Raw genomic sequence first — 57,671 nt, 5'->3', positions numbered from 1 at the left:
TGGAGAACAAGTTGAAGGGCTTTTCGAAAAATATGGAGATGATATTGCTGCTATAATACTTGAACCTGTAGCAGGAAATATGGGAGTAATTAAAGCGAATGAAGAGTTTATTATAAAATTAAGAGAACTTTGTGATAAATATGGTTCATTATTAATATATGATGAAGTAATGAGTGGATTTAGAGTAGCATATAAAGGAGCTCAAAGTTTATTTAATGTTAAACCTGATTTAGTAACCTTTGCAAAAATCATGGGTGGTGGATTACCATGTGGAGCTTATGGTGGAAGAAAAGAAATTATGGAAAAATTATCACCAGTAGGTGGAGTATATCAAGCAGGGACTATGTCAGGAAATCCAGTAGTAATGGCAGCAGGATATGAAACTTTAAAGAAATTACATTCACATCCAGAATATTATGAACACATAAATAAACTTGGAGAGAAGTTAGAAAAGGGAATGTTAGATATAGCTAAAGAAAATAATATTCCTATGGTAATAAATAGAGTAGGAGCTATGATGACAGTATTCTTTACAAAGTTAGAAGATGTAAAGAGTTATGATGACGTAAAAACTTGTGATGAAGAGATGTATAAAAAATATTTTTTACATATGCTTGAAAATGGATTTAATTTACCTCCATCACAATTTGAAGCTATGTTTTTAAGTGTAGTTCATGAAGAAAAACATATAGATAAGTTTTTAGAAGCTTTTAAAAGTTTCAGATATAATGACTGAGAAGGAATTGAAATAATAGATGAAATAATAAGAATGTTTATCTAAGAATATATGAGGAGATTTATTATGGATAATAAAAGCAGTGTTCCAGATTATATAGAAAGAATAACTAAGGCATCAGCATATTTTATATATAGAAATGGACCAATTAAAGATTTTTATAAAGAGGGAAAATTAAATGATGATGAAGTAAAGCAAATTCAAGAACATATGCAAAATCATTTAGCTTACCTTTATAAAATACTTTTAGAAGAAAGTGATATTAAAAAGTTTGATTTAATTATTCAAACAATGAATAATTTCTATGTAAATGATGAAAGTAAAGTAGTTTATGAAGATGATGGCTTTGATAATTTTTATAATCAATTATTCCCAAAAGTTAATCCTAACTTTGGAATAAAAAAATAATATAAGTTAACTTATTTGGGGTATATCAATTTATTTTGGTATATCCCTTTAATTTTTGTAATAGTAAGAAGAATTTTAAAATAATTATAGTATATGAGTTTTATTTAATAAGAAGGGATTGTTTTGAAAGAAACATTTAAAAATAAGTTAATACCTATTGCTACTATAGTAGTTGATGCTATAAGTATTATATTAGTATTATTAGCCTTTGGAGGAATAATAGAATTTCAATTAGCTATATTATTTTTAGGAATATCTCAAGCTTTAAGTGGGTTATTATATATAATGAAGTCTGATGGAAGTAAATTTGATGGATTGTTAGGAGATTTTTCTATAGTATTAGGTCTTTTAATAATATTTATCATAGTTTTTGAAAGTGTATTATAAGTGATAGTTTATAAAAAGTTAACAAGAAATTTATATACAGCTATTTTAACTAATGTTATAATTCAATAAAGAAATGGAAAGTTCTTTAAATAGGTCCTGTGAGGCTTATAAGAAAATATTAATTTTAAATAGAAATAAATATTTTTTATCTGATGACTAGTGTCTGTAAAACTAAAGCTTCTATAAGCTGGAGTTAAACAGACACAGGTTCTTAGATAACTTTGATTTAATTCAGCTAGAATCAAAACTCTATGTAGATTAAGTCTTAGTTTATAAACCTTCTAGAAGTAAGTGATCTTTAAGAGACTTTCACCTTTTTAATGTAATCCAGTGAGGTTACAAAAAGGAGGATTTAGGTTCTCCTTAAAGTCTTATAATATAGGGGGATTTTTTTATGCAAGAAATTAAAGAAATGAAAGTGAAATCTTTAGGACAGAAGAGTGTTAAGGAAAAAGTAATTAGAGGAGTTTTAGCATTTCAACATCTTATAGCTATGTTTGGCTCCACTGTATTAGTACCAATTTTAACAGGTCTTGATATATCAGTAGCATTATTTGCTGCTGGGCTTGGAACACTAATATTTCATTTTTGTACAAAGGGAAAGGTTCCTGTATTTTTAGGTTCTTCTTTTGCATTTATACCAGTTATATCTGTAGTTGCAGCAAGCTATGGAGATTTGAGATATGCTCAAGGCGGAATCTTTATAGCAGGTATAATCTATGTAATAGTTTCTTTGTTTATTAAAAAAATTGGAGTGAAAAAAATAAAGGATATTTTACCAGCACAGGTAGTTGGACCAATGATTATAGTAATAGGTCTTAACTTAGTACCAACAGCTTTAGATATGGCAGGGGTTAAATCTTTAGTTAGTGGAGATAAAAGTGCTATTATAGCAGTTAGTTTATCATTAGTAACTTTAATAACAGCTCTAGGAATTAGAAAATTTTCTAAGGGATTCCTTTCACAAATATCAATTATATTAGCAGTATTTGTAGGATATCTATTAAGTTTATTATTAGGGCAAGTTGATTTGATGACCATAAAAAATGCTACAGTACTATCAATTCCACATTTTACATTACCTAAATTTGATAGTGGAGCTATAATGGTAATAGTTCCAGTAGTTTTAGCAGTTTTTATGGAACATATAGGAGATATAACAACAAATGGACAAGTTGTTGGTAAAAACTTTATAGAAGATCCAGGATTAAATAGAACTTTATTAGGAGATGGTCTTGCAACTATGGCCTCAGCATTTATTGGTGGTCCAGCTAATACAACTTATGGTGAAAATACTGGAGTTTTAGCAATAACAAAAAATTATGATCCTTCATTGCTTAGAATAACAGCAGTATTTGCAATAATGCTTAGTTTCATTGGAAAATTTGGTGCAATAGTTAAATCCATTCCCTCACCAGTAATGGGTGGAATAAGTTTAATATTATTTTCTATGATTGCGATAGTTGGAGTAAAAACTATAAAGAATGAAAATATCAAATTTAATGTGAAAAATATAATAGTTATGGGGGCAATACTATTTGTTGGACTTTCAGGAGTGTTTATGAGTGCACCAATAGGAATACAAATAACAACTAATGTATCTTTATCAGGGTTAAGCTTAGCTGCATTAGTAGGAGTGATTCTTAATTTAGTACTTAATAAGATATTTAAATAAAGTAAAAATTAATAAGATTATATGATTAAATAAAAGGACTGGGTTGTATCAAACAATCACTTAATTTATATTACTTTTATAAATATATTTTTTCATTTGCCGAGATAGCTATATAGGTACAAAATGCTGTGACCATTGAACTAGCACTAGAAACTATTGTAGAAAAAATATTAGAGCTTCTTTACGTAAGTAAGTGGTCACAAATGATGAACCTATATAGCTAGATAAAAGGCAGAGAGGATGTATCTGTAATTTGATACATCCTCATCCTTTATTGTTTTAAAATTATATTTTATTTTTTTAAAATATTTTCTATGTTAGTATTGTTATACATTGAAGTTGGGAATTTATTAGCTAATTCAGAAGCATATTGTTTAGCTTGTGTTAAGTCATTAGTTTGATTATAATACATAGCTAAGTTATATAAACATTCCTGAGTATAATATTCTGAATTAGGGAATTCTTTTAAATACTCCTTATATGCATTCATAGCATTTTCTTTTTGGTTTAATGCACTATAGCTAGATGCAGCATAGAATAACATAGTAGGAGCTGCTTTAAAGTTTTTATAGTAAGGTTTAGCTGAATTAAAGTAATTTATAACTTCTTGATAATTTTTATTATTATAAGCTGATATTTCTTTTTCATAGTAATAGTTAACTCCTTGAGTTTCCATAAATCCTACCGCATTATTATAATCACTGACATATTTTTCAGGAATTACGCTAATAGGATTTTCTTGAAGTAACTTATTTACACCATCAATAGAATTAGATTCAGCTAATGTAGTAAGTTCATTAATAAGAGCTTGTCCTTGTTCATCTGTAAGTTGAGCTGGTTTAGCAACTTCAGGTGCAGGAGTTTTATTAGTAGTATCTGTTTTTGGTGTTTCTTTACTTTGTGAATTTTCTACCTGTGGAGTAGTGCTTTTTTTATGATTAGCACTAGTTGAAGCATAAATTGCTGCTATAATAGCAATTATGATAATAATAACTCCAGCAGTACTGTAAAGTAATTTTTTTGATGATTTTTTAGTGGCAGTCCCATAATTTTGAGGATTAAATTCTTCTATAGGTTTTGAATTTGTTTTTTCTACAGTTGTTGTTTTAGAGTTTAAATTTTTATTTTTATTAGAATCGGTAACTTTTTTAGATGTTGAAGTAACTTTTATTTCAGCACTGTTATCTTTTACTTTTTCAACTTTAGGTTCCTCAACTTTTTCATCTACAGTAGGAGTCTCAACTTCTTCTTTAACTCTAGTAGTACTACTTATTTCTACTTCTACCTCTACTTTTGGTGAATCTATGAAGTTGTTTTGAATATCGTTATTATCGTTATTTGCAGCTTCACTTATAAGTTGGCTTAAGTTTTCATAACTTAAAGTATGTTGCTTTTTCTCTTCATCAACAGAAGCTAAGCTATTTTTAGCGTCTTCATTATCGTTATATTCTGCATTGATTTTCCAAGTGATAATAGCTTCTTCTAATCTTCCAAGGTCTTTAAGAATTTTTCCTTCTAATTCTAAAGCATCTTCATCACAGCTTTCTTTTTCTAGTATTTTCTCACAGAGACTTAGTGCCTCTTTAAGTCTTCCAGTTTGGTAAAATGTATAGGCTTTTTTTAATTTTTTATTAGAAATATCCATTTAATTTCTCCTTAACTTATTTTTATCTATCTACAACTTATGATTTTATCTATCTACTAATTGATGAGTGTATTTGTATATTCATCAAGAGAAGTTAATATAACCTTATATAATTGAAAGATATTATAATCTTTAATAAAATAATTTTATTTTTTGATCATTAGTTTTTGTAATACTTAAGTCTTTTATAAGCCTAAGATAAACGGAAACAGTTTTTTAGATAACTTCGGCTAAAATACAGCTAGAGTCAAAATTCTATCTGACTTAAGTTTTATATCTAAATTAATTTGAAATAATTATATATTTATAGGTTAAACTCGAGATAAATTTTAAATAAAAAATCACATAAAAATCAAGTATAATTTTGTTAATATTCAATATATATAATAAAACTTTTTATATAATTTTGCAAATTATGAATTGATTTTTGAATGAAAATTTACTTTGAATAAGATGTTGTTAATAAATAAGAAACTATAAGTTTTAGAAAATGTTTAAATATATTAAAGTAATTTTAATAGTGTAGATAAATTTATATAGTATAATTTAATCAGAAAGTAATAAAAGCTAAAATTTATTTGAACATTTTATTTGTGTATATGGAGGTATTTTATTTATGGCAAAAGGTGATTTATGTAAGATTATTATAAAAGATGACTTTAATAATGTATTAATAATTCAAAAAAAGGCTAAGAGAGGAGAAGAGGTAAGATGGTCTTTAGTATCTGGAGAGTTAAAAGCAAGAGAAACTGATGAAAAATGTGCAAATAGGGCTGTAAACGATGATTTGAAAATAACAGTGTTTGATTTAAAAAAAATAAAAGAAGAAGAAATCAATGAAAAATTATTAATGGTTTATACTGGAATTATAAAAGAGCGTGTTATATGTAACAATAATGTCGAAAAAATAAAGTGGATTAATAAAAAAGAATTGGAAAAATATGAAATTAAGGAAGTCGACAAAAATATTTTAAAAGAATTCTTTTATTCCAAATAGTTAAATTTTAAAATTAAAAATTTTATATAAAAATAGAAAAATAATCCGTTTAAGGGTAAAAATGGATTATTTTTTTGTATTTTTTTAATAATTCTAAATAAAGAGAGGGGTTGATATTAAAATTTTAATATTATAAACTTTTTATAAAAAATACTATATCCAAATTAAAATTAGTAGTCTATAATAGATTTATTGCAAAAAGAAAATTAAAAAGATATTGCAAAAATTTAAAATCAATTTTATCGAAAGGTTGTGAGGTTAGGGTTGAACGAAAAAATTCGTCTATATGGCTTTAATAATCTAACAAAAACTTTAAGTTTTAATATTTATGATGTGTGTTATGCAAAAACAGAAAAAGAGAAACAGGATTATATTAAATACATAGATGAACAATATAATTCAGAACGTTTAACAAAAATACTATGTGATGTCACTGAGATGATAGGGGCTCATGTATTAAATATTTCAAAGCAAGATTATGAGCCACAAGGTGCTAGTGTTAATCTATTAATAACAGAGGAAGCATTACCTTTTAATTTAATAGATTCTTCTTGTAATAAAGGAGACCTTTCTTATTTAAAAACAAGGGAAACGGTTGCTGGTCACTTAGATAAGAGTCACCTTACTGTACACACTTATCCAGAATTTCACCCAAATAAAGATATAAGCTCTTTTAGGGTTGACATAGATGTTTCTACATGTGGACAAATTTCCCCATTAAATGCTTTAGATTATTTAATTGGTAGTTTTGATTCAGATGTAATAACTATAGATTATAGAGTTAGAGGATTTACTAGAGATGTAAATGGGCAAAAATGTTTTATTGATCATGATATAACATCTATACAAGATTTTATAGATAAGGATACTCTTAAAAAATATGATGCAACAGATATAAATGTGTATCAATCTAACATTTATCATACAAAGATGATGATAAAGGAAATAGAACTTGGAAATTACCTTTTCAATACAGATCCATATGAATTAACTCCAAGTAAAAGAATGGAGATAAGAGATAGACTATCAAAAGAAATGATAGAAATTCATGCTGGTAAAAATCTTTACTAAAAAGAATATATTGAAAGGGGTGTATGTATAATGGCAAAGCTTACACAAGATAGAGCACCTATATATGAAGCTTTAAATCAATATAAAAAAAATAGAATAGTTCCTTTTGATGTTCCAGGACATAAACAAGGTAGAGGTAACCCAGAGCTTCAAGAATTTTTAGGAGAAAAGTGTTTATCTGTAGATGTAAATTCAATGAAACCTTTAGATAACCTGCTTCATCCAGTATCAGTAATAAAAGATGCGGAAGAATTAGCGGCTGAAGCTTTTGGATGTAAAAGAGCATTCTTTATGGTTAATGGAACTACATCTGCGGTTCAAAGTATGATTATGAGCGTATGTAAGGAAGGCGATAAAATAATAATGCCAAGAAATGTTCATAAATCAGCTATAAATGCACTAGTGCTAATAGGAGCTATACCGGTTTATATAAATCCTGGGATTCATAATGAATTAGGAATATCTTTAGGAATGTCTGTAGAAGATATTAAAAAAGCTGTAAAAGAAAATCCAGATGCTAAGGCGATTTTTATAAATAATCCAACTTATTATGGTATTTGTTCAGATATAGAGGAAATTGTAAAAATAGCTAAGGAACATAATATGTATGTTCTTGCAGATGAGGCTCATGGAACTCATTTTTATTTTGGTGATGATTTACCAATTTCAGCTATGAAAGCTGGTGCGGATATGGCTGCTGTAAGTATCCATAAAACGGGTGGATCATTAACACAAAGTTCAATGCTTTTATGTAATACTGATAGAGTGAATCCAGATTATATAAGAACAGTAATAAATTTAACACAAAGTACAAGTGCTTCTTATCTTCTATTATCTTCTTTAGATATTGCTAGAAGAAATTTAGCACTTCGTGGTAAAGATATAGTTAAAGATATTATAAAAATGGCAGACTATGCAAGGAATGAAATAAACGAAATTGAAGGTTATTATGCTTTTTCAGAAGAAATAGTAAATAAAAATGATGTATTTGCTTTTGATAAAACTAAGCTAATTGTTAATACTTTAAACGTAGGTCTTGCAGGTGTTGAAGTATATGATTTATTAAGAGATGAATATGGAATTCAATTAGAGCTTGGTGATGTAGGAAATGTATTAGCAATTATTTCTGTTGGTGATAGAATCACTAATATTGAAAGACTTGTTGCTGCATTAAATGAAATCAAAAGATTACATTCAGGAGATAAAAAGGATTTAATAGACCATGAATATATAAGTCCTATAGTTAAAGTTTCTCCAAAAGAAGCATTTTATGCTGAAAAGGAAAGCATATTATTAAAAGATGCAGAGGGAAGAATATCAGGAGAATCAGTAATGTGCTATCCTCCAGGTATACCAATATTAGCTCCAGGAGAGCTTATAACTGCAGAAGCTATAGAGTTTATTGAATACTCAAAGCAAAAGGGTAGTTCAGTTACAGGTCCAGAGGACATGGATATAAATTATATAAAAGTTTTAATTTAATAAGGAGTTGAAGTTTAAAATGGAATTATGGTACACAGAAGAACATACTGATAATGTTCGTTTCTCAATTAAGGTTGATGAACAAATATATAGCGGAAAAAGTGATTTCCAAGCAATAGATGTATTTAAATCAAAAGAATTTGGTACATTCTTTACTTTAGATGGATTAATGATGGTAACAGAGAAGGATGAGTTTATCTATCATGATATGATAGTACACGTTCCTATGGCTACAAATCCAAATATTAAAAATGTTTTAGTTATTGGTGCTGGAGATGGTGGTACAGTAAGAGAACTTACTAGATACAAATCTATAGAAAAAATAGATATGGTTGAAATAGATAAGTTAGTTGTAGATGTTTGTAGAGAATATTTACCACAAACAGCAAGTCAATTAGATGATGAAAGAGTAACTTTATACTTTGAAGATGGTCTAAAATTTGTTAGATCAATAGAAAATAAATATGACTTAATAATCGTTGATTCAACTGACCCATTTGGACCAGGAGAAGGACTATTCACTAAAGAATTCTATGGAAACTGCTTTAAAGCTTTAACTGAAGAAGGAATACTTGTTAACCAACATGAAAGTCCATATTATGAATCATATGCTAAGTCTATGGGAAGAGCTCATAAGAGAATAAGAGAATTATTCCCTGTTTGTAGAGTTTACCAAGCACATATACCAACATACCCATCAGGACATTGGTTATTTGGATTTGCTTCTAAAAAACATGATCCAATCAATAATGAAGGGATAGAAAAGTGGAATGATTTAGGAATAGAAACTAAATATTATAACACAGATCTTCATAAAGGAGCATTTGCTTTACCAAACTACGTTAAGAAAATGTTAGAGGATGCAGCAAATGAATAGAAATGTAAGTACTTTTATTGGATGTGAAGCTGAATATGATGAAGCAAGTATAGTTGTATTTGGAGCTCCATTTGACTCAACTACTTCATTTAGACCAGGAACAAGATTTGCAAGTCAAACTATGAGAAATGATTCTTTTGGTCTTGAAAGCTATAGTCCATATCAAGATAAAGATTTATATGATTACAAAATATTTGATGGTGGAGATTTAGAATTACCATTTGGTAGTTCAGAAAGAGCACTAAAAGATATAGAAGATTTTTCAAAGCAAGTTGTTGAAGATGGTAAAATACCAGCTATGATTGGTGGAGAACATCTTGTAACTTTAGGTTCAGTAAGAAGTGTTGTGAATAAATATCCAGATCTTCATATTATTCATTTTGATGCACATGCAGATTTAAGAGAAGAGTATTTAGGTCAAAAATTATCACATGCTACTGTACTTCATAGAGTATGGGATTTAGTTGGAGATAATAAAATATTCCAATTTGGTATACGTTCAGGAGATAAGGAAGAATTTGCTTGGGGTAAAGATCATGTATATACAAATAAATTTAATTTAGAAACATTAGATGTAATTGTGGATAAGTTAAAAGAAAAACCTGTTTATGTAACTATAGATTTAGATGTACTAGATCCATCAGTATTTCCAGGAACAGGTACTCCAGAACCAGGTGGAGTTCAATTTAAAGAATTATTAAATGCAATATTAAGTTTAAAAGACTTAAATATAGTTGGATTTGATATAAATGAGCTTTCACCACAATATGATGTAAGTGGAGCTTCAACAGCAGTAGCTTGCAAAGTTCTAAGAGAAATGTTGCTTATAGCATCAAAATAATTTTTATTTTGATTTAAAATAAAAATCTAATGCATTGTAAATATTATTTACAATGCATTATTTTGTGATTTTAAAAGAATCATATGCTAAAGAAAAAATTAAGTTTAATTAAGGAGAGATAGTATGAAAAAGTGGTTAGAGGACTTTAAGGCCTTTGCTATAAAAGGTAATGTTATTGATTTAGCAATAGGTGTAGTTGTAGGGGGGCATTTAGCCAAATAGTTAATGCATTAGTAAAAGATATCATAATGCCTATTTTTGGGTTAGTTACAGGTGGAATAAATTATAGTTCTTGGAATATAGTATTAAAGCACGCTGTTGGAAAACATCCAGCAATAACATTAAATATAGGTACTTTTATTCAAAGTGTTGTTAACTTCTTGATAATTGCAGTTTCAATATTCATGTGTATAAAAATAGCTGGACAATTTTATAAAAAAGAAGAAAAGGCAAAACCAATTCCACAAGATATTCAATTATTAACTGAGATTAGAGATTTATTAAAAACTGATTCAGGAGAAGTAATAGAAGAAAAAATAGAAGAAAAAAAATAAAAATAAAAAATAAATACTTATATATTATTAATTACAAACATATCATAATAAAGAATAATATATAAGGAGGAACACGGTGAATACAATAAAAAATATTATTGCCAAAAAGACAATAAAATTTAAAGTATTAGAAAGTGTTGAAAATAAATTAGTTATAAAAATAGAATCAGTATTTAAAGGAAAAGAGGAGATTTCAAGTTATAATTATTTATTAGATAGAATACCTAATATTGTACCTGGAATTAATTCTGTATCTTTAGATTATAATAATTTAATAGGAACTATTACTTATGACAATAAAAAAATAAATGAAGAAAAGATATTAAAAATACTAGAAATATCAAAAAAAGCAATAATAGATGATTTTGATTATATTGAAGAAAACTATGAATCAAATTTGGATGAAGTAATAGATTTAATGGAAAAGAAATTAAAACAAAAAATAAATGAATTATAAAAGAGATTGCAACTGATATAAAGAGATGCAATCTCTTTTTTTCCTTAAATTTTCATTGACATAAAGGCTAATAAATTCTTATTATATAATAATAAGATTAGATTTACAGTCTAAAAAATAAAAACCTTATCAAAAAATGAGGCTTATTTTATAAACCAAGGAGAAATTTTAAATGAGTAATTTAAAAAAGTTACAAAGTGGTACAGATATAAGAGGGACAGCTATAAAATATGATGGAATGGATCCTAGTCTTAGTGACAAAGAGGTAAGAAGATTAATAAAAGGTTTTTTCTTATGGCTTAAAGAAGAAAATGATGGAGATATATCTATAGCTATAGGTTGTGATTCTAGATTATCAGGAGAAAGTTTAAAAAATAGCTGTATAGAAGAACTTAGTAAGTATAATATTACAATTTATGATTGTGGATTGGCTACTACTCCAGCTATGTTTATGACAACTATTATGGAGAAGTATAAATGTACTGGAGCTGTAATGATTACAGCAAGCCATTTACCATATTATTATAATGGTATGAAATTTTTCACTAAAAATGGTGGATGTGAGAAAGAAGATATTGCAAGAATAATAGAATTAGCAGATATTACTGAGGAACTAAATAAAAATGGAAAGCTTGAGAAGATAAATTTAATAGATGATTATAGCAATTTATTAGTTGAAAAAATAAAAGAAGGTACAAGTAAAATTAAGAAGGAAAAGCCTCTAGAAGGGTTAAGAATAATAGTTGATGCTGGAAATGGAGCAGGTGGTTTTTTTGTAGACAAAGTTTTGAATAAACTTGGTGCAGATACAGAGGGAAGTCAATTTTTAGAACCTGATGGAAATTTCCCTAATCATATTCCTAATCCAGAAGATCCTAAGGCAATGGAATCCATAAGTAAAGCTGTTTTAAATAGTAAGGCAGATTTGGGAATAATTTTTGATACAGATGTAGATAGAGCAGCTATAGTAAGTAAAGATGGTTCTCAAATAAATAAAAATGCTTTAATAGCTATGATATCAGCTATAGTTTTAGAGGAATATCCAGGCTCAACTATAGTGACAGATTCTGTAACATCAGATGGGTTAAAAAAGTTTATTGAGGATTTAGGTGGAAAACATCATAGATTTAAAAGAGGATATAAAAACGTCATAAATGAGGCTATAAGATTAAATAGTCTAGGTGAAGAAAGTCATTTAGCAATTGAAACTTCAGGACATGCTGCCATAAAAGAAAATTACTTTTTAGATGATGGAGCTTACTTAATAGCAAAGTTATTAATAAAAATGGCTAATATGAATAAGGAAGGAAAAGATTTTATAAGTCTTATAGAAAGTTTAGAATATCCTAAGGAAAGTAAAGATTTTAGACTTCCAATAAATTCATCAGATTTTAAGGGATATGGAGAAGAAATTTTAAAGGATTTAGAAAAATTAGTAGGAGTAAAGGAAGATTGGTCTTTAGCAGAAAATAATTTTGAAGGTATTAAGGTTTACTTTCCTAATGGGTGGTTTTTAATTAGATTATCATTACATGAACCTCTATTTGCTATAAATATAGAGTCAAATAATGAGAATGGACATAAAGAAGCCCTTGAAGATTTAAGAAACTTTTTAAAACAATATAACAAAGTAGATTTAAGTAAAATGAAATAAAAAAAGGGGGTGTATCAAATTACAGATACATCCTCTCTGCCTTTTATTTAGCTATATAGGTTCACCATTTGTGACCACTCACCTACGCAAAGAAGCTCTAATATTTTTTCTACAACAGTTTCTAAAATTTCCAAACTCACTTTGTTCAAACAATGGAAATTTTTTAACGAAACTATTGTTCAAAAATAAAGAGCTTCCAATACTAGTTCAATGGTCACAGCATTTTGTACCTATATAGCTATCTCGGCAGATAAAAAAATATATTTATAAAAGTAATATAAATTAAGTTGTTGATTTGATACAGAACCATTTTTATTACTTATTATCGTACATAAATATATTTTAAAAGTTTTGTACTTACAACTGCTTTTTCTTTATCTAGAGATGTTACATAGTTAACACCACGAGATGTTATTTTAAGTTTACTTTTTGAGGCCTTAAGATTTTCAACAAAGTCAAAGGCTATAGGAACATTAATAGCGGTATTGAAAACTGAAAGAATCTTTAGATATAAAAATTGTGAATAAATTTCACCGTAAAGTTCATAATGTTCAAAGGTAGGGATTTCATCAAATACGAATTTACAATGATCATCTAAAACTTCATATATTTCTAAAAGTTTATCTCTATATATAAATTCTATGGAATTTACAGAAAGAAAAGCATTGCAAATAGAGGCTAAAAAATGACCTTTAATAAGTTCAACTTTATCCCTATCAAATCTCAAGTATAAATTAAAATAACTTTTTCTATTAGAAAATATATTTTCTAAATATTTTATAAAATTTTGAAAATCTTCAAAGTGATCTCCAGGTTCTATTTCAAATAAAATTTTGAAAAATAAATTCCAGTGAAAGTCGTTATTCATTAATTCAAGCAATCTATTTCCAACAGTATAAGAAAAATCAGAATTTAATTCTAGTTTTTTATCTATACTTATAGGTGTCCTAAATGAGATATCATTTTTAAAAATTTCATTTAACCTTATAGAAGTTTTAATAAAGGTATCGTAATAGGATTGAGGACCATCACAAGTACTTTTTAAAAATATATAATCAACTATTATGTCACATGCATTTCTAAAATCTATAGATACTCCTAAATCTTCTTTTACTTTAGCAGCATAAAGATCAAATATCATTTTAGATAATAGAGCTTCTAGTTGTTCTCTTTTTATAAATTGCTCTTCTGTATTAATTTTATTCATATGTTCATAAATAGTAAGAAGTTGATTATCTATCATTGATAGATTGTTTTTTATTGAGTTTAATATGTTTTTATAAAATTTATCACCAAGAACCATATTATAGTTTTTATAAATTATTTTATGTTCAATTTCACTCCAAAAAAGATTAACCATAGATTTTATTTGTAATTCAAAGTTAAATTTGAAGCCATTATTTTCTATGTACCCATCTATTCTATAGAGTTCAAATCCATTTTTCTGTTTTGAGGGTTGTTCTACTTTTAAATCTAAACAAATATTGGTATTTTTTGTGCAGTAATTAAAATTATTTCTATTTAAATGAATGAACTTAGATTTTATAAATCTTAAAATAGCTTCTTCATCTTCTATAAATCTGCATTCTATTCTTACTCCTATTAAATCTGATAAGTTATTAAAAAGCTCCTGAGAAGTATTATAAGAAAGGTAGTAATTATTTCTTATTATTTTTTCTTTTAAGCTTAATGATGATTTTACCCTAGTTGATATATTAAAAAAACCATCACAGTTATTTTCCAATAGGTTAAAAAAGAATTCATCAAGAATGGCTGCACATTCATTTAAGTCTTTTTTTAACTCATTAAGTAGCTGAATGCTTTCGCTAGTAAAGTCGAAAACTGTTAATTGCAAAGGTACCCCACCTTTCTAGAAAATTGTATATATATTATGATATCAGTTAATATTAAGATTAACAATATTTTTAATGTTTTGACATTGCTTTTTTTTAGTATTAATATATATATTAAGATGAATGTATCATCAAAAATTTAAAAAAAAATTAATAAATTTATCACAAAGTTAAAGAGGTGGATAAGATGAATGCAGATAAAATGACATTAAGAGTCCAACAGGCTTTAAATGATGCCTATAGTATAGCAGTTAGATATAATCATCAACAATTAGATGTTCTTCATTTATTTTCAGCTCTTGTAAATCAAGAAGATGGATTAATATCTAATGTAATTGAAAAAATGGGAGTAAATACTGGAATTGTTAAAAATGATATTCATGTTGAACTTGAGAAACTTCCTAAAGTTTTAGGTGCAGCAGCAAGTAGTTCAGGAGTTACTGCTACAAGAAGAATAAATGAAGTATTAGTGAAAGCGGAAGAGATCTCTAAAGAGTTTGGAGATTCATATATAAGTGTAGAGCATGTAATGATTGCTCTTATGGAAATAGATAAAAATGGAGCAGTTGGAAGGATTTTAAGTAAAAATTCTATAACTGATATTAAGTTTTTAGAAGTTTTACAAGCTGTTAGAGGTAACCAAAGAGTTGATACTCAAGATCCAGAAGGAACCTATGATGCTTTAGCTAAATATGGGACTAATTTAGTAGATTTAGCAAAGAAAAATAAATTAGATCCAATAATAGGTAGAGACGAAGAAATAAGAAGAACAGTTAGGATTTTATCAAGAAGAACAAAAAATAATCCAATATTAATAGGAGAACCTGGAGTAGGGAAAACTGCTATAGTAGAGGGGTTAGCAGAAAGAATAGTTAGAGGAGATATTCCTGAAACTTTAAAAGATAAAAAGATATTTTCTTTAGATATGGGAGCCTTAATAGCAGGAGCTAAGTATAGAGGTGAATTTGAAGAAAGATTAAAAGCTGTTCTTAAAGAGGTTCAAAGTGCTAATGGTGAAATAATCTTATTTATAGATGAAATTCATACTATAGTTGGTGCTGGAAAAACAGATGGAGCTATGGATGCAGGGAACTTAATTAAGCCTTTACTTGCAAGAGGAGAGCTTCATTGTATAGGAGCTACAACTTTTGATGAATATAGACAATATATAGAAAAAGATAAGGCTTTAGAAAGAAGATTCCAACCTGTAATAGTTAGTGAACCTACTGTAGAAGATACTATTTCAATTTTAAGAGGACTTAAAGAAAAATTCGAAATACATCATGGCGTTAGAATTCATGATTCAGCTATTGTAGCTGCTGCTAAATTATCACATAGATATATTCAAGATAGATATTTACCAGACAAGGCTATAGATTTAATAGATGAAGCAGGTTCTATGATAAGAAGTGAAATAGATTCTCTTCCAACTGAACTTGATATAACAAGAAGAAAACTTTTAATGCTTGAAACTGAAAAAGAAGCACTTTCAAAAGAAGAAGATGAAGCTTCAAAGAAAAGACTTGAAATATTAGAAAAAGAACTTGCAGAACTTAAATCTAAAAATGATGAAATGACTGCAAAATATGAAAAAGAAAAAGGTCATATTTTAGCTGTTAGAAATTTAAAAACTCAATTAGATGAAGCAAAAGGAAACTTAGAAAAAGCAGAAAGAGAATATGACTTAAATAAAGTTGCCGAAATTAAGTATGGAATAATACCTAAGTTAGAGGCAGAAATAAAAGAAAAAGAAGAAGCTATAGATAGAGACAATGATAAAGCACTTTTAAAAGAAGAAGTTACAGAAAGTGAAATATCAGAAATTGTTTCAAAATGGACTGGAATTCCAGTAACTAAATTAGCAGAAACTGAAAGAGAGAAGCTTTTAAGATTAGAACATGAACTTAGAGAAAGAGTTATAGGTCAAGATGAAGCAACTACATCAGTAGCTAATGCTGTAATTAGAGCTAGAGCAGGGCTTAAAGATGAAAATAAACCTATAGGTTCATTTATATTCTTAGGACCAACAGGTGTTGGTAAAACAGAACTTGCAAAAACTTTAGCTAGAAACTTATTTGATAGTGAAGATAATATCATAAGAATGGATATGTCAGAATATATGGAAAAACAAGCAGTTTCAAGACTTGTAGGACCACCTCCAGGATATGTAGGATATGAAGAAGGTGGACAATTAACAGAAGCTGTTAGAAGAAATCCTTATTCAGTTGTTTTATTTGATGAAATAGAAAAGGCACATCCAGATGTATTTAATGTTTTCCTTCAAATACTAGATGATGGAAGACTTACTGATAATAAAGGAAAAACTGTTGACTTTAAAAATACTATAATAATAATGACATCAAATATTGGAAGTCAATATTTATTAGAAAATAAAGGTGAAGAAGTAGAAGAATCTATAAAAGAGAATGTTATGGAAGAAATGAAGCTAAGATTTAAGCCAGAATTCTTAAATAGAGTAGATGAAATAATAATGTTTAAACCTTTATCAAGTGAAGGATTAAAGAAAATCGTAGATATATTCTTATCTAGTGTAAGAGGAAGACTTTTAGATAGAAATATAGACTTAAAAATAACTGATTCAGCTAAGATTTTAATAGCAGAAGAGGGATATAGCCCAATTTATGGAGCAAGACCTCTTAAAAGATATATTGGAAATAATATAGAAACTAGAATAGCGAAATTAATTATTGCTGGAGAAGTTAATAATGGTGAAACAATAGTTATAGATTCAAAAGATAATAACCTAGAAATAAAAGTAGAAAAATAATCTAAATATTTAATAGTACACGACTGCGGAAAAATATGCAGTCGTGTATTTTTTTTACATAAATTATTAATAAATTTTAAAGTTTATCATATATTTTTGTACAAATAGTAAAACTTTGGATATATAGTAATGACTATTATATAAAGTAGTTGTATAATAGTCATATAATATTTTAGTAGTTCTTTTGAAAAGGGGTAAAAAATGTTAGAAAAGCTTAAAAAAATTAAAGATAAATTATTAAAAAGTAATTTGCTTAAGAAAAGGGAACTAGGATGGCTTGTGGTTAGTTTAATTTTTACAATTATAATAGATATACTTCAAGGGTCTCTATTTAGATTGTTTATATTAAATTACTTAATGTTTTTAGCTATAACATCAATTGTATTCTTTTTTAAGAAACCAAAGACTTTATATTTCTTAATTTCTGGCATAGTAATGTGTCTATCAATAGCTAGTGCTATTATTATGAAATTTAGGGGAACACCACTTACTGCTGGAGATATGTATTCCATTAATGATGGGTTATCTATAGCAAAGAAATACTTAGGAAATAATTTAATTATTATAATAATAATTACTGTTGTAATTGCATTAGCTTTACTTGTATTTTCTTTTATTAAAGAAAAGAAGGTAACTGATATTAGTTATAAAAGAGCTATATTTATGTTTTTATCAACTATAATTCTATCAACAGGATTATATAAATTCGATAGTAAAATAGGAATGATAAAGACTTATAATTGGGATTTAGCAGCTAGTTACAAAGCAAATGGATTTTTAGTTTCGTATTATAAATCCATAAGAGAGTTAAAACCTAAAAAACCAACTACCTATAATAAAACATCTATAGATAAAATTAAGGAATCTTTAGAAGAAGAAACTGTAAAAGTTAATGGGAAGGTAGAAAAACCAAATGTAATAGTTGTCCAACTAGAGTCTTTTATTGACCCATATAGATTTAAAGGTATTAATTTTACAGAAGATCCTATTCCTAATATAAGGAAGTTAGAGCAAGAGGGACCACATGGAATAATGGGAGTACCTACTTTTGGAGGAGGAACTGTAAGAACAGAATTTGAAGTTTTAACTGGATATTCAGCTAGTAATTTAGGTGCAGGGGAAATACCAAATAACACTATATTAAAGAAACAAGCTGTTGAAAGTATGGCAACTATACTTAAAGATAAAGGATATGATGTAACAGCTATCCATGATTTTGAAGGGAATTTTTATGATAGAGATACTACTTATTCAAGTTTTGGATTTGATAAGTTTGTAAGTATGGAATATATAGAGGATATTACTTACAATGGGGAAACTGACTATCCATCTGATATGAATAATATGAAACCTATAGAGGAAATATTAAACAATGGAAAGAATCCTCAATTTATATTTAACGTAGCTGTAGAAAGTCATGGACCATACTTAGAGGATTATGAACCTAAAAATGGACAATATGATTTCCAATGTGACAATTTAACAGAGGGTGAAAAGAATCAACTTCAAGATTATGTTGATAAATTAAAGGAAGTAGATAAATATGTTGGGGAACTTGTAAATCATGTTAAAAATTCAGGGAAACCAACAGTAATAGGTTTTTATAGTGACCACCTTCCAGCTTTAAAGGTTATAGATAAGCCTGAGAACTTTAATGGAGATGAGAAGTATAAGTCTAATTACTTTATTTGGAGTAATACAGGTATAAAACCTAAGGAGCAAGATATAATGTCTTATCAATTATCAACTTACATTCTTAATTTAGCTGGATTAGAAGGTGGAATAATGCCTACATTCCATAAGGCTATTGCAGGAAGTGAGAACTATGGTGAAGATTTTAAGAATATACAATATGACCAACTTAATGGTGATAATTATTTAGGGGCAGATAAGTGTGAAAAAACTAAAAACATGAAATTAGGTTTAGATGATATAAAGATCACCAATGCCTATATTTATAATGGAATGTTAGTAATTGATGGAGAAAACTTTACAAAGGCAAGTGCAGTAGTTGTAAATGATAAAATAGTTTCTACACAATATGAAAGTCCTAATAAATTAATTGTTTATGATACTAATATAAATTCTTTTAAAGTAGGACAAATTGGGAGAAATAAAAAAATATTAAGTACAACTGATGAGTATACTTTAAAAAAATAGTGTAATAAGGCTGTTTCAAGAAAGAATTAACTTTCATCTTGAAACAGTTTTTCTTTGATTAGCTATAAAAATATTTTAAATTAATTAGACTTCCAATCTAGGAAAATACCTGCATTGGAAGTCTTCTTTATTTAGAATATATATTTCAATATTAAGTATAACCCTTAAATTTATTTAATAACTAGTGTCTGTAATATTTTAAACTTCTATAAGTCTAAGATAAACAGGCATAGAATTAAAATTTAGATGAAGTTTTAACTCTATCTAAATTAAGTTTTAATTTATTATCTTCTTCTTATTCTTTGTACAGCCATAACAACTGGAATTGATATTAATATTGATGCGATAATTTCTGGAATACCATTACTAATTCCTATACCTATTATAGAAGCTGTAGCTAATTTAGTAGGTATATGTAGAGCTTGTGCAAATTTATCAAGATAAATTATATAAGTAAGGCCTAGAACACCTATAGTATTTGTTAATGTTCCAACAGCAGCAGCAAGACCTATTGATAGCATTTCTTTTTTTCTTTTATTTTTGTATTTAATAAGGAAAGTTAATAATACTATAAAAATTATTATTCCAATAATAGAACTTGTATCAATACCAATAAAGGATACTAATAAAAGAAATAATAAGAGACCAGCAAAAGCACTAGAAAAAATACTTGTTAGAAAAATGCTTTTATCAGCTGCTTTTAATGCCCATTTATAAGCATAATAACTAAAGATACCTATAAGTATTCTTGGAATAACTGCTATTATGGGGTTCCAAAACATAAAGCTTGTTGGAACAGGAACAGCAAAAGCTTGGTAAATAGAAAATACACCAAAAACGAATCCTACAAGAGCACCTACTACAGGGCCTTCTATAAGAGCACCTATGATTACAGGTACATGAAGTATAGTTGCCTTAACAGGTGGAATGTCTATAAATCCTAAACCTGTTAATCCAAGAAAAACACATATACCAGAAAGCATTCCAATAATTACGAGCTTCCTGGTTTTCTCTCTTTGTTTGTTAATAGTCCTATTCATTAATGTCCTCCCGTTTTTATTCCTTAAGGATATAATTCGGTTTTAAAATGAAATATATATTATTGTATAATGGTTCAACTTAACTTTTAATGTTGACCATTTAATATTTTACAGTTTTTTTTGTGTAAAAGCAATCAGGAAAATAAAGAGGTTTTATGAATTTTAGAACTGAAGTATTAATAAATAAAAAAGATATAGCTTAGTGCTATATCTTAGTTTTTAATTTACTTTTAACTATATTTTCAACTCGTTTAGGTAATTCAGCTTCTTCTTCTTTTGTTAGTGATTTAGTAATAATAGGTTCGTGGATATAAACATCAATATCTGCTTTTTGAATGATAAATTTTTTCTCATCCATTACTTTATAGCTTCCATTAATAGTTATTGGGACAATTGGAACTTTAGTTTTAGTTGCTAGTTTAAAGCTTCCTGCCTTAAATTCCTTCATAGGACCACCTTTACTTCTAGTACCCTCAGGAAATATAACCATTGATTGACCTTGTCTTAAGATTTTTATTCCTTCAATTATAGCTTCAGCAGATTTTCTAAGATTATCTCTATCCATAAAGACACATCCTATGAAATTTCCCCATTCTCCTATAGTAGGTATTTTAGATAGTTCTTTTTTTGCAATAAATCCTTTTGGTTTATCTATACATGTTAATAAAAGTAATATATCGAAGTTCCCTTGGTGATTACTAACAAATAAAACGGGTTCATCTTTAGGAACATTTTCAAGACCTTCTACATGTATATTAGCACCAGATAAGTCTACATAACCTTGAGTCCAATTACGGCTAATTTCATGTAAATATTGATATTTTTCTTTTATTTGTCCTTTAGCTTCAAATTCAGCTATTTTTTTTCTAGCTTCATTAGTTTTTGGCTTTTGTATAACCATATCTAATAAAAATTTTGAATAAAATATAAATGACTTAAACATAATTTCTCCTTTATAAAATAAATGATAAATAGTAAATATTAATAGATAATTATTTACTAGTATATATATTATCATTAAAAATTCATTTTAACTATAATAAGAATTTAATTTTAGTTAAGTTTTATTATTTTATTATAATACAAAAACTATATATTACAAAAAACACAATAATTTTAATAAAATTAAAACTTTTATGTGAATTTTTGATTTATTAATAGAAATTTGGTAAAATTAAATTAAAGAAGGGGGCGTTATAGTGAAGTTAGTTAAGGGTAAGGTAAGTTTTATTAGAAGTATTTTGGCTTGTATAATATTCCCGTTAGTTTTCGGATATTTTTATAGTTATGTAATGTCAGGAAGTAATTGGTCTGAAGTAAATCAAACAATAGGTATAATATTAATAGTTCTTTTATCTATAAGAGCATATTTTGAATATAAAATTGCAAAGAATAAGAGTAATGTTAAGATAACTATAATAGCAATTATAGCTTTTTCTTTATATACAATAATAAGGTTTTTTTCCTAAAGAATTAGGCAATGCTCTTAATCCTTTGAAGAGATATTAAGCTTTAATTTTTTAATTTATATTGAAATTTAATATAGGGTTGTATCAATTTCAGATAAGTAAGAAAAGAAGATTAATTGGTACAATTCTATTTTTTTATGGATAAATATATTAAAATTAGATATATTTATTAAGTATAATAGATTTTTATATGATAAAATTATAAATAAAGCAAAAAATGATAATATAATTTTATTGGATAAATAATTATAATATAAGGAGATGATTAAATGAATTTAAATATAGGAAATGTTTATGAAGGATTTGAACTTCTAGAAAAACATTATATAAAAGAAATAGATTCAGAAGCTTTAATTTTTTCACATAAGAAAACAGCAGCAAGACTAATAAAAATCGTAAGTGCTGATGATAATAAGGTATTTTCCATAGGCTTTAGAACACCACCAAATGATAGTACTGGAGTAGCACATATTTTAGAGCATTCAGTTCTTTGTGGGTCAAGAAAATTTGATATGAAGGAGCCTTTTGTAGAACTTTTAAAGGGATCTTTAAATACATTTTTAAATGCTATGACCTATCCAGATAAAACAGTTTATCCAGTAGCTTCAAGAAATAAAAAGGATTTCTTTAATCTAATGGATGTTTATTTAGATGCAGTTTTATATCCAAATATATATAAATATAAAGAAATATTTATGCAAGAAGGATGGCATTATAATTTAGAAGAAGAAAATGCTGATATAACTTATAATGGTGTTGTTTATAATGAAATGAAAGGGGCATATTCTTCTCCTGACTCATTATTATATAGAAAAATAGCTGGAAGCTTATACCCAGATACTACTTATGCTGAATCATCAGGTGGAGATCCAGATAGAATACCAGATTTAACTTATGAAAACTTTATAAATTTCCATAAAAAATATTATCATCCTTCAAATTCATATATATTCTTATATGGAGATGGAAACATAGAAGAAGAATTAGCTTTTATAAATGAAAATTATCTTAAAAATTTTGAAAAAGAAGATATTGATTCAACAATAAATCCACAAGTTCCATTTGATAAGCTAAAAGAAGAAGAATTATTTTATGGTGTTGGAGATGAAGAAGATTTAGAAGATAAAAGTTTTTATAGTCTTAACTTTGCCATTGGAAAAGCTGGAGATAGTGAATTATATTTAGCTTTTGAGGTTTTAACTCATTTACTTTTAAGAAGTACTGCTGCACCTTTAAAGAAAGCATTAATAGATGCTGGAATAGGTAAATCAGTTAGTGGGGACTTTGATAATGGAATTAAAGAACCATATATGAGTATAATTGTTAAGAATGCTTCTAAGGATAAAAAGGAAGAATTCAAATCTTTAGTTATGAAGACTTTAGAGAACTTAGTAAAAGAAGGTATAGACAAAGAATTAATAGAAGCTTCAATAAACAGAGTAGAGTTTGAATTGAGAGAAGAAGATTATGGTTCATATCCAAAGGGATTAATATATTATTTAAAAATTATGGATACTTGGTTATATGATGAAAATCCTTTAATTAATTTAACTTATGATAAAGATCTTAAGAAAATTAAAACAGCTTTAACAACAAATTATTTTGAACAATTAATAGAGAAGTATATATTAAATAATAGTCATAGTTCATTAGTAGCTTTACATCCTAAAAAAGGATTAAATCAAGAAAAAACTAAATTATTAGAAGAAAAGTTAAAAATATATAAAGATAGTTTAAGTAAAGATGAATTAATAAAAACTATAGACAGTTGTAAAGCACTAAAGGAAAGACAAGGAAAAGAAGATTCAAAAGAGGCTCTAGAAGCAATCCCAGTACTTTCCTTAGATGATATAGATAAGGAACCAGAAAAACTTCCTTTAGAAGAAAAAGAAATAGATGGAGTAAAGGTGTTACATCATGAATTCCATACTAATGAAATTTCATATTTAAATTTATATTTTAATTCAAAGGTAGTAACAAAGGAAGAAATTCCTGTATTATCATTATTAAGTGATATTTTAGGTAAAGTTGGAGCAGGGACTTATAGCTATGAAAAGCTAGCTAATAAGGTTAATATAAATACTGGAGGAATATCTTACTTCCCATATAGTATTTCAAATTTAAGAAAAGAAAAAGCTTATAATAGTTATTTTGAAGTATCATTAAAATGTTTAAATGATAAATTAGCTATTGTATTTGATTTATTAAAGGATATTCTTTTAAATACAAATTTAGATGATGAAAAGAGAATAAAACAAATATTATCAGAAAAAAGATCTAGAATAGAAAGTTCAATTTTTGACAATGGTCATAGAATAGCAACTAAAAGAATCTTAGCTTATATTTCAGAAAAGGGAGTTTATGATGAACTACTTACAGGTCTTGATTATTATTACTTTATAAGAGATTTAGATGAAAACTTTGATTTAGATAAAATTAAAGAGCAACTTATAAGTGTTTCTAAAAAATTATTTAATAAAAATAACTTAATAGTAAGTTTTTCAGGAACTAAAAAAGATTATGAGTATTTAGAATCTTCAATTAAGAGTTTTATAGAAGCTTTAGAAAATTCAGAAGTAAAATACAATGAATATAACCTTAAGTATGAAAATAAAAAAGAAGCTTTATTAGTTCAAGGAAATGTTCAATATGTAGCTAAAGGTGGAGATTATACTAATAGTGGCTATAAATATAATGGAGCTCTTAATTTATTAGAAACTATATTAGGTTTTGATTATCTTTGGAACAATGTTAGGGTAAAAGGCGGGGCCTATGGTGTTATGTCAAACTTTAGAAGAGATGGTGGAACAGTATTTGTATCTTATAGGGACCCTAAAGTAAAAGAGACTTTTGATGTATTTGATGGAATAAGTGATTATTTAAAAGATTTTGATGTTTCAGATAGAGAGATGCAAAAATATATAATTGGAACAATTAGAAAGTTAGACAGTCCTATAAGCAATAGTGTTAAAGGAGAATTAGCTACATCACTTTATTTAAGTGGAGTGACTTATGAAGATAGGGTAAAAGAAAGAGGAGATATAATAAAGGCTACAAAAGAAACTATAAAATCATTTGAGCCTATGTTAAGAAATATTTTAAGCCAAGATTGTATATGTGCTTTAGGTAATGAAGAAAAGTTAAAGGAAAATAAAGAGTTATTTGAAAATATTGAAAAAGTAATTAAATAAATTTAAAAAAGAACTTCTTTCACAATGCTATGATTTAGCAAAGTGAAGGAGTTCTTTTAATTCTATAGAGAATAAAGATATAATTAAAATATATTTTATTTATACTCTAATTATATTTCATTATTAAATAATCATAGTTCGATTTTTGAAATAAACTATTTTAAGGCCTGTCCTAGTAATAAAATCATTTAAAAGGTCAAAATTTCTTCCAATTTTGCTTTTAACATGTGCATCAGAACCTACAGTAATATATTTACCACCTAATTCTTTATAATAAGAATAGATATCAACTAGGGCATCAAAACTTTTTTTATTTTCTAGTCTATTAGTATTCAATTCTATAACTTTGTTTTTCTCAATGAGTATTTGAAAGATTTTAGTGAATAACTCTTTAAATTCATCTAGATAAAGTTCATTATCATGGAAATTAGCATATCTACATATATAATCTATATGTGAAAGAGAATCAAAGAAGTCAAAGGTTTTTATGTTTTCAAGAATTGTATTTAAATACTCTTCATAAATTGTATGTTTTGAACGATTATCTTCTTTTAAAGAATAATATAAATCTGCTCCATTTATAGTATGAGTTGAACCTAATATAAAATCTAAATTTTTAGTTTCTTCATTTACAAAATCTAATATTATATTTGGATTTTCTAAAAATAATCCAATTTCTAAACCGATTAAAAAACTATCATTTTTAAAAGTTTTTGTTTCTTCAATTAATTTTGTCATATTTATTTTAGGAACAAAAGATAAATTTAAATCTACATGGTCTGTTAAGATAATTCCTATATTTAAATCTTTTTTCTTTTCTAATATATGAGAAAAATCCATTTTAGAATCAAAGGAAAATTTACTATGCATATGGCTATCAAAAATCATAAAATATCCTCCTGAAAATTTATAAAACTAATCTTTAATTTAAGTATAGCATATAAAGTAAAATTTAATTTAGAGAGAATTAAAGCTTTATATAAATTTTAGGGGGGGAGTTATTTAGGGGCGCTAGATATATATTCAATTTATAGTTACAAGTCCGTATATTTTCTGGTAATAAACTTAGTTACTAGATATGTATATGTTTAATTTGTAGGAAAATAGGGTATTATAGAAGTTAGTCATTACAGAGATATTTTATAGAAAGTTAAAATATTATAAATTAAGGTTCATTTTGGATTAATAATAAATTTAATTTACATTGTTTAATAAACTAGGTAAAATTAGATTATAAAATGAGACTTAGAATAAGGAAGATTTTTTAGGATTAAGTATGAATTTACTTAATCTTACTTAATAAAATTAGAATTCTAGTTGAATTTTTAGTGAAATCTATTTAGAACATAGATATTTTTATCTCATAGCTAGAGGATGTAATACTTTTATCTTCCATTAAGTAGGAGATAAACAGCCTCACACTTATAGACAACTTTAGCTAAGCATTCAGATGGAGTTATAATTCCACCTGGACTAAGTATAGGTTTATTTATAACTTAAAAGAAAGATTACATAAAATCGCTAAAAGATAAAATTTAAAGTATTTAGGAGGATATTATGAAAAAATTATTTACAATAGGAAACATAGATTTTTATGAGGAGGAATTTCAAGATAATATAGAGGAATTTAGAGATATTATAGAACTTATACAAGACTTTTCAGATGAACTTGAAATTTCAGAAATAGAATGTGCTGAAAAAAATGATTGTTGTAATGGAACAAAATATAATTACATAAGTGAACTTATGGGAGCTTTAACAGAAGAGGATGAATTCTTCTCAATAGCTGAAATTAGAGCATCAGAAGAAAGTATTGAAAAATTTTCTAATATGAATTTATATCCATTTGGAATACAAATATATAAATGTAAGGGATGTAATAAGTGGATAATTAACATATTAGAAGAATAATATATTTTAGTGTATAGTTAAAAAAGCCTTAAGAGTAATTTAGGAAGGGGTAAAAGAGGTGACCTTAAAGGAGAAAATTAAAAAGTGTTTAAATAGTATAAAAGAAAAAGTGTGTAATAATGAAAAATTTGAAGGACTTAAAGTTAAAATCCAATCAATTAAAAGTAAAAAATTTTTAAATATTAAGTTTGATAGAAAATTAATTTTAATAATTTCTATAAGTTTCTTTTTTGTTCTATTTATAGGTTGTTTTTTTACAGTTCAAAAAAATAGCAAAAGTTACGTTATAAAAAAATTAACTACCGTTTTGGACAAGGGAAATAACAGAGCTTTATCTAAGATTATAGTTGTTGACAATATGAATAAAAATTTAAATGCTGAAGATTTAAAGCCTGTTACTGAATTTTATAGTAGTAATAAGAATAGAATTTCTGAATTGACAAATTCTTTGAATTCAGGAAAGTCTATTTATTCAATGAATATTAAAGAAAAAGATTATTTGTTAGGGAAAAAATATTATGTTACTACAAAATATAGAGAGTTAAACATAAAAACTGATTTAGATGGAGCAAATTTATATGTAAATGGTGTAAGTGAAGGTGTGATTTCTGGAAAGGAGAAAAAGCTTAACTTAATAGCACCAGGAATTTATGATATAAAGCTTGAATATAAGGGAAAGAATGCAGTTTTACAAAGTGAGAAAAAAGTAATATTAACAGATAATGAAAGTACAAATATACCTTTGAATGGAATAAAAATATCTGTTAAGACAGATTATCCAGATGGAAAGATATATATAAACGATAAAGATACAGCTGTTAAAGCGAAAGATTTTATAGATAAAGGGCCTTTCCCTACAGATGGAACTTATAAAATATCAATGAAGTATAATTCTCCTTGGGGAGAAATAACAAGTACTCCAATAGAGATAAAAGAAAATCCAGTTATAAATATTAACTTAGAACTAAAAAATGAAAATTTAAAAGCTCAGTTAAAAACGTCTATGGAAGTATTTTACAATAGTATTTTTTCAGCTTTAAATAAAGAAAATAAAGAAGAAATAAAGGGTACAACAGAAGAAGTGAAAAATAAAATATATGAAATATTGAATGAGAAATATTTTATATTAAAAAATATATATAAATTAGATAATTTAGATATTGACTTAGAAAAAAGTACTATTAAATTTGAAAATGGAGAGTATAATGGGAAAATTGTAACTTCTGTTAACTACTTAATAAAGAAAGATATATTTGGAATACCTCTCCAAAGTAGGTCAGTAAATCAAAATTTCTTTGTAGATATAAGTTATAAAAATGGAAGCTGGGTAATAACTAATATAGAAAATTTCTATTTAGAAAAATAGGTATAAACAAATTCATAAAATAGAATTTTAAGTCAGAGGCATGAAAATTAATACCTCTGATTTTTTATAAATTTTTATCTGATAACTAATCTATACAATATCTGTTTTATCTGAGTGTAATGTTTCAATTTTCTATGAGTCTAGAGATAAACAGGATTGATATTTTAAATTTAAGCATTCTTATTAAGTTTTAATTATCCGTTGAATAAAATTTCTAAAATATGATATAATTTCTAATAAATACTTAATTAGTAAGAACAAATAATGAATAATATTAATTAGAAGTTAAAAAAAGGGAAATAATGAAAAAAGAATATACAGCAGAATATAAAGATTTAGTATAATTATATGAGAATAAATCATTCAAAGGGGGATAATGATGAAAAAAGGTAAAATTCTAACCCTTATTATGTGTTGCTCTTTAGCAGGAACTATGGTAGGAAATGGTGTTTTAGCTGTTGCAAAAACCCAGCAAGAAATAAATAGTGAAATAGAAGAAAATAATAAAAAGATAGAAGAGCTTGAAAAAGAGAAAAATAAGGTAAATGAAGAAAAATCTACTGCAAAGAATAAGTTAGAAGATATCCAAGAACAAGTAAATAAGCAAAATAAGCTTTTAACTGAAACAAGAACAGAAATAAAAGGTTTTGAAAATGAAATAAACAGCTTACAAGGTGAAATAGACGGATTAAATAAAAAGGTTGATGAAATTAAAGTAAAAATAAACGATAACAAATTAGAAATAAGTAAAAAGCAAGAAGAAATTGATAAGAAACAAGATATTCTTGATGAAAGGCTTAGATATAGCTACATGAATAATGTAGGAGATAAAATGATTTATATGCTTATTGACTCAAAAGGATTAGGAGACTTAATAAGCAACATAAGTAATATAGGAACTATACTTAAAACTGATAAAAAACTCATTAAGGAAGTAGAAGAATCAAAACAAGATTTAATAGCTAAGGAAAATTCCTTAAAAGCTAAAGAAAACGAATTAAATAAGAATATAGAAGGAATAGAAAGTAAAAAATCAGAAGTAGAAAATGCTAAGTCTAAAGTTCAAGAATTAGAATCTGTGTATGCTACAGAAGCAGCTAAATTAGCAAGTATAGAATCAGAAAGACAAAGCGAGTATGATAAGCTTTCTAGCGAAGAAAAGGCTATACAAACAGAAATAGCACAATATAATCAAGATAATGCAGATTTAAGAGCATATTTTAATAATTTAAGCAAATCAAATACTACTGAAAATAATTCTAATAATGCTGGAAGTAGTTCAAGTGGTAGTGGAAGTGGATCAAGTTCAAATGAGGGAGGAGCAACAGCTCCATCATCACAAGGATTTATAAAACCAGCAAGTGGAGGAATAACATCACCATATGGGCCTAGAGTCCATCCGGTAACTGGAAAACAAAGCTTCCATACAGGGGTTGACTATGGTGCTTCTTATGGATCGGCAATAAAGGCGTCAAAATCAGGAACTGTAACAACTGCAGGATGGCATACAGCCTATGGAAAGATGGTAATAATTGATCATGGAAATGGTCAAAGCACATTATATGCTCATTCAAGCCAATTAAATGTTAGCGTAGGACAAAAAGTTAGTCAAGGGCAAGTAATAGCTCAAGTAGGTTCTACAGGATATAGTACAGGACCACATTTACATTTCGAAATTAGAATTAATGGTCAACATCAAAATCCAACAAAATATGTATAAAAGAAAGAGAGTATCTTTAAAATGGGGTTCCACTTTAAAGATACTCATTTTTGTTTTAACTTAAGCTTAAAGTTTTAATGCTGTTTCTAAAGCAATTTCCATCATTGCTGTGAAAGTTGTTTGTCTTTCTTCGGAGCTTGTTAGCTCTCCGCTTATTAAATGGTCACTAATTGTTAATAGAGTAAGAGCATTAACGGAATATTTAGCTGCTAATGTATATAATGCAGCAGTTTCCATTTCAATAGCTAAAGCACCAAAATTAGCCCATTTTTTAAAGGAATTAGGATCATCATTATAAAAAGTATCAGAAGTCAATACAGTACCAACATGAGGAGTTATTCCTTTATTTATTGAAGTATCATAAGCAATTTTTAGTAAATCAAAGGATGCAGTTGGAGCAAAATCTTGTCCATTGAATCTTATTTTATTTATAGCAGAATCAGTATGAGCTGACATAGCTAAAACGATATCCCTTACTTTTACTTTTTCTTGAACTCCACCTGCTGTACCAACTCTCATAAGGTTTTTTACTCCATATTCAGTTATAAGTTCATTAACATATATAGAAATTGAAGGTATACCCATTCCTGTACCTTGAACAGATATTCTTTTTCCTTTGTAGGTTCCGGTGAATCCAAGCATTCCTCTTACGTTATTATAGCAAATTACATCTTCTAGAAATGTATCAGCTATAAATTTAGCTCTTAATGGATCTCCAGGTAGTATAACAGTGTCAGCGATTTGTCCTTGTTTTGCTTCGATATGAATGCTCATATTAAGTCCTCCTTAATTAAGTGTAAATATAAATAAGATTTTTAGTGATTAAAAAATATTATTATGTTATTATTATAATATCTTATAAGATTTAATTAAACTAGTATTTTGTTAATTATTCTAGTTTTAAATTATTGTATTTAAATAGGAGAGTAAATATATGAGAGAAAAAACTTTATTAAAAGATAGTTATGACTATGAAGATTATGATGTTAATGTAGTTGTTCTATCAGAAGAAGATTTAATAGATTTGAATTTAATGGAAAAATATAAAAGTGTAGGTGGGAGCTGCTGTAAAAGTTCAGGAAAATGTTCTAAAAAATCTACAATTGAAATAAAAAAATAGAAACTAGAGGCTACCCTCTAGTTTCTATTTTATTTTCTTTTTTTAGCTATTTCTATATTAACTTTTCTTTTGTTAAGTTTACTTCCGATACAATTTTTAAGAATAGCATCTACTGATTTATTATCTACATTTACAAAACAGAAGTTTTCCATTAAATCTATGTTTCCTATTTTTGAAGGACTTACATTAGCCTTTGTTCTAAGGAAGTCTATTAAGGTTTTAGGACCTAAACCATCTCTTTTACCAACAGATATAAATAATCTAGTTTCAGATGATGATGTTTCAAATCTTCCTGATTTTCTAGAACTTCTTTCAGATTTATCAAATTTAGGGCTTTCTATTTCATTTGTAGTATAATCGAAAGTTGAGTTCTTATCAAATAACATTTTCATAAGTGCTGCAGCAACATCTACTAAGCTGAATTCTTCATCAAGCTCTGTTGCAACAGGAATGAATTTTGAAAAATCTTCTTCATTAATAGTTTTTCTAACATCTGTTACTATGTTTTTAAATTTAGTTTCAAATATTTCATCAGCAGTAGGAATGTTTTTTCTATGTATAACACTTTTTGTATGCTTTTGGATTTGTTTTAAGAATATATATTCTTTAGGTGTAACAAGGGAATAAGCAATTCCTTCTCTATTAGCTCTACCAGTTCTACCTATTCTATGAACATAACTTTCAATATCTTGTGGTAAATCATAGTTGATAACATGAGTAACACCTTCAACATCAATACCTCTAGCAGCAACATCAGTAGCAACTAAGAAGTCAAGATTACCTTCTTTAAATTTCTTTAATGTTAATGATCTATGCTTTTGAGTCATGTCTCCGTGCATTCCTTCTACAACATAACCTCTAGCTTGCATTGATTCAACAACTTCATCAACACCTTTTTTAGTTTTACAGAATATAATAGCAGCATTAGGCTCATCTAAATCTATTACTCTACAAAGTGTTTCAAATCTATCTCTATGTTTTATTTCAAAATAAAATTGAGCAATTTTAGAAACTGTTAAAGAATTCTTCTTTATAACTATATGTTGAGTATCAGGTTTCATATAATTTTTAGCTAGTTTTTTTATTTGAGCAGGCATAGTTGCTGAGAATAGAAGAGTTTGTCTTTCTGGTTTTAATGATTTAACTATTTCTTCAAGATCATCTATGAATCCCATATTAAGCATTTCGTCAGCTTCATCAAGAATTAAAAAGTCTATTCCGCTTAATACTAAACTTTTTCTTCTGATATGATCAAGGATTCTTCCAGGAGTACCAACAACAATATCAACACCTTGTTTAAGTGATCTTATTTGTCTATCTATTGGCTGACCTCCATAGATTGGTAAGATATTAAGTTTATCATATTTAGATAATTTAACAAGTTCATCATTTACTTGAATAGCTAATTCTCTAGTTGGGGCTAATATAAGAGCTTTAGGAAATTTACTTCTTTTTGTTGTATCCATATTATTAATTATTGCACAACCAAAGGCAGCAGTTTTTCCAGTTCCAGTTTGGGCCTGACCAATGATGTCATAGCCTTGAATAGTAATAGGTAAGCTTTCTGCTTGGATTTGAGATGCTTCTTCAAATCCTATATCCTTTATAGACCTAAGTAGGCTTTCTTTTAAGCCTAAATCTTCAAATTTAATATTTTTCATTCTTTATCCTCTTTCTTTTAATAGATTAGTTTTATAATTAGATTAGTTTTATATTTCATTTAAATTTATCTTTTAGCTAAAAATATTAAAAAAATTTCTTTACAATATGGAAATAATTTTTGCTTATAGATAACTTCAATTAAAATTCGAATCTTATAATAAATTTTATTTTTTACACAAAGTTAATCATAACATAGTATTTCTATATAATCAAATAATTATTTAAGCTTTAATTAGGAAAGATTAAATAATTAGAAGGAATAATATCATAATATTTATAAAGCTATTAATTAAGTAAAATATATTTATTAAATGTAAGGATTTTATAAATAAATATTTGAAAAAAAAAGACATAATATGTTATAATATCTAAGTTATTAAATGATTTTAATAAAAGATGAAAATAATAGAGCTTTTAATTTAGGAGGAATATAATAATGGAAGTTAAAGTTCAACAAATAGAAACAAACGTAGTAGAATTAGAAGTAAAAGTTGAGGCTAAACAATTCAAAGAAGCTTTAGATAAAGCATTCAAAAAAAATGCACATAGATTTAATGTGCCAGGATTTAGAAAAGGTAAAGTTCCAATGGCTATAGTTAAAAAGCAATATGGAGCTGAAGTTTTATATAACGATGCTATAGACATTTGTATAAGAGAAACTTATGAAAAAGCTTTAGATGAAAAAGATGTTAATCCAGTTTCTTTACCAGAGGTTGACATAGTTGAAGTTGGTGAAGGAAAAGACTTAATATACAAAGCTAAAATAACAGTAATGCCAGAAGTTAAATTAGGTGATTACAAAGGCGTTTCAGTTAAAGAAGTAAGTGCTGAAGTAAAAGAAGAAGAAATAGAAAAACAATTAAAAGATATGCAAGAAAAAAATGCAAGAATCGAAAGTAAAGTTGATGGAAAAGTTGAAAAAGGAGATATCGCTGTAATAGATTTTAAAGGATTTATTGACGATGTAGCTTTTGAAGGTGGAGAAGGAACAGATTATCAATTAGAAATCGGATCAGGTACTTTCATAGGCAACTTTGAAGATCAATTAATAGGATTAGCTGCTGGAGAAAAGAAAGATGTTATAGTAACATTCCCAGAGCAATACGGAAAAGAAGAATTAAACGGTAAAGAAGCTAAATTCGAAGTAACTGTTAAAGACATAAAAGTAAAAGAATTACCAGAATTAGATGATGAATTTGCAACAGAAGTTTCAGAATTTGATACTATAGCAGAATTAAAAGCTGATTTAACTAAAAAAGCTGAAGAAGTAAGCAAAGAAAGAGCTGAAGCAGAATTAAAAGAAGCTGTAGTAAATGTTGTTGTTGATAATGCAACAATAGAAATACCAGAAGTTATGATAGAAAACGAAACTACTAACATGGTTAAAGATTTAGAACAAAGATTATCATACCAAGGAATTGGATTAGCTCAATACTTCCAATTAACAGGTCAAACTGAAGAGCAAATGAGATCATACATGAAAGAAAATGCTGAAAGAAAAGTTAAAACTGACTTAGTATTATCAGAAATCACAAATGTAGAAAAAATAGATGCTACTGAAGAAGAAGTTAAAGAAAGAGCTAATGAAGTAGCTAAAATGTACGGAGCAGAATCAGAAAAAATAGCTGAAATGTTAATAGCTACACAAGAAAGAGCATTAAAAGCTGATATTATCAGAAATAAAACTGTTGATATGTTAGTTAAAGAAGCTAAAATAGAAAAATAATTTACTTAAATATTATATAATTTTCCAAAATAATTGCCAGAATATTTTTTCTGGCAATTATTTTAATAATTTGATTAACAAATGATAAAAAGTTTTATATAATTAAATTGTAGAAAGTATTATATTATTGAATAGATGGCAATATTATAGTTATAAGTTAAATTATAAATCTAAAAGGAGGAAAAATTATGAGTAATTTAGTCCCAATGGTTGTAGAACAAACTAGTAGAGGCGAAAGAAGTTATGATATTTTTTCAAGGCTATTAAAAGATAGAATAATAATGTTAAGTGGTGAAGTAAATGATGTTACTTCAAATCTAATAGTTTCACAATTGTTATATTTAGAAAGTGAGGATCCTGATAAAGATATATATCTTTACATAAATTCACCAGGAGGTTCAATAACTTCAGGTATGGCGATTTATGATACAATGCAATATATTAAACCAGATGTATCAACAATATGTATAGGTATGGCAGCTTCAATGGGAGCATTTTTATTATCTTCAGGAGCAAAAGGGAAAAGATATGCACTACCAAATAGTGAAATTATGATACACCAACCACTAGGAGGATTCCAAGGGCAAGCTACTGATATAGATATTCACGCAAAGAGAATATTAAAAATTAAAGATAACTTAAATAAAATTTTAAGTGATAATACAGGGCAAAGTTTAGAAAAAATAAAAGTTGATGTTGAGAGAGATTACTTCATGGAAGCTGCAGAAGCTGCAGAGTATGGGTTAGTTGATAAAGTAATTAAGAAAAATGAAGTAACAGAATAATTATATAACTTGAAGGTTGAGGTGGAAAAATGGCAAAATTCGAAGAAAAGAAGCAACTAAAATGTTCTTTTTGTGGTAAAAATCAAGAACAAGTTAAAAGACTTATAGCAGGACCTGGTGTTTATATTTGTGATGAATGTATAGAATTATGCTCAGAAATAATCGAGGATGAATTTGAGGGAAAAGTACAAGTAGAAAACACTGATTTGCCTAAACCAGCGGAAATAAAAAAACACTTAGATCAATATGTTGTTGGTCAAGAAAGTGCTAAAAAATCTTTAGCTGTAGCAGTATATAATCATTATAAAAGAATAAATGCTAATATAGCATCAGATGATGTTGAGCTTCAAAAGAGTAATATTTTATTATTAGGTCCAACTGGATCAGGGAAAACATTATTAGCTCAAACATTAGCTAAACTTTTAAATGTACCATTTGCTATAGCAGATGCTACTACTTTAACTGAAGCTGGATATGTTGGAGAAGACGTTGAAAATATACTTTTAAAATTAATACAAAACGCAGACTATGATGTTGAAAGAGCTGAAAAAGGAATAATCTATATAGATGAAATAGATAAAGTAGCTAGAAAATCAGAGAATCCATCTATAACAAGAGATGTTTCAGGAGAAGGTGTTCAACAAGCATTATTAAAAATACTTGAAGGAACAGTTGCTTCAGTACCTCCTCAAGGTGGAAGAAAGCATCCACATCAAGAATTAATACAAATAAATACATCAAATGTGTTATTTATTTGTGGAGGAGCTTTTGATGGTATAGATAAAATAATAGAAAGTAGAACTAGAAAAAGTTCTATGGGATTTGGAGCAGAAATACAATCAAAGAAAGAAAAAAATATAGGACAATTATTAAAGAATCTAATGCCAGGAGACTTACTTAAGTTTGGTTTAATACCTGAATTTGTTGGTAGATTACCAATAATAGTAACATTAGAATCTTTAGATAATGAAGCGCTTATAAAAATCTTAAAAGAACCTAAAAATGCTTTAGTAAAACAATATGCTAAGTTATTCGAAATGGATAATGTAAAATTAGAATTTACTGACGAAGCATTAAAGGCTATTGGAGATGAAGCTATAAAAAGAAATACTGGTGCTAGAGGATTAAGAGCTATTATTGAAGAAGTTATGACTGATATAATGTTTGATATTCCTTCAAGAGATGATATTGTTAAAGTTAAAATAACTGAAGAAACAATAAAAAATAAAAAAGCTCCAGAATTAGAATTAGTTAATGGTTCGGTAGAAAAAGAAGATGGAACAATAGAAACTGCATAATGAAGTATGGTGATTCAATGATAATTTTAATTGAATTAATCTAGAATCAATGTAATTTTTAATATTTATAAAAAATTCTTTACTTAAATTAAGTAAAGAAATAGTTGAATATTTATTATAAGAATCAGCTAGAAGTTTGAGTGAATTAAACTGAAGATTTATTTTAAGGATAAATTTTAGTTATTGCTTAGATTTTAATGCTGATTCTTGTATTTTTATATATCTATAGTAATAGTATTAATTAAAGCTGAAGTTGAAAATTTAGTGTAATATGTGTATACTTTAGAAGACTAAAAAATAGTGTGGAGGGAATTTTATGAAAGAAGTGGAAAAAAGGGTGCTTCCGATAATAGCCCTTAGAGGAACAACAATATTTCCAAATATGGTTACATATTTTGATGTTGGAAGAAAAAAATCAGTGAATGCTGTTAAGTATGCAATAGATAATAATTTAGATATATTTATTGTGCCACAAAAAGAGGACAAGCTTTCTGAAGTATGTTCAAAAGAGGATTTATTAAAAGTAGGTACATTATGTAATATAAAACAAATAGTTAATTTTAATAATGGAACTATGAGAGTTTTAGTTGAGGGAATATCTAGGGGAAGATTAGAGAGCATAGAAATAACAGAAGAATTAATAAGTGGAAGTGCAGTAACCTTAAAAGATGATAAAAAAATAGATTTAGAAGTAAAAGTATTAAAGGAAGAATTATTAGATAAATTTAATGAGTTTATTATAAAAGCTAAGATTGAAGATAAATCAATAAATAATAAAGTTGAGGATATAGAGAGTGGTCATGAATTAGTTGATGTAATATGTGCCTATGTAGTTCTAGATAATAATGATAAAAAAAACATATTAGAATTAATTGATTTAAAAGAGAGAATAGAATTATTAATAAAGTTAATAAATAAAGAAATTGATATAATAAGCATAGAAAAAAACTTAAAAAATAAGTTAAGTAAAAGTGTTGAAAAAAATCAAAAGCAGTATTACTTAAGAGAACAACTAAATATTATAAAAAAAGAATTAGGTGATACTGATGATAAATTAGTTAAAGACTTAAGAAATAAGGTTAAAAAATTAAAGGTAAATAAGGATATAAAAGAAAAACTTTATTCAGAAATAGAAAAAATAGATAATGATAATTTAGGACCTCAAGAAAAATCTGTGATTCAGAATTACATAGAGGAAGTTTTAGAAATTCCTTGGGGCCAATATAGTAAAGACAATTTAGATATAAAAAATAGTAGAGAAATATTAGATAAGGCTCATTACGGGTTAAATAAAATAAAAGAAGAGGTTTTAGAGTATCTTTCAGTAAAAAGTTTTAATGAGCAATTAAAACTTCCAGTCTTATGTTTAGTTGGTCCTCCAGGAGTAGGAAAAACTTCAATAGCAAAAAGTATAGCTGAAAGTTTAGGAAGAAACTTTGAAAGAATATCCTTAGGGGGAATAAGTGATGAAGCTGAGATAAGAGGACATAGAAAAACCTATGTAGGTGCTATGCCAGGAAGAATAGTTACAGCTATTAAAAAAGCAAAAACAATGAATCCTGTTCTTTTATTAGATGAAATAGATAAAATAGGAATGAAGTATCAAGGAGATCACTATTCAGCTTTATTAGAAGTACTAGATAAAGAACAAAATGAAAATTTTAGAGACCATTATTTAGAGATACCATTAGATTTATCAGATGCTTTAATTATAACTACAGCAAATAGTTTAGAAAATATTCCTAGACCTTTGCTAGATAGAATGAGTATTTTACAATTATCTGGATATACTTATGAAGAGAAGAAGTATATAGCTAAGGAGCATTTAGTTCCTAAGGCTTTAAATGACTATGGTGCTATAAAAGAAAGTATAAAAATATCAGATAATGCTTTAGATGAAATAATAAATTATTACACTAGAGAATCTGGAGTTAGACAGTTAAATAGAGTTATAATAAAAGTTATAAGAAAATCAATAAAAGATATGGTAGAAAAAAATAAAAAACATATACAAATAACCAAAAAATCTATAGAAATGTTTTTAGGTGATAGATTATATACTTTTGATGATATAAGTAATGGTGAAAAGGTTGGTTTAGTCAATGGAATGGCATGGACTGCCTATGGTGGAGATACTTTAACCATAGAAGCATTACTTATGGATGGAACAGGTAAATTAGACTTAACTGGAAACTTAGGAGATGTAATGAAAGAATCTGCAAAGGCTGCCTATTCACATGTAAGGGCAAATTCAGAAAAATATAAAATCAAAGAAAAAGAATTTTATAAAAATAAGGATATTCATATACATGTTCCAGAAGGGGCTGTGCCTAAAGATGGACCATCAGCAGGAATAACAATGGTAACAGCTTTAGTATCATTGTTAAGCAATAAAGCTGTAAAGCAAAATGTAGCAATGACAGGAGAAGTGACATTGAGAGGTAATGTTCTTCCTATAGGTGGATTAAAAGAAAAGATATTAGCAGCATCTAGAGTTGGAATAGATACAGTTATAATACCAAAGAAAAATGAAAAAGATTTAAAAGATATACCCAAAAAAATACTTGAAAGTATTAAAGTTATAGCAGTAGAAAATGTAGAAGAGGTTTTGAGTAACGTCTTAGTTTAAATAATAGGAGAGAAATATATATGAAAATAAATACATCTGAATTTATTATATCAGCAGTTAAAAAATCGCAGTATCCAGAAGGTGGAGCAGCAGAAGTTGCATTTGTTGGAAGATCAAATGTAGGAAAGTCTTCAATAATAAATGCATTAACAAATAGAAGAAAATTAGCTAGAGTAAGTCAAACTCCAGGAAAAACAAGATTAATAAATTTCTTTTTATTAAATAATGAATTTTTCTTAGTTGATTTACCAGGGTATGGATATGCTAAGGTATCTAAAAAGGAGAAAGAAAGTTGGGGAAAAGTAATAGAAACTTATCTAACAGAAAGAGAACCTTTAAAAAGAGTAGTTCTATTAGTTGATTGTAGACATAAGCCAACAGCAGATGATGTACTAATGTATAACTGGATAAATCATTTCGGATATGATTGTAAGGTAGTTGCAACTAAGAGAGATAAGATTTCAAATAATGAAGTTGCAAAAAGTGAAAAATTAATAAGGGCTACATTAGGAATGCCTAAGGAAGAAAAATTATTATTTTTCTCATCTCTTAATAAGAATGGAAAAGATCAGATTATAGATGAATTATTTGGGGACATAAATGAACTTGAATAATTAATAAATGTTAAAGATTTTACTTTGTAAAAGTATTAGATGAAATTTTTAATTGTATATTATAAGTAAAAGGGACTAACTTTGGTTTAGTCCCTTTTGTAATATTTTTAATTTTTAATTAGTAATATATGATAAAAGATTTATGATAAATTAGTAATTAAAAGGTCTTTATTTCTAAGTAAAATTTATTTTTATAGGTTAGTTCCATACAATCATTATTTATAAAATGATTAGCCTATTTTTGTTAATAGGCCCTTAGTAATTTATATTAAAAAAAATATATAATATTCCAAAAATAGTGTCAAATGTATAATTTTAGAATAATATATACTATAAAACAAATAAAAATTAAATAACAGGGGGTTTCGTTATGGAACTAAATGAAATATTAAATAATGAAAACTGTGGATGTTCAAATGCATGCTTCCCACAAAACTGTTGTTGTGGAAATAACTGTGGTGGAAACGGTGGATGCTGGTGGCTAATAATAATAATATTATTATGTTGTGGTGGCTGTGGTAACGGCTTCGGTGGAAACTGGGGCGGCGGCGGAAACTGGGGCGGCGGCAGATGCTGTTGTTGTTGCAGAGGAAGAGGCAGAAAACATGATAGATGTTGTTGCGATTGTTGTCCTTGTTGCTGTAATTGCTGCTGTGGCGGAGGAAATGACAACTGGGGTGGCGGAAATTGCTGGTGGTTAATTATAATAATCTTACTATGTGGCGGCTGTGGAAATGGCGGTTTTGGAAATAGAGGATTCTTTTAATAAATAAGATTAGGTTTTTTTATGAATAACTATTTATAACCACATTATTGTATCTTGTATAAATATAAATTATTTATTGTAATGTAGTTAAGATGGAGGGCTTTGCCCTCCAAAAAAATATAATAAAATACATAAAAAATAAAGAAGGGAGGTTTTAGAATGTCAAAAAGAAGACATAGAACTAGAGATGATGACTATATGCAACCAATGAATAATAGAAATAACTCCTTTGGGGGTATTAATCCACAAATGCTAGAAATGTTAGGCTTAAATAATATGGATATGAATAAATTATCTACGCTTATGACATCAATGAATAGAGATGGGTTTGATATAAATATGTTAGGGCAATTGCTTGGAGGAATGCAGAATAATCCAGCTGCTAATAGAAATGGAATGAATAATCCTATGGCTAATCCTATGGGCAATCCGATGGCAAATCTAGCAGGAAATATGGCAGGAGGTATGCCGGGAAATATAGCAGCTATGATGTCTATGTTAAGCAATATGAATAATAGACAAACACACAATAATAATATGAATAACATGAATAATATGCATAGCAATATGAATAATAATATGCATAATAATATGAATAATATAAATAGTATGAATAATACAAATACAAATAAAGAACAGAAAAAACATGAAGATATTAAAGGAAGTTCTGATGAAAATATAGAAATGTTATTATCAGTAAGAAGATTAGTTGATGATGAAAAAGTTAAGTTTATTGATAAGGTTATAGAAATGTACAAAGCTGGAGAAATAAAATATTAAGAAAAAATACAAGGAACTACTATAAAAGTGGTTCCTTCTTATTATATTGAAGCTTTTTAGTATTTTAAAATTAAGTTTACTTAATTTTAAAATTATTTCATTTATGAACTGTTATAATTTTAATAAAACACTCTGTATTTTTATCTTTAGTATCTTTTAATAATAGTTGTATATTTAGATATAGAGAAAAAAATTAATTAGTGGTAAAGAGAAAAGTATTTGTACAAATAAAATATAAAAGGGGGAATTATATGGATCCAATTGCATTTAACTTTTTAGGCTTGGATATAAGATGGTATGGTATAATAATTGCCATAGGAATATGGGTAGCTTTGACCATAGCATATGTTAATTCTAAAAAATTAAAATTAGATTTTGATAGTATTTTAAATATATTTTTAATAGCATTTCCTTTTGCTATAATAGGAGCTAGGTTATACTATGTAATCTTTGAATTTGATAATTATAAGGGGAATTTAGTAAGTATATTAAATATTAGAAATGGTGGAATAGCAATACATGGAGCTTTAATAGGAGGAATTTGTGCATCTATTATATATTGTAAGAAAAAAAATATAAATTTTCTTAAGTATGCTGATTTAGCAATGCCTTCTTTAATAATAGCTCAAGGAATAGGAAGATGGGGAAATTTCTTCAATCAAGAAGCTCATGGAGGAATTGTAAGTGTAGATTTTATAAGTAAATTTCCTAAGTTTATAGAAAGTGGTATGAATATAAATGGAGTTTATTATCATCCTACATTTTTATATGAGAGTATTTGGGATTTTGCTATAGGAATAGTCTTATTATTTATATTATATAAATTTAGTAAGGAGTATAATGGAATTGTATTAGCTGCTTATGGAATATTATATTCTCTAGGGAGGTTTTTTATTGAGGGACTTAGAACAGATAGCTTATATTTCTTAGGGATGAGAATGGCTCAATTAATAAGTTTATTAATAATATTAATGTCTATAATTTTATTAATCTGTATAGTAAAGAAAAAAAATAGGAAAGGTAAATATATAAATAATTAAGTTTAATATCTAAAGAAAGCTTAGTATTAAATATGTTAAGTAATTCCCCTTTGTCCAATTATAAATTTGGACAAAGGGGATGTAAATTTTAGTAAATGTTGTAGAAGAAAGGTTAGAGTTTTTTATGTGGATTGAACATATAATAGCTTTTTAAAAGAAAGAGGAAGTATTAAGAGACCTTTTTAAGTTTAGTAACTTGTGGGTTTTGGGATTGTTTTAAATTTCTTTTTCTGCTTAAGTATTTTTGTTCTTTTACAATAAATTTATCTAAATTTTGACTTAAGCTTACAACTAATGGGTTTGTTCTTTTTAAAAAAATTAAAAGAATATATAATAACTTTTGACGTCTAGCTATTTTTTTTCTTAAACTTTTTATTGTCATTTTTTACCTCCAAAATAACATTAATTAGACAAATACTATTAAAATTATCTATCGAATATGGTAATATTATATAACAAAAGGTAGAAAATGTAAAATATAAAAAACATCAAAAATTAGCCAATATAAAACAAATAAAGACAATAAATATAATAAGGATGTAGCATTGGTATAGATATAAGTATATTAATTATAACAAAATTAGCAATTGCATAGAATATTATGTAGAATATTATCAAACGTTTTTTTGTTGATAAAAAACTATAAAGTAATGTAAAATAGAATATATAAATATTAATTGTAAACAAAAGGAGAAAAATAATGGATGAAAATAAATTAATAGAAAGAATAAATCAATTATCTAGAAAAAGTAAGGATTGTGGATTGACAGAAGAAGAAAAAGAAGAACAACAAGTTTTAAGAAAAGAATATATAAATAGATTTAAAAATAATTTAAGAAGTCAGTTAGAGGGGATAAGACCAACAAAAAAATAGTATTAAAGGGTGATGTAGAGTGGGAGTAACAGTAGAAAGGCTTATAAAAGACTTTAACTTAGAAATAATCCAACAAGGGGATTCAAATATTCCTATAAATGTTCAGGATATAAATAGACCGGGGCTTCAATTAGCTGGATTTTATAATTATTTTACTCCAGAGAGAATTCAAGTAATAGGTAAGGCTGAATGGAGCTTTATTAATGATATGGCTCCAGATTTAAGAAGAAAAAGAATAAATAAGTTTTTTTCTTTTGATATTTCTTGCTTGATAATAACTAGAGGTTTAGAAGTTCATGAAGATATGTTAGAAGTAGCTAGAAAAAATAATACATGGATACTTAGAACTGAAATAATAACTACTAAATTTATAAGTAAGTTAACACTTTATTTATCAGATAAAATGGCACCAGAAACAAGATTACATGGAGTGTTAGTAGATGTTTATGGTATAGGAATGCTTATAACTGGAGAAAGCGGAATTGGAAAAAGTGAAACAGCTCTAGAGCTTATAAAAAGAGGACATAGATTAGTAACAGATGATGCTGTAGATATAAAAGAAATAGATGGAGAACTTATAGGAACATCACCTTATGTTACTTTTGGAATGCTTGAGGTAAGAGGGATGGGAATAATAGATGTTTCTGCGTTATACGGATTAAGTTCTATATTGCCATCAAAAGATATAAAAATAATGATTCATTTTGAACATTGGAAGGATGATGGTGATTACGACAGACTAGGAATTATTGATAATTATGAGGAAATACTTGGTGTGAAATTAAAGAAACTTAGAGTCCCAATAAGACCAGGAAGAAATATAGCTGTAATAATAGAAGCAGCAGCAGCTAACTATAGATATAATTTAATGTCAAATACAAATCCTGTAGATATAATAGAAAAAAGGATGATTGAATCAAGAGAAGAATTTAATTAAAGAATGTGTTAATATATATTTGGTTAATTAATATGGAGGAGAGATTGAAGTGAAAAGTTTAACTAGAGAAAAAAAGGATATTTGGAAAAATTATTCTGATAGTGAAAGAACAGATGTTTTTGATTTAGGAGAAAGATATAGAAAATTCTTATCAGTGGCTAAAACAGAAAGAGAAAGTATAAATGTTTTTATTAAAGAAGCAGAAGCTAAAGGTTATAAAAATTTAGAACAAGTTATAAAAAATAAGGAAACATTAAAAGCTGGAGATAAAGTCTATGTTAATAACAAAGGAAAGAGTTTGGCTATATTTAATATAGGAACAGATGACTTAGAAGATGGTTTAAGAATAATAGGTTCACACGTTGATGCTCCAAGAATAGATTTAAAACAAAATCCAATATATGAGGATAATGGATTAGTTTTATTTGATACTCATTACTATGGTGGAGTAAAAAAATATCAATGGGTTACTATACCATTAGCTTTACATGGAGTAATTGTAAAGAAAGATGGAACAAAAGTAGAAGTTGCTATAGGTGAAGATAAAAATGATCCAGTATTAGGAATTTCAGATCTTTTAATTCACTTATCTGCTGACCAATTAACTAAGACAGCAGCTAAAGTTATAGAAGGTGAAGACTTAAATGTTTTAGCAGGAAGTTTTCCAACTTTAGAAGAATCAGAAGAAAAAGAAAAAGTGAAGTTAAATATATTAACAATATTAAATGAAAAATATGGTATATCAGAAGAGGATTTTGTATCAGCAGAATTAGAGATTGTTCCAGCTGGGGAAGCAAGAGACTTAGGACTTGATAGAAGTATGATTATGGGTTATGGACATGATGATAGAATTTGTGCATATACTTCTTTTGAGGCAGCATTAGAAGTAGAAAATCCAATAAAAACAATAGCTGGATTATTTGTGGATAAAGAAGAAATAGGCAGTGTTGGTGCAACTGGTATGCATTCAAGGTTTTTCGAAAATGCTATTGGTGAAATAATGGATAGAATGGGAGAGTATTCAGAATTAAAAGTTAGAAGAGCATTACAAAATTCTAAAATGTTATCAGCTGATGTAACTGTTGCTTATGATCCTAATTATCCATCAGTAGTAGAAAAGAATAACTGTGCTTACTTTGGACAAGGTGTTGTATTCAGCAAATATACAGGAGCAAGAGGAAAATCAGGTTGTAATGATGCTAATGCGGAATATGTTGCATATTTAAGAAACTTAATGGATACTAATGGTGTTCATTGGCAAACATCTGAACTTGGAAAAGTAGACCAAGGAGGCGGTGGAACAATTGCATATATTTTAGCTCAGTATAACATGGAAGTTATAGATTGTGGAGTCGCACTTCAAAATATGCATGCACCATGGGAAGTTGCATCTAAAATAGATATATATGAAACTAAAAAATGTTATAAGGTATTCTTTGAACAAGCTTAAGAATCAAAGAGGATAATTTGATTTTGGGATTTTTATAGATATTATTTCTATAAAGATCCCATTTATTTATATGATGACTAATACATATAATGATAATGTTTTATAAGTTAGAGATAAGTGGAAGGTATTCCTTAGATAATTTACTGAAGTTTCGATGAATAAATCTTTCTTTATCTAGGATTGGATTTTAAATAAAGTTCTATTAAGAACATGTGTTTCTTAGAGAGAATAGAATATTATATGAAGATCTTTTGGTAAAGGAGATATATGAAATGAATAAACTTAGTATAAGAGATAGATTAAAAAATTATGGATTATGGATATCAATTGCAGCTTTAATTCCAATGGTTTTAAAAGGATTCAATATAAATATATTGCCAGAGAATTACGATCAAATAGTAACAGCTATTCTATCAATATTAGTTATGGCTGGAATTTTAAATAATCCAACTACTGAATGTAAGGGATTTTTAGATGATAGTACTGAAAGTAAGAAAAAGTTAAATGATGTTAAGGAAAAAGTTGAAGACAATAATTAATAGAAAATTTATTGAAAAAAATATGTTAGTATATTAAAATCTTAATATAAGTAATAAATTGACAATAAAGGAGATTCATATGAATAAAGAAATTATTAATACTAGCAAGGCGCCTTCAGCAATTGGTCCTTATTCTCAAGGAGTTAAAGTTGGGAACATGTTATTTGTATCAGGACAAATACCAGTAGACCCAACTAACAATGAAATTCCAAAAACAATAGAAGAACAAACTAAGCAATCTTTAGAAAATGTAAAAGCTATATTAAAAGAAGCTGGAATTGATTTAAGTTCAGTTGTAAAAACTACTGTTTTTTTAACAGATTTAAATGATTTTGTAAAGATGAATGAAGTATATGCAATGTACTTTGATGGAGAAATAAAACCAGCTAGAGCAGCAGTTGAAGTATCTAGGTTACCTAAAGATGTTAAAGTGGAAATTGAAGCTATAGCAATTATATAAAGTTAAAGGAGAGGAGAAAATGATTTATAAAACTACAGGGGTATGCTCAAAGGAAATATCATTTGACGTAGAAAATGGAAGTCTTAAATCAATTAATTTCACTAATGGGTGTGATGGTAACTTAAAAGGTATTTGCAACCTAGTAGAAAATATGAATATAGATGATGTAATAGAAAAGCTTAAAGGAATAGATTGCAAGGGAAGAGGTACATCTTGTCCTGATCAATTAGCAAGAGCATTAGAAGAGTATAAAATGAGTAAGTAACTTATTTGATTAATATACTCCTATATTCTATAAGTAAGAAATAAATAGTCTTAAAGATTGCTAAGTATTCAGATGGAGTTAAAACTCTATCTGAATTAATTTTAGGCTTATAGATATGGCAGGTATATTACATTCTTTTTAAAAGAGCATAAGGATAATTTGTTATATTAACAATAGGGATGTATAAGATGTGTACATCCTTATTTTATTTCCATCTAATATATTCTTTTAAAAGGAAAAGATATATAATATAAAGTAATACATATATATCGTAGGAGGAAAAATGTTTATAAATTTATCTTTTAATAATATAAAGTCAAATAATATTTTTAAGGATATTTGTAAATCACAAATAGATAGAGGGGTAATTTTAGGGGAGTATAATTCTTATTTTTGTAGATACTTAGGAATTGATAACGTTAGTGAATATAACAATAATTTAGCAAGAATAAATAAAGAAGAAAAAGAATACGTTAATTTTCAAGAATTACCCTTAAGTATAGAAAATAATAGTACTGTAGAAGAGAAAGCTAAAGTACATGGTGTAGAATTTTATAAATATACAAGTGTAAGTGAGGATAATTCTTTAAATTTTAAAATTTACAAAGCTTTAGATTTTATAAATGAGTATTTGAAGAAAAATTTTATGGAGGAGGATGAAATTTTAAGCTTATTAAAATTCATTGCAAGTAGTTCCTTTGATTTTGTAAAAGGGCGAACTTGGGATGATAATAATACTAATAAAGTTATTTTTTATGGGAGTTCAAGTAAAAAGGAAGCATATTTAATGCTCTTTCTTAAGCTATTAGGAATGGATATTTTATATTTATCTCCGGAAGGAAATGATATAGATAAATATATTTATAATATAGAAGAGTATTCATTTTATATTAAAGAAAAAATTAATTTGGAGTTTATACCTTTAAGAGAACGATTAGATAATGGAAAGGTAATTTCAGAATTTAAAACTATAGGAAAAGAAGCAGAGACAGAATTAGAAAGAGAAATATTTAATGATAATACTGGTTTTTACAAGCCTTGGCAATTTATAGATTATAATGTAAATTCTTTACTTTTAAATTCAACTTTTGATGAAATAATGATTTACTATAATGAAGATGCAAAAGTGAGACCAGGATTTAAGATATCTAATGAAGTAGTTAGTGTTCCTAGTTTTTTAACAGTTGTAACAGGTATTTTAGATGATAAAGAAAAGTTTGGGGAGTTTTTAAGATTAATTTTTAATAAGGAAAGTACTTTAGTATTAAATAATTTAGCTTTATATAATTATCCAATAGGTTATGAAGAGGCTTTATCATATAAAGAATGTTTTGATGAAACAGGAAGAGTATCTAAAGAAAAAATAGACTTTCATGTTGCAGGAAATAGATTTAGAAAATATAGAGAGAGCCTTAAAAATTTATTTGTGAATAAGTTAAATGACATATTTGAAAATGGATATATTATAAATGCAAAATTTAATGAAAGTAGTAAAATCGAGTATCTAGCTACTATAATGACAATGCCAGAAGAGTTTTATCAACTTATAGATTCTTTTGATTTTACAGATAAGGTTCCTAAAATAACAATATATAGGGATAATAATCAACAATTAGAAATAAGAGAGTTATATGTTTTAATGTTTTTAAATTCTATAGGTGTTGATATTATTTTATATAGTAGTTTTGGAACCTATGGAATAGAAAAATGGACAAATAAAAATTTTATAACCTATCATAGATTAGAAAATATAGAATATAATTTTAATTTGGAAGAGGCATTAAAGGTATATAGAAAAAAGGGATTCTTATCAAGATTATTTAAAAAATAGAGGTTAAGCAATATGGGATTTTCAAAAGAAGAACAAAGTTTATTTAGAGAAATAAAAAAAGATTTTAATAATTTAAATATCGAAAAATATAAAGCAGATATAAGAGAATATGCTTATGTAAATAATCAATATAGTAATTTGATTAATTCTATTGAATTGGGAAATGTTAATGATATATTAGAATTTGGGAAAGCTATCTATGAGGGAGTGGCATCTATATCAGAAGAAGTACTTAAATATCTAAGAATTAATAATAGAGATGGTATAAATGAAGCTTTGAAAAGCTTAACTAAATTAATGGATTCTTTTGATATTGATGATTTTACAGAGAATAAAAAAAGTTTTATAGATAAATTATTTAAGAAAGAAAAAAATATAGAATTTCTAAAAAAAAAGTATAGTAATCTAGCTTTAAATCTAGAAAATTTTTATAGAGAGCTAAAATATGAAGAGAGTGCAATTTTAGATTCAAACAAGAGGCTAGAGGCGATGTTTCTTCATAATATGAGGTTTTATGAAGAGTTAGAACAATATTTATATGCGGCTGAAAATTTGAAAACAGATATATTAAATAAAAGAAATAATACAAATTTAATAGAAATTGAAAAAATCAAATATGACTTGAGTTTAGAAGCAATAGAAAAAAGGATAGAAGATTTTAATATATCCCAAATAATCGCTATGGAAACAATTATAATGATAAATGAAATTGAAAAAGGTAATATAGAAATATTAGAAAAAATACAAAATTCATTTTTAATAGCTTTACCTATTTTTAAAAATAATTTAGCTCAAATAATAATGTTAAAAAAAGAAGAATTAAGAAATAAATCAATTGAAGCTATTAATAAAAAAGTTAGTCAGGTAAAAGCTTTAGAGGGAAAAAGTAATCTTAAAGACTTGAGAAAAGATGAATTAGAAAGATCAGTTAATGAAATAAGAGTGGCCATAGATGAAAGTAAACTTATAGGAGAAAAAAACAATTATAATAAAAGAAAAAGTGATTTATCAAAAATACTTGCTAAAGCAAAAAAAATAGGGCTATAAGCCCTATTTTTTATACTAAATTAAGTATTGCCTCAGATTTACTTGAATTGTTATCAATAGCCATAATTAGCTTACCTGAATTTTCTAAATCTCCAATTACAATAGCACCAACTATTGTATTATCTTTGAAGAATAATTTAGTTAAGTTTTCATTTGTTTTATCTTTAAGAGTTAAGCTTTCAAGAGATTCATCTTTAAAGTTTATTAATCCTATAGATACCATTTCAGTATCTAAAGCACTTAGGATTATTGAAGGAGTAAAGTTTCTAAATTCTCTTTCTAGGCCAGCAGCATTAATTGCAGCTATTTTACCCATTTCTATAGCAGCAGGCCAGTTTCCATAAACTAAACCATTAAATTCAGCAACATCACCACAAGCATAGATATCTTTTATATTTGTAGCCATTTTACTATCTACTACAATACCTCTGTTTGTAATTATGTCAGAACCTTCAGTAATTGATATATTACTTCTTATACCAGTTGAGAAGATAAGCATATCACAATCAATTGAATTTCCACCATTTAAATTAAGTGAAAGAACCTTGTTATCTTTAACGATAATTTCTTTAACTGATTCAGAAGTTTGGAAGTCTAAACCTGATTTCATAGCTAATTTATTAAAGAATTCAGCAGCTTCTAAATCAAGTTGATTATTCATAAGAGAAGGCATAAATTCAAGGACTTTAACATTTAATCCTAAAGATTTAAGTTCCCAAGCTGCTTCTAAGCCTAAAGCACCACCACCAATAACAACTATATTCTTTATAGTTTTAGCAGCTTCTTTAACAGCCATAACATCCTCTATATCCTTTATACTATAGATTCCATTAATATTTCTATAATTATTTGTATTTATTTTATCTATTGTTGTACTGTTATCTAAAGATTTTACAGTAACAGGAGGTACAAAATTATGGCTTCCATTAGCTAATATTAATTTATCATAAGATACATTAGAACCATCTGTAAGTACTATATTCTTATTAATATTATCTATTTTAAGAACAGTTTTATTTAACAATTGTTCTATATTATTTTCTTTATACCAACTTTGGTCTTCAAGATAGATTGTTGTAGTTAAGTTGTCATCACTGATTAAGTCAGATAATTGAGGTCTTGAATAAGTTGAAACTTTTTCGCTTGATATAAGTTGAATTGTACAAGTTTCATTGATTTCTCTAAGAGTTTTAGCAGCATAGAATCCTGCAGCTCCATTACCTATTATAACAAAGCGTTCATTAGTATTAACTTTTTCAAAGACTTCATTTTCAACTTCTACAAATTGATCACTTCCAGCTCCACAAGTTTCACAAACTTCAGGACAAACTGGAGATTCAAAAATTTCACCACAAACTAAACATTTCCAATATTTCATAGATCCATCTGTAGGTGCTTCTATTTCTGCAACCATTGATTTTTTATGTGGAGAATATTTAAGGTTTTTCTCACCAAACATGAAACTAGCAAAATCATCTCCGAATTTCTTAGCTTTTTCAATTTCGTTATCAGAAGGTTTGAATTTTATTGTCATACCAGGACCAAAAATTTTCATTTTTAATTCTTCTAATCTATTTTCTATATTAGGAACAGCTTCTCCACTCCAACCATAAGAACCGAAGGCAGCAGCATATTTTCCACCGTGAACTATAGGATTAAGATTAGTTAATATATCTCTAATTGGAGGTAGTAAGTCCCCAACTAAAGTAGGTGATCCTAATAAAATACCATCTGAGTTTGCAATTTCTGTCAATACATCTTCTAGTTTAGCGTGTACCATATCAAAAAGTTTAACTTCTACTTTATGATTAGATTTTATTCCTTCAGCTATATTTTCAGCTAATTCCTTAGTATAGCCATAAGCTGAAACATAACAAAGTGTAACTTTTTTATTTTCAGTATTTTTAGCTTTAGGAGTACTCCATTCTTTGTATAATTCAACAACTTTATGAGGATTATCTCTTAAAACAGGACCATGACCTGGACAAATTAAATCTATATCAAGATCTTTGATTTTTTCTATACCTTTTAAAACATAAGGTTTATATGGTCCAAAAATACAATCATAATAATATCTAAGAGCATCCATATAATCTTCTTCTTTTGGAACTAAATCATTAAATACTTCTTCGCATGAATAGTGACTACCAAAAGAATCACAAGTAATTAATGCTTTATCTTCAGGAATATAAGTGTACATTGAATCAGGCCAATGTAAAAATGGTGCTGAAATAAATTCTAAAGTTTTATTTCCTAAGCTTAAAGCATCACCATGATTAACTACAATATGGTCAAAATCTTCATTAACAATATCCTTTAAGAAATCAATAGCTATTTTTGAACCAACTACTTTTGCATTAGGTGCTAATTTAAGTAATTTTGACACTGAGCCAGCGTGGTCAGGTTCAGTATGGTCTACTACAATATAATCAATTTCAGATGGATTAACACCTAAACTGTTTAATCTTTCTAGGTATTCATCAAAAAATTGTGCTTTAACAGTTTCAAAAACTGCTGTTTTATTGCTTCCTTTTACAACATATGAGTTATATGTTGTACCATATGGAGTATACATAATTATATCAAAAACCCTTAAATTAGGATCTAAAGCTCCAACCCAATATATGTTATTTTTTACTTCTAAATGTTTCATTAAATTCCACCATCCTTGGATAATTACTAAAGATTATTTTTTAATTTAGTTAATTAAATAACAATGACTATCAATAAATTACAATTTTATTATACTATAAATTATTTCTAAGTAAAGTGCACTGAATAATAAGAATTAAAAAAATATAGGGTATTAATTTTTAAATAATAAAAAAAACCTTAGAATTTCTAAGGTTTTAATAAATTATATTTTTTTAAAAAGTTATTGAAATCATAGCTATCTAAACTCATAATTCCAATAGAACCATGACGAGTATCACCAGGTAAATTACCATGAGAATCAGATCCACAGCTAATTAATAAGTTATTTTTTCTACAATAAGAATAGTAAAAATTATTTTCATCTGGAGTGTTTTGGAAGTAGATTGCTTCAACACCATCAAAATTAAATTGACAAATTTCATCTAATGTAATATTTTTTAATAATTTAGGATGAGCTAAAAAAACTAAAGCATTATATTTTTTTAGCAAGGCAATTCCATCTTCAACAGTAAGTTTTTTATTAGGAACATAAGCAGGGCTATTATTTCCTATGAAGTTATCAAATATATAGTCTTGGTCATAATCATAACCTGCTTCTAAAATGCATTGTGCAATATGAGGTCTTGCAACAACTCCTTTTCCTTTTTTTAAAACATCTTCATAATTTATTTTTATATTAAAAAATTTATCTAACCTATTTACGATTTCCTTAGCTCTATTAATTCTACTATTCTTCAAATTATGTAAAAATTTTTGAAATTCTTCATCTTTAAAATAATTTCCTTTAAAAAAGCCTAGTATATGTACAGTTGAACCTTTATGTTCACAACTAAGTTCTATACCAGGAATAAAATTAACAGAAAGTTTTTTTGCCATTTCTGTGGCTTCAGATATCCCTTCAGTTGTGTCGTGATCTGTTAAGGAAATTATAGATAAGTTTTTTTCCTTTGCTAATTTTATTATTTCAGAGGGAGATAAAGTGCCATCAGAAGCTGTTGAATGACAATGAAATTCTGCATTTATATTCATAGAGTGACCTCCTGTAAATTAAATTTATTTTAATTTAGTTTTATTTTTACTTTTTTGATATAATTATTTTAACATATTTGAAGGAGGACAGATATAATTGTTTTTAATGATAGATAATTATGATTCTTTTGTTTACAATTTAGTTAGATATTTTAAGGAAATTGGAGAAGAAATAAAAATTGTAAGAAAAGATAAAATAACAATAGAGGAGATAAGACATATTAATCCAGAGGGAATTGTAATATCACCAGGACCTAAATCACCTAAAGAATCTACAGAATGTTTAGAGATAATTCATACCTTTAAAAGTGAAATACCGATTTTAGGAGTATGTTTGGGACACCAATGTATTGGAAGTTATTTTGGTGCTAAAGTAATAAAAGGTGAAAAACCTATACATGGGAAAATATCAAAGATTAAACATGATGGAAAGGGATTATTTTTTTCTATAGAAAAAGAATTTAATGTAACTAGATATCATTCTTTAATTGTAGATGAAAATACAGTTAAGGAGCCATTAATTATAACAGCAAGAAGTGAAGACAATGTAATTATGGGGCTTAGGCATAAAGAATATAAAATAGAATCCGTACAATTTCATCCAGAAGCAGAGTTAACCGAATATGGACATTTAATATTAAAAAATTTTGTTAGAATGTGTAGAGGTGAAATATAGATGGAATTATTAATACGAGAAATAAAAAGTAATTTAAAAGTAAATGAAGTTTATGAAATATGGAAGGATAAAAAAGATACTATAATGTTAGATAGTTCAAAAGAAGAAAGTGAATATTCTAAGTTTTCATTTATAGGAATAAATCCTTTTATAAAAATTAAGTCTAAGGAAAATTTAGTGTACTTAAATGAAAAATTAGTAAATAAAGATGTTTTTGAACTACTAAATGAAACTATAGAATCATTTAAGATAGATGAAAATTTAAGAAAAGAAATCCCTTTTATATCAGGTGCTATAGGATATTTCTCTTATGATATGGGGAGGTCCTTAGAACATATAGAAGAAAGTTCTATAAAAGATTATGAAGTTTACGATAGTTATTTTTTATTTTTTCATAACCTAATTATATTTGACTTGCTTAGTGATAAGATATATATTACTTCTTTATATGAAGATAAGATATTATCTAAAAATAGTTTAGATGATATAGAAGATAAAATAATAAATTATAAATTTAAAGAAAATAATGAAAAACATAGAGAAGTTAAAGAAAATAATTTAAAATCTAATTTCTCAAAAGATGAATACATAAAAGCAGTAGATAAAATGAAAGATTATATTGTAGAGGGACATATTTACATAGCTAATATGACTCAGAGATTTCTATGTGACTGCGAAGAAGATGGATATGAAATATATAAAAAATTAAGAAAAATAAATAAGGCTCCATTCTCAGCTTACTTAAATTTAGAAGATATTGAGATAATAAGTTCTTCACCAGAAAGATTTTTAAAGGTATTAGATAATAAAGTAGAAACAAGACCTATAAAAGGTACAAGACCAAGAGGCAGAAATAAAGAAGAGGATGAATTAAATAAAAAAGAATTACTTAAGAGTGAAAAAGATAAGTCAGAACTTTTAATGATAGTAGATTTAGAAAGAAATGATTTAAGTAAAGTGTGCAAAGCAAATTCTATAAAGGTAACAGAGCTCTTTAAGTTAGAACAATATGATACTGTTTTTCATTTAGTTTCAACTGTAGTCGGAGAATTAGAAGAAAGTGAAAGTTCAGTAAGTTGTATAAAAGCATGTTTTCCAGGCGGTTCTATAACAGGAACACCTAAAATTAGAGCTATGGAAATAATAGAAGAACTTGAAGGTGTGAGAAGAGGAATTTATACAGGATCAATAGGATATTTTGATTTAAGAGGGAATTGTGACTTTAATATAGTAATAAGAACTATAGTAAAAAAAGATAATAAAGCTTCTTTTGGTGTTGGTGGTGGAATAACTATCGAATCTTTATCTGAAATGGAGTATTATGAAACTTTAGATAAAGCAAAAGCTTTAATAGAGGTATTAAGATGATTTATGTAAATTGGGAAATAAAAAATGATATTATATTAGATGATGGATTATGCTTTGGAAAAGGTGTATTTGAGACAATCTTAATAAGGAATAAAGCTGTGTTCTTAGAAGAACATATAAATAGATTGCAAGAAGGTGCTTCTTTACTTAAAATAAATAATACTATCAGTGTAAAAGAAGTTGAAAGTTTTATTGAAAAGGAGAAAATAAAAAATTGTTCTTTAAAAATTATCTTAACAGATAAAAATATAGTTGCTATTACAAAAGATATTATTTATACAAAGAATAGCTACGAAAGAGGTTTTAAACTTAAGCTTAGTAGTGTTAGGAGAAATAGCACATCAATTATGCCTTATGTGAAATCTATTAATTATATAGAAAATATAATAGAAAGAAATAAAGCTATAGAAAGTGGATTTGATGAAGTGTTATTTTTAAATGAAAATAACTTTATAACAGAAGGAGCCATAAGTAATGTTTATTTTATTAAAAATAATAAAATAAAAACAGCAGCTGTAAAGTTGGGGCTATTAGATGGAACAATAAGAAAGTGGCTAATAAAAAACTTTGAAGTTGAAGAAGGAAAATTTACTTTAGAGGATTTTAAAGAAAGTGAATGTATTTTTCTTACTAATTCTTTAGTTGGAATAATTAAAGTATCTAAATTTGAAGAGAAAAAATTTAATGAAAATATATTTTTAAGTGAAATAATTAGTAAGTATTCAGATTTTTTAAAGGAATTTTAATGATTGGTATAGAATTAAATTAATAAGAATACTCGAAAATAAGAAAATTAAGGAGTTTCAAGTTAAATATGAGAAGAGTAAACAAAATATTAAATAATAATATTTTTAAAAAATGCTTATTAGAAATAGAGGAATTTGAGAAAAGAAGAGTTTTTTGTAAACATGATTTGAATCATTTCCTTACAATGAGTAGATTAGCTTATATAATGGTGTTAGAACAAAAAATAAAAATCAATAAAGAAGTTATATATGCAGTAGGCTTATTACATGATATAGGTAGATGTTTAGAATATAAAGAAGGTATAGATCATCATAAAGCTTCAGTAGATATAAGTAAAGATATATTAAAGGATTGTGATTTCAATGAGGAAGAAAGAATTTTTATATTAGATGCTATAGGGGCACACAGGGATAGTCATTCTTCAGGAATAAAGAACATATTTTATTCAGCTGATAAACTTTCTAGAGATTGTATACAGTGCAAAGCAAAAAAAGAATGTTATTGGAATGAAGAAAAAAAGAATCTTTATATAAAGTATTAACTTAAGGAAGGACGAGATAATATGATAATAGGAAATAAAGAGTTTAAATTAGGAGAAAGAACATATATAATGGGAATTTTAAATATAACTCCAGATTCTTTTTCAGATGGTGGAAAATTTAATTCAAAGGATGAAGCTTTAAAGCAGGTTAAAAGATTAATTGAGGATGGTGCTGATATTATAGATATCGGAGGAGAATCAACTAGACCTAATCATGTACCGGTTTCAGAAGAGGAAGAAGCAAGAAGAGTTGTTCCTATTATAAAATTAATTAAAGAAAATTTTGATATACCAATTTCTATAGACACTTATAAAGGAAAAGTGGCAGAGCTTGCAATTGAAGCAGGAGCTGATTTAATAAATGATGTATGGGGATTTAAGAAAGATCCTTATATGAAAGAAGTAGCAGCAAAATATGATGTTCCTTGTTGCCTTATGCATAATAGATTTAATAGTGAGTATTCTAAAGATCTTATAGAGGAAATAAAAAGTGACTTAAAAGAAAGTATAGAATTAGCTCTTTCAGCAGGCGTAAAAAAAGAAAATATAA

Annotated in this window: 49 protein-coding genes and 3 pseudogenes (2 of these 52 cut by a window edge); 41 read left to right on the top strand and 11 right to left on the bottom strand. The window is 26.8% G+C overall.

The features are described from left to right. The 4 genes from hemL to ARA19_RS10160 all read left to right on the top strand — a co-directional run. Nucleotides 1-736 carry the 3' portion of a glutamate-1-semialdehyde 2,1-aminomutase gene (gene hemL / locus ARA19_RS10175; RefSeq protein WP_055070859.1) on the top strand. It extends 545 nt beyond the left edge of the window, so 736 of the gene's 1,281 nt are visible here — the last part of the coding sequence; its start codon lies off the left edge, out of view; the stop codon is at nt 734-736. 66 nt (nt 737-802) lie between these two features. Continuing rightward, nucleotides 803-1,144, top strand: a complete 342-nt coding sequence (locus ARA19_RS10170) for a hypothetical protein (protein ID WP_147574389.1) — start codon at nt 803-805, stop codon at nt 1,142-1,144. Between the two features lie 123 nt (nt 1,145-1,267). Beyond that, nucleotides 1,268-1,531, top strand: a complete 264-nt coding sequence (locus ARA19_RS10165) for a hypothetical protein (protein ID WP_055070858.1) — start codon at nt 1,268-1,270, stop codon at nt 1,529-1,531. A gap of 394 nt (nt 1,532-1,925) precedes the next feature. Further along, entirely contained in the window at nt 1,926-3,206 is a 1,281-nt protein-coding gene (locus tag ARA19_RS10160) for a uracil-xanthine permease family protein (RefSeq protein WP_055070857.1), read from the top strand. Between the two features lie 292 nt (nt 3,207-3,498). Here ARA19_RS10160 and ARA19_RS10155 read toward each other — a convergent pair whose 3' ends face one another. Further along, nucleotides 3,499-4,851, bottom strand: a complete 1,353-nt coding sequence (locus tag ARA19_RS10155) for a tetratricopeptide repeat protein (protein ID WP_055070856.1) — start codon at nt 4,849-4,851, stop codon at nt 3,499-3,501. A gap of 616 nt (nt 4,852-5,467) precedes the next feature. Between ARA19_RS10155 and ARA19_RS10150 the strand changes: the two genes are divergently transcribed. The 8 genes and pseudogenes from ARA19_RS10150 to ARA19_RS10115 all read left to right on the top strand — a co-directional run bounded on the left by ARA19_RS10150 (nt 5,468) and on the right by ARA19_RS10115 (nt 12,784). Further along, nucleotides 5,468-5,848 (top strand): NUDIX domain-containing protein, encoded by a 381-nt coding sequence (locus ARA19_RS10150; RefSeq protein ID WP_055070855.1) that lies wholly within the window; start codon nt 5,468-5,470, stop codon nt 5,846-5,848. 252 nt (nt 5,849-6,100) lie between these two features. Continuing rightward, on the top strand, nt 6,101-6,919 hold the full coding sequence (gene speD, locus ARA19_RS10145; RefSeq protein ID WP_197276587.1) for an adenosylmethionine decarboxylase: 819 nt from the start codon (nt 6,101-6,103) through the stop codon (nt 6,917-6,919). A gap of 30 nt (nt 6,920-6,949) precedes the next feature. Then, on the top strand, nt 6,950-8,401 hold the full coding sequence (locus ARA19_RS10140) for an aminotransferase class I/II-fold pyridoxal phosphate-dependent enzyme (protein ID WP_055070853.1): 1,452 nt from the start codon (nt 6,950-6,952) through the stop codon (nt 8,399-8,401). A 19-nt stretch (nt 8,402-8,420) separates the two neighbouring features. Further along, complete coding sequence (gene speE, locus ARA19_RS10135) at nt 8,421-9,278, top strand: polyamine aminopropyltransferase (RefSeq protein ID WP_055070852.1); 858 nt, start codon at nt 8,421-8,423, stop codon at nt 9,276-9,278. Beyond that, on the top strand, nt 9,271-10,119 hold the full coding sequence (gene speB / locus ARA19_RS10130) for an agmatinase (RefSeq protein ID WP_055070851.1): 849 nt from the start codon (nt 9,271-9,273) through the stop codon (nt 10,117-10,119). Before speE ends, speB begins: the two co-directional genes overlap by 8 nt. 123 nt (nt 10,120-10,242) lie before the next feature. Further along, a pseudogene (gene mscL / locus ARA19_RS10125) lies at nt 10,243-10,673 on the top strand (large-conductance mechanosensitive channel protein MscL). Nucleotides 10,674-10,749: 76 nt separating this feature from the next. Next, nucleotides 10,750-11,130, top strand: coding sequence for a hypothetical protein (locus tag ARA19_RS10120; RefSeq protein WP_055070850.1), 381 nt, complete (start codon nt 10,750-10,752; stop codon nt 11,128-11,130). Nucleotides 11,131-11,302: 172 nt separating this feature from the next. Then, nucleotides 11,303-12,784, top strand: a complete 1,482-nt coding sequence (locus ARA19_RS10115; RefSeq protein ID WP_055070849.1) for a phosphohexomutase domain-containing protein — start codon at nt 11,303-11,305, stop codon at nt 12,782-12,784. Nucleotides 12,785-13,106: 322 nt separating this feature from the next. Here ARA19_RS10115 and ARA19_RS10110 read toward each other — a convergent pair whose 3' ends face one another. Beyond that, nucleotides 13,107-14,639 carry a GTP pyrophosphokinase gene (locus tag ARA19_RS10110; RefSeq protein WP_055070848.1) on the bottom strand — a complete coding sequence of 511 codons (1,533 nt, stop codon included), beginning with the start codon at nt 14,637-14,639 and terminating at the stop codon, nt 13,107-13,109. A gap of 185 nt (nt 14,640-14,824) precedes the next feature. Between ARA19_RS10110 and clpB the strand changes: the two genes are divergently transcribed. Beyond that, complete coding sequence (gene clpB, locus ARA19_RS10105; protein WP_055070847.1) at nt 14,825-17,425, top strand: ATP-dependent chaperone ClpB; 2,601 nt, start codon at nt 14,825-14,827, stop codon at nt 17,423-17,425. A gap of 201 nt (nt 17,426-17,626) precedes the next feature. After that, nucleotides 17,627-19,585: an LTA synthase family protein gene (locus ARA19_RS10100; protein WP_055070846.1), complete on the top strand. Its 1,959-nt coding sequence runs from the start codon at nt 17,627-17,629 to the stop codon at nt 19,583-19,585. A 284-nt stretch (nt 19,586-19,869) separates the two neighbouring features. On the opposite strand, the pseudogene ARA19_RS18320 reads toward ARA19_RS10100, so the two are convergent. The 3 genes and pseudogenes from ARA19_RS18320 to ARA19_RS10090 all read right to left on the bottom strand — a co-directional run. After that, nucleotides 19,870-20,196: pseudogene (locus ARA19_RS18320) on the bottom strand (ECF transporter S component); the annotation flags it as partial. A 102-nt stretch (nt 20,197-20,298) separates the two neighbouring features. Continuing rightward, nucleotides 20,299-20,625 (bottom strand): annotated as a pseudogene (locus ARA19_RS18315) (ECF transporter S component); the annotation flags it as partial. 205 nt (nt 20,626-20,830) lie between these two features. Continuing rightward, a complete protein-coding gene (locus ARA19_RS10090) occupies nt 20,831-21,568 on the bottom strand; it encodes a lysophospholipid acyltransferase family protein (protein WP_055070844.1) in 738 nt (245 codons plus the stop codon). Nucleotides 21,569-21,824: 256 nt separating this feature from the next. Here ARA19_RS10090 and ARA19_RS10085 point away from each other — a divergent pair, with 256 nt between their 5' ends. Together ARA19_RS10085 and ARA19_RS10080 are read left to right on the top strand one after the other, a co-directional pair. Beyond that, nucleotides 21,825-22,094: a hypothetical protein gene (locus ARA19_RS10085; RefSeq protein WP_055070843.1), complete on the top strand. Its 270-nt coding sequence runs from the start codon at nt 21,825-21,827 to the stop codon at nt 22,092-22,094. Between the two features lie 269 nt (nt 22,095-22,363). Further along, complete coding sequence (locus ARA19_RS10080) at nt 22,364-25,285, top strand: insulinase family protein (protein ID WP_055070842.1); 2,922 nt, start codon at nt 22,364-22,366, stop codon at nt 25,283-25,285. 123 nt (nt 25,286-25,408) lie between these two features. On the opposite strand, the gene ARA19_RS10075 is transcribed toward ARA19_RS10080, so the two are convergent. Further along, the gene (locus ARA19_RS10075; RefSeq protein WP_055070841.1) at nt 25,409-26,173 is read right to left on the bottom strand and encodes a histidinol-phosphatase HisJ family protein; all 765 of its coding nucleotides are present in this window, start codon (nt 26,171-26,173) and stop codon (nt 25,409-25,411) included. Nucleotides 26,174-26,842: 669 nt separating this feature from the next. On the opposite strand from ARA19_RS10075, the gene ARA19_RS10070 reads away from it, so the two are divergent. The 3 genes from ARA19_RS10070 to ARA19_RS10060 all read left to right on the top strand — a co-directional run bounded on the left by ARA19_RS10070 (nt 26,843) and on the right by ARA19_RS10060 (nt 30,282). Then, the gene (locus ARA19_RS10070) at nt 26,843-27,196 is read left to right on the top strand and encodes a hypothetical protein (protein WP_055070840.1); all 354 of its coding nucleotides are present in this window, start codon (nt 26,843-26,845) and stop codon (nt 27,194-27,196) included. Between the two features lie 58 nt (nt 27,197-27,254). Continuing rightward, nucleotides 27,255-28,562 carry a TcaA 3rd/4th domain-containing protein gene (locus tag ARA19_RS10065; protein ID WP_055070839.1) on the top strand — a complete coding sequence of 436 codons (1,308 nt, stop codon included), beginning with the start codon at nt 27,255-27,257 and terminating at the stop codon, nt 28,560-28,562. Between the two features lie 379 nt (nt 28,563-28,941). Further along, on the top strand, nt 28,942-30,282 hold the full coding sequence (locus ARA19_RS10060) for a murein hydrolase activator EnvC family protein (protein WP_055070838.1): 1,341 nt from the start codon (nt 28,942-28,944) through the stop codon (nt 30,280-30,282). A gap of 66 nt (nt 30,283-30,348) precedes the next feature. Here ARA19_RS10060 and deoD read toward each other — a convergent pair whose 3' ends face one another. Next, entirely contained in the window at nt 30,349-31,056 is a 708-nt protein-coding gene (gene deoD, locus ARA19_RS10055) for a purine-nucleoside phosphorylase (protein WP_055070837.1), read from the bottom strand. A 160-nt stretch (nt 31,057-31,216) separates the two neighbouring features. On the opposite strand from deoD, the gene ARA19_RS10050 reads away from it, so the two are divergent. Next, nucleotides 31,217-31,402: a hypothetical protein gene (locus ARA19_RS10050; RefSeq protein WP_055070836.1), complete on the top strand. Its 186-nt coding sequence runs from the start codon at nt 31,217-31,219 to the stop codon at nt 31,400-31,402. A 29-nt stretch (nt 31,403-31,431) separates the two neighbouring features. Here the strand turns inward: ARA19_RS10050 and ARA19_RS10045 are convergent, their stop codons facing one another. Beyond that, nucleotides 31,432-33,063, bottom strand: coding sequence for a DEAD/DEAH box helicase (locus tag ARA19_RS10045; protein ID WP_055070835.1), 1,632 nt, complete (start codon nt 33,061-33,063; stop codon nt 31,432-31,434). A gap of 437 nt (nt 33,064-33,500) precedes the next feature. Between ARA19_RS10045 and tig the strand changes: the two genes are divergently transcribed. The 8 genes from tig (at nt 33,501) to lgt (ending at nt 42,702) form a co-directional block, all read left to right on the top strand. Beyond that, the gene (gene tig, locus ARA19_RS10040) at nt 33,501-34,790 is read left to right on the top strand and encodes a trigger factor (protein ID WP_055070834.1); all 1,290 of its coding nucleotides are present in this window, start codon (nt 33,501-33,503) and stop codon (nt 34,788-34,790) included. A 188-nt stretch (nt 34,791-34,978) separates the two neighbouring features. Continuing rightward, complete coding sequence (gene clpP / locus ARA19_RS10035; protein WP_055070833.1) at nt 34,979-35,575, top strand: ATP-dependent Clp endopeptidase proteolytic subunit ClpP; 597 nt, start codon at nt 34,979-34,981, stop codon at nt 35,573-35,575. Nucleotides 35,576-35,604: 29 nt separating this feature from the next. Next, nucleotides 35,605-36,873 carry an ATP-dependent Clp protease ATP-binding subunit ClpX gene (gene clpX / locus ARA19_RS10030; RefSeq protein ID WP_055070832.1) on the top strand — a complete coding sequence of 423 codons (1,269 nt, stop codon included), beginning with the start codon at nt 35,605-35,607 and terminating at the stop codon, nt 36,871-36,873. Between the two features lie 316 nt (nt 36,874-37,189). Beyond that, nucleotides 37,190-39,502, top strand: a complete 2,313-nt coding sequence (gene lon, locus ARA19_RS10025) for an endopeptidase La (protein ID WP_055070831.1) — start codon at nt 37,190-37,192, stop codon at nt 39,500-39,502. A 20-nt stretch (nt 39,503-39,522) separates the two neighbouring features. Beyond that, nucleotides 39,523-40,116, top strand: coding sequence for a ribosome biogenesis GTP-binding protein YihA/YsxC (yihA, locus tag ARA19_RS10020; RefSeq protein WP_055070830.1), 594 nt, complete (start codon nt 39,523-39,525; stop codon nt 40,114-40,116). Between the two features lie 370 nt (nt 40,117-40,486). After that, entirely contained in the window at nt 40,487-40,882 is a 396-nt protein-coding gene (locus tag ARA19_RS17180; RefSeq protein ID WP_084764432.1) for a hypothetical protein, read from the top strand. A gap of 159 nt (nt 40,883-41,041) precedes the next feature. Further along, complete coding sequence (locus tag ARA19_RS10010) at nt 41,042-41,662, top strand: hypothetical protein (RefSeq protein ID WP_055070828.1); 621 nt, start codon at nt 41,042-41,044, stop codon at nt 41,660-41,662. Between the two features lie 251 nt (nt 41,663-41,913). Next, nucleotides 41,914-42,702: a prolipoprotein diacylglyceryl transferase gene (lgt, locus tag ARA19_RS10005; protein WP_055070827.1), complete on the top strand. Its 789-nt coding sequence runs from the start codon at nt 41,914-41,916 to the stop codon at nt 42,700-42,702. Nucleotides 42,703-42,871: 169 nt separating this feature from the next. On the opposite strand, the gene ARA19_RS10000 is transcribed toward lgt, so the two are convergent. Beyond that, complete coding sequence (locus ARA19_RS10000; RefSeq protein ID WP_055070826.1) at nt 42,872-43,084, bottom strand: Spo0E family sporulation regulatory protein-aspartic acid phosphatase; 213 nt, start codon at nt 43,082-43,084, stop codon at nt 42,872-42,874. A gap of 318 nt (nt 43,085-43,402) precedes the next feature. On the opposite strand from ARA19_RS10000, the gene ARA19_RS17175 reads away from it, so the two are divergent. The 8 genes from ARA19_RS17175 to ARA19_RS09965 all read left to right on the top strand — a co-directional run bounded on the left by ARA19_RS17175 (nt 43,403) and on the right by ARA19_RS09965 (nt 50,105). Further along, entirely contained in the window at nt 43,403-43,576 is a 174-nt protein-coding gene (locus ARA19_RS17175) for a DUF896 domain-containing protein (RefSeq protein ID WP_084764430.1), read from the top strand. Nucleotides 43,577-43,595: 19 nt separating this feature from the next. Then, on the top strand, nt 43,596-44,513 hold the full coding sequence (gene hprK / locus ARA19_RS09995; RefSeq protein ID WP_055070825.1) for an HPr(Ser) kinase/phosphatase: 918 nt from the start codon (nt 43,596-43,598) through the stop codon (nt 44,511-44,513). A 43-nt stretch (nt 44,514-44,556) separates the two neighbouring features. After that, nucleotides 44,557-45,963 carry an aminopeptidase gene (locus tag ARA19_RS09990; RefSeq protein WP_055070824.1) on the top strand — a complete coding sequence of 469 codons (1,407 nt, stop codon included), beginning with the start codon at nt 44,557-44,559 and terminating at the stop codon, nt 45,961-45,963. Nucleotides 45,964-46,235: 272 nt separating this feature from the next. Then, entirely contained in the window at nt 46,236-46,502 is a 267-nt protein-coding gene (locus ARA19_RS09985; RefSeq protein ID WP_055070823.1) for a phage holin, read from the top strand. A 79-nt stretch (nt 46,503-46,581) separates the two neighbouring features. Further along, on the top strand, nt 46,582-46,962 hold the full coding sequence (locus tag ARA19_RS09980; protein ID WP_055070822.1) for a RidA family protein: 381 nt from the start codon (nt 46,582-46,584) through the stop codon (nt 46,960-46,962). A gap of 19 nt (nt 46,963-46,981) precedes the next feature. Beyond that, nucleotides 46,982-47,227: a TIGR03905 family TSCPD domain-containing protein gene (locus tag ARA19_RS09975; RefSeq protein WP_055070821.1), complete on the top strand. Its 246-nt coding sequence runs from the start codon at nt 46,982-46,984 to the stop codon at nt 47,225-47,227. A gap of 283 nt (nt 47,228-47,510) precedes the next feature. Continuing rightward, entirely contained in the window at nt 47,511-49,058 is a 1,548-nt protein-coding gene (locus ARA19_RS09970) for a YceG family protein (RefSeq protein WP_055070820.1), read from the top strand. A gap of 12 nt (nt 49,059-49,070) precedes the next feature. Further along, nucleotides 49,071-50,105: a toxic anion resistance protein gene (locus ARA19_RS09965; RefSeq protein WP_055070819.1), complete on the top strand. Its 1,035-nt coding sequence runs from the start codon at nt 49,071-49,073 to the stop codon at nt 50,103-50,105. Between the two features lie 10 nt (nt 50,106-50,115). Here the strand turns inward: ARA19_RS09965 and ARA19_RS09960 are convergent, their stop codons facing one another. Together ARA19_RS09960 and ARA19_RS09955 are read right to left on the bottom strand one after the other, a co-directional pair. Next, nucleotides 50,116-52,758 (bottom strand): FAD-dependent oxidoreductase, encoded by a 2,643-nt coding sequence (locus tag ARA19_RS09960; RefSeq protein WP_055070818.1) that lies wholly within the window; start codon nt 52,756-52,758, stop codon nt 50,116-50,118. Nucleotides 52,759-52,946: 188 nt separating this feature from the next. Continuing rightward, nucleotides 52,947-53,789 carry a PHP domain-containing protein gene (locus ARA19_RS09955; protein WP_055070817.1) on the bottom strand — a complete coding sequence of 281 codons (843 nt, stop codon included), beginning with the start codon at nt 53,787-53,789 and terminating at the stop codon, nt 52,947-52,949. 97 nt (nt 53,790-53,886) lie between these two features. Between ARA19_RS09955 and ARA19_RS17995 the strand changes: the two genes are divergently transcribed. The 5 genes from ARA19_RS17995 to folP all read left to right on the top strand — a co-directional run. Continuing rightward, entirely contained in the window at nt 53,887-54,465 is a 579-nt protein-coding gene (locus ARA19_RS17995) for an anthranilate synthase component II (RefSeq protein ID WP_055070816.1), read from the top strand. Beyond that, on the top strand, nt 54,466-55,833 hold the full coding sequence (gene pabB / locus ARA19_RS09945; protein ID WP_055070815.1) for an aminodeoxychorismate synthase component I: 1,368 nt from the start codon (nt 54,466-54,468) through the stop codon (nt 55,831-55,833). Then, nucleotides 55,830-56,579, top strand: coding sequence for an aminotransferase class IV (locus ARA19_RS09940; RefSeq protein ID WP_055070814.1), 750 nt, complete (start codon nt 55,830-55,832; stop codon nt 56,577-56,579). Before pabB ends, ARA19_RS09940 begins: the two co-directional genes overlap by 4 nt. Before the next feature lie 68 nt (nt 56,580-56,647). Further along, complete coding sequence (locus ARA19_RS09935) at nt 56,648-57,121, top strand: HD domain-containing protein (protein WP_055070813.1); 474 nt, start codon at nt 56,648-56,650, stop codon at nt 57,119-57,121. Nucleotides 57,122-57,142: 21 nt separating this feature from the next. Continuing rightward, on the top strand, nt 57,143-57,671 hold the 5' portion of the coding sequence (gene folP / locus ARA19_RS09930; RefSeq protein ID WP_055070812.1) for a dihydropteroate synthase. 284 nt of this gene lie beyond the right edge of the window; 529 of the gene's 813 nt are visible here — the first part of the coding sequence; the start codon lies at nt 57,143-57,145; its stop codon lies off the right edge, out of view.

The sequence above is a fragment of the Clostridium massiliamazoniense genome, assembly GCF_001403635.1.
Lineage (GTDB): Bacteria > Bacillota > Clostridia > Clostridiales > Clostridiaceae > Sarcina > Sarcina massiliamazoniense.
Note: the sequence above shows the minus strand (reverse complement) of the source record. Positions and strands in the feature narration are given on the sequence as shown.

Coding starts and splice junctions, on each gene's coding strand:
- ARA19_RS09965 (WP_055070819.1), top strand. CDS start 49,071: ATGGGATTTTCAAAAGAAGAACAAAGTTTATTTAGAGAAATAAAAAAA.
- ARA19_RS09955 (WP_055070817.1), bottom strand. CDS start 53,789: ATGAATATAAATGCAGAATTTCATTGTCATTCAACAGCTTCTGATGGC.
- speB (WP_055070851.1), top strand. CDS start 9,271: ATGAATAGAAATGTAAGTACTTTTATTGGATGTGAAGCTGAATATGAT.
- ARA19_RS09985 (WP_055070823.1), top strand. CDS start 46,236: ATGAATAAACTTAGTATAAGAGATAGATTAAAAAATTATGGATTATGG.
- ARA19_RS10080 (WP_055070842.1), top strand. CDS start 22,364: ATGAATTTAAATATAGGAAATGTTTATGAAGGATTTGAACTTCTAGAA.
- clpP (WP_055070833.1), top strand. CDS start 34,979: ATGAGTAATTTAGTCCCAATGGTTGTAGAACAAACTAGTAGAGGCGAA.
- clpB (WP_055070847.1), top strand. CDS start 14,825: ATGAATGCAGATAAAATGACATTAAGAGTCCAACAGGCTTTAAATGAT.
- pabB (WP_055070815.1), top strand. CDS start 54,466: ATGGAATTATTAATACGAGAAATAAAAAGTAATTTAAAAGTAAATGAA.
- ARA19_RS10000 (WP_055070826.1), bottom strand. CDS start 43,084: ATGACAATAAAAAGTTTAAGAAAAAAAATAGCTAGACGTCAAAAGTTA.
- ARA19_RS09940 (WP_055070814.1), top strand. CDS start 55,830: ATGATTTATGTAAATTGGGAAATAAAAAATGATATTATATTAGATGAT.
- ARA19_RS09960 (WP_055070818.1), bottom strand. CDS start 52,758: ATGAAACATTTAGAAGTAAAAAATAACATATATTGGGTTGGAGCTTTA.
- ARA19_RS10150 (WP_055070855.1), top strand. CDS start 5,468: ATGGCAAAAGGTGATTTATGTAAGATTATTATAAAAGATGACTTTAAT.
- ARA19_RS10070 (WP_055070840.1), top strand. CDS start 26,843: ATGAAAAAATTATTTACAATAGGAAACATAGATTTTTATGAGGAGGAA.
- ARA19_RS10155 (WP_055070856.1), bottom strand. CDS start 4,851: ATGGATATTTCTAATAAAAAATTAAAAAAAGCCTATACATTTTACCAA.
- yihA (WP_055070830.1), top strand. CDS start 39,523: ATGAAAATAAATACATCTGAATTTATTATATCAGCAGTTAAAAAATCG.
- ARA19_RS10060 (WP_055070838.1), top strand. CDS start 28,942: ATGAAAAAAGGTAAAATTCTAACCCTTATTATGTGTTGCTCTTTAGCA.
- ARA19_RS09980 (WP_055070822.1), top strand. CDS start 46,582: ATGAATAAAGAAATTATTAATACTAGCAAGGCGCCTTCAGCAATTGGT.
- clpX (WP_055070832.1), top strand. CDS start 35,605: ATGGCAAAATTCGAAGAAAAGAAGCAACTAAAATGTTCTTTTTGTGGT.
- ARA19_RS10170 (WP_147574389.1), top strand. CDS start 803: ATGGATAATAAAAGCAGTGTTCCAGATTATATAGAAAGAATAACTAAG.
- ARA19_RS10050 (WP_055070836.1), top strand. CDS start 31,217: ATGAGAGAAAAAACTTTATTAAAAGATAGTTATGACTATGAAGATTAT.
- ARA19_RS09970 (WP_055070820.1), top strand. CDS start 47,511: ATGTTTATAAATTTATCTTTTAATAATATAAAGTCAAATAATATTTTT.
- ARA19_RS10090 (WP_055070844.1), bottom strand. CDS start 21,568: ATGTTTAAGTCATTTATATTTTATTCAAAATTTTTATTAGATATGGTT.
- speE (WP_055070852.1), top strand. CDS start 8,421: ATGGAATTATGGTACACAGAAGAACATACTGATAATGTTCGTTTCTCA.
- ARA19_RS10100 (WP_055070846.1), top strand. CDS start 17,627: ATGTTAGAAAAGCTTAAAAAAATTAAAGATAAATTATTAAAAAGTAAT.
- lon (WP_055070831.1), top strand. CDS start 37,190: ATGAAAGAAGTGGAAAAAAGGGTGCTTCCGATAATAGCCCTTAGAGGA.
- ARA19_RS09935 (WP_055070813.1), top strand. CDS start 56,648: ATGAGAAGAGTAAACAAAATATTAAATAATAATATTTTTAAAAAATGC.
- deoD (WP_055070837.1), bottom strand. CDS start 31,056: ATGAGCATTCATATCGAAGCAAAACAAGGACAAATCGCTGACACTGTT.
- ARA19_RS09975 (WP_055070821.1), top strand. CDS start 46,982: ATGATTTATAAAACTACAGGGGTATGCTCAAAGGAAATATCATTTGAC.
- ARA19_RS10045 (WP_055070835.1), bottom strand. CDS start 33,063: ATGAAAAATATTAAATTTGAAGATTTAGGCTTAAAAGAAAGCCTACTT.
- tig (WP_055070834.1), top strand. CDS start 33,501: ATGGAAGTTAAAGTTCAACAAATAGAAACAAACGTAGTAGAATTAGAA.
- ARA19_RS17175 (WP_084764430.1), top strand. CDS start 43,403: ATGGATGAAAATAAATTAATAGAAAGAATAAATCAATTATCTAGAAAA.
- ARA19_RS10010 (WP_055070828.1), top strand. CDS start 41,042: ATGTCAAAAAGAAGACATAGAACTAGAGATGATGACTATATGCAACCA.
- ARA19_RS10075 (WP_055070841.1), bottom strand. CDS start 26,173: ATGATTTTTGATAGCCATATGCATAGTAAATTTTCCTTTGATTCTAAA.
- ARA19_RS10140 (WP_055070853.1), top strand. CDS start 6,950: ATGGCAAAGCTTACACAAGATAGAGCACCTATATATGAAGCTTTAAAT.
- ARA19_RS17180 (WP_084764432.1), top strand. CDS start 40,487: ATGGAACTAAATGAAATATTAAATAATGAAAACTGTGGATGTTCAAAT.
- lgt (WP_055070827.1), top strand. CDS start 41,914: ATGGATCCAATTGCATTTAACTTTTTAGGCTTGGATATAAGATGGTAT.
- ARA19_RS10160 (WP_055070857.1), top strand. CDS start 1,926: ATGCAAGAAATTAAAGAAATGAAAGTGAAATCTTTAGGACAGAAGAGT.
- ARA19_RS10115 (WP_055070849.1), top strand. CDS start 11,303: ATGAGTAATTTAAAAAAGTTACAAAGTGGTACAGATATAAGAGGGACA.